This window comes from Ferruginivarius sediminum, from assembly GCF_003344765.1.
GTDB lineage: Bacteria > Pseudomonadota > Alphaproteobacteria > Kiloniellales > Rhodovibrionaceae > Ferruginivarius > Ferruginivarius sediminum.
Window position 1 is genome coordinate 1 of sequence record NZ_QPMH01000017.1, and the last position, 56,564, is coordinate 56,564.

Genomic DNA, 56,564 nt, shown 5'->3' on the forward strand with positions numbered 1-56,564 from the left:
AAACTGGCGAAGAGCGACGTCGGCAGATCCTGGACACGATGCTCCGGATGGCCGGGGAACAGGGCCCCGACGCGGTCACGACCAAGGCATTGGCCGCGCGGATCGGCGTCAGCGAGCCCGCTCTTTATCGCCATTTCCCGGAAGGCAAGCCGCAGATGTGGCGGGCGCTGGCGACGGTCCTGGGCGAACGCATGCAAACGGCATGGCGCGCCGCCCTTGGGGAGGGCGATCCGGCACCGGCCCGCTTGCGACAACTCGTCGCCGCGCAGCTCCGTCTGATCGTAACGACTCCGGCGCTGCCCGCGATTCTGTTCTCGCGCACGCTGCATCGGGGCAACGCCGCGTTGCGTGCCGGGGTGGCGGAGGTCGCGGGACGCTTCCATGCCCGGCTGGAACACATCATCGCGGATGGACAGCGCACCGGCAAGATCGATCCCGGCGTGGAGCCGGACGCCGCCGCGTGGCTGGTGATCTCCGTCGTGCAAGGGACGGCGATCCGCTGGTCGCTGTCGGAGCGGGCCTTCGATCTGGAGCGCGAAGGGTTGCGCGTTCTCGATGTGGCGCTTCGCGGCCTGGAAGCGGGGCGACCGGCCCAAGAAACGGTATCGTGAGAGGCCGGTCGCATGGCGCGTTGGTCGAAGGCGCGGATGCCGAAGCACTGGTTGACCGCGCTGGAGAAGCGCGTGCGCACGGCGTGGGACATGATGGAGGCGTTCTCCGACGAGGCGGAATGCCGGCGGATTCTCGAGGCGATGGTCTGGGCAAGGGGCCACTTCTGCCCGTTCTGCGGCTCGCTAAGCTCGGCGCCGATCGCCGGGCGCGACGTCGGCAAGAAGGCGCGCCCCGGGCTTTGCCAGTGCGCCGAGCCGGAATACCGCGGCCGGTTCACCGTGACGACCCGGACGCCGCTTCACTCGACCAAGCTGAAGCTGTCAGCCTTGCTGCGTGCCATCTGGCGGTCGCCGCAGACCGACAAGGGGATGTCGTCGCCGCCGCTGGCGGAACTCGCAGGCGTCACCCGGACGACCGCCTGGTGGATGAGCCAGATGATCCGGCTGCTGATGGCGCCTGGCGAAGACCTGCTGGAAGGCCACATCGAAGCTGACGAGGTAATGGTCGGCGGCAAGCGGCGGAAGGACCCGTCGGACGCGGTCGCCCGACGCAACAAGCAGGGCCACACGACCAAGCGGCCGGTTCCGGTCACCATCCAGCGCCCACAGACGCTGGAGCTGCGCGCCTCGCCCGGGCGGGCCGTGGCGCGGCCGCTGATGGGCGTGAGCGCGGCGGCTCTGCAGCAGGTGATCTCGACTGTCGTCGCGGCCACGGCGACGCTGATGACCGACCAGCACGGCGGCTTCGCCGTTGTCGGCCGCAGCTACGCCGACCACCAGAGCGTCAACCACGGCCAGCTTGAGTGCGTTCGCGGCGACGTCCACGTGAACAGCGCCGAGGGCTTCAACGACCGGGTTCGCCGCACGGTCCCAGGCGTGTTCCATCATATCAGCCAGCAGTATTCGGAGCGCTATCTGGACGAGGTCGCGGTCCGCTGGAATCAGCGGATCTGCACCGGCATGGCGACCCGCAAGAGCCGCAGCGGCAAGGTGAGGGCCCGAGCGCGGTACGATCGGTGACCGTCTAAATCGCACGCGAGACCTCCAAACTCTCGGACTGCTGTGTCTGGTATGTAAAGCTGGAAAATTCACCGGTCGTCGGGCACTTTCTCGATCACGATCCTTTTATAGCGCCTTCAAGTGCTTGCCTGGCCTTCTCCGGCAGCAGGCGCAAGCTGCGATCCGCCTTGCCGCGCCAAGAGGGGCCTCGTTCCCGCAGATCACTCCAGGAATCCGCCAGGTCTTCCGGTCGCATCTCCGCGAGGATCTCGATGAGCGCCGCAGCCTGATCGAGATCTTTCCGCGCTTTGACCTGGCTGCGCGGGATCGCATGTCGCATCTGGGCGACGAGGAGTTTGTGCAGCGCGTATTTCTCGGGCGCTGGCACGTTGATCGGTATACCCGCCCCATGCAGGATCACCGCGTTCTGCTCCTGGTACATCAGGTAGTCCAGGAACCGGATAAGCTGGCCGTCGGTACGCAGGGCGCGCAGTTGCGTGAGACTGCCGCGCTCGGGTCCACGCAGCGGCGAGAGGACGTCGACGGAGTAGATCTCCGCTTTGCCGGATTCCAGTGCGTACCGAAGCGTACGGCGGGAGTCGAACGGATCGGGGATGGCGCGAAACCGACGGTCGACGCGTTTCAAAAGTGCCTCGGCATCTGCGTCGATCTGGTCCTCGACCGCGAGGGAGATGGAGTGGAACTGGGCGATATCGACGTCGCCTGTCCGGGACAGGGTCGCCGGGATATAAACCCCGAGCAGGCCCGAATAGCATTGGAAGGCGACTGAACCGACGACGACGGCACGCAGCCGAAAGGCGCCGGCCTCGGCAAGGGCGGCCAGAACATCCCCGGTGATCTTGTCGGGATAAGGAAGTCGCGCCGACCGCAGCGCCCGGACCATATCCCGGCGCTCTCGGCGGTTGTGGGTATGCTCATCGAGCTCCTGGATTCGCTGACGAACGAGATCGGTATCCGGCCCCAGATACCGCGGAGACGGGCGTTTACCGTGATCGGACGGCGGGCGCCAGTACCAGTACTTCCGGCCGTTGACCTCGCGTGTGTAAGCGCTGCCGCCGGTGCCGGCCGTGAGATCCTGCAGATTTCCGCGCCACGCGCGCTCATTAAGGTCGGCGTACATCGTCTGGGTGGCAACGGGTAGGTAATCGACCATGACTGGCGGTACCGCTCTCGTGTTGTAGCCAATACATAGGAACTGGCTACAAACCTGACAACCAGATGCCGCATACACGTTGTAGACAGTTCATGCAATTTGGCTACAACGATCGTGACCAGCGACCAGCCGCTTCCGCCGGCATAATATCGCCCCAAGCGCAAGCGGCGTTGGTTGAGCCCGCAAAGTGGCTGTCCAGCCAACAAAAGGCGCTGTTTGCCGGCGACGCCAAGAACCGCGGGCACTCGACGACGTACCGATAAGCGCGCGCTGTTGCCCGACGCCTTGGCGCCGTCTGCTGTGCCGGGCGCTTTCTAGTGTCGGGGCGAGGCGCGATGGAAGGCGCGCACGCGGTCTTCGCCGGCGCCGTCGGCGGTCTGGCTGAAGGCGATATGGCCGAAGCCGTGCTGAACGGCGTCGTGGAGACTGACGACATGGCGCTGGGTGGCAAGCCGCAGAAGGATCCGGGGAACCCGGATGCGCGTCAGAACAAGCAGGGCTACACCACGAAGACGCCAGCGCTGGTGGCGATCCAGCGTCCCGGAGCGATCGAGATCGGTATGGACCAACACGACAGCGTCAACCACGGGCGGATGGGGTGCGTATGGGGCATGGTGCACGCGATCAGGGCCGAGGGCTTCAACGACCGGATCCGCCGCACGGTCGTCGACGTCTACCATCACATCAGCCAGAAGCACATCAAGCGCTTCCTGCACGAGGAGACGTTCCGCTGGAACCAACGCGTCCGCATCGGAACGGTGACGCGCACCACGTGCAGCGGATGGACGATCACGCGGCGCGTCTACTATCGCGTTCCGTCGATCGAGTAAATGACACGGTTGCTGTCCAGCAGCGTTGGGCGCCAGCTCCGTACGACACGCGACGGCAGCTTTCGAGTTCTGTCGGCTGAACCTTTGTTTGGTATGTAATGGTGCATATATCCATATGACGAACAATGTGATAGGCGCTAACGCCACTCGCGGCCCGAGCGGCCATCGCGAGCGATGGGGTGATGCGTCCGCGTGACCCCGCTCAACCGAACACGGAGGATGGCCGCAAAGTGACTGTAGCGAGCACGCCGATCCAGGGGATCCTCTTCGACAAGGATGGAACCCTCGTCGACTACGACAAGACCTGGGCGCCGCTGAATCGCCAGGTTGCCGCGCTGGCCGCACAGGGCGACCCAGACCTGGCCGCCCGCCTGCTGGAGATCGGCGGCTACGATGTCGAGGCGGACCGGGTGGTTGGCGGCAGCTTGCTGGCCGCGTCCCACACGCAAGAGATCGCCGCGGCCTGGATCGAGGCCGGCGCAAAGCACGAGCTCGCCGCGCTGACGCGGGCGATGGATGAGATCTTCGCCGCCGGCGCGCAGCATGCCGTGCCGGTGACCGACGTGGCCGATCTGTTCCGGCGGCTGCGTTCGCGCGGCCTGGCGCTGGGGGTGGCGACCAGCGACGGCGAGGCGGCGGCGCGGGCGACGTTGGCGCGTCTTGGCGTCGAGACCGACGACCTGTTCGTTGCCGGCTACGACAGCGGTTTCGGCGGCAAGCCGAAACCGGGAATGGTCGAGGGGTTCTGCCGCGCCATGGGTCTGCCGGCAGGGGCCGTGGCGGTCGTCGGCGACAACCTGCACGACCTGGAGATGGCGCACGCCGCCGGTTGCGCCGCGGCGATCGGCGTGCTCAGCGGCACCGCCACGGCCGACGAGCTGGCGCACCGCGCAAGCGCGGTGATCGCCAGCATCGCGGAACTGGAAGCCCTGCTTGATCGCTGGCCGGTGCCGGCCTGAGCCCCGTCCTGGTTGTCGATTACCCGCCAAGCACCTTCAGGACCAGCGCGCGGCTGGTGGAGTGCCCTTCCTGGCCGGGTACCGAGATGTAACTGGGCGTCATCTCTACCACCTCGCAGCGCCCGGCGGCGACCAGCTTGTCCAGGTAATCCTCGAAGCTCTCCTCATAGAGCTTGTCCTTTACCGTCAGGATGAGATGGCCACCCGGGCGCACCACGCGCAGCAGTTCGTCGACGCCTTCCGGCTTGGCGTGACCGATGGTGAACACGCCGGCCGAGACGCAGGCGGCGAAGCGCCCGTCTTCGTAGGGAAGACGCTCGCCCAGGGCCGCCTTGCGCAGGTCGTCGTAGACGCCGCGGCTGCGGGCGACCTCCAGCATACCCTCCGAAACGTCGAAACCGGCGGCCTCGGAGTAGCCGAGGATCTTCAGCCATTCGCCCACCAGGCCTGTCCCCTGGCCGGCGTCGAGGATCGCCCCGGAATCAGCGGGCACGTATCGGGTGAGAAGGCCGATGCAGATCATGGGATGACGGTAGCCGGCCTGCAGCATGCTGGAATCGTAATCCTTGGCCCAGTTATCATACGTATTGGCAATATCTTCTACTGAATTGGATTTGTAAACATCATTTAAATGTCCAACTTGATTGGCGCTCGACATTGATACCTCCGATTTTGACTGAGCCAACGACCATCTTCACTGGATAAGCGCGCCCAGAGTGACGGCCGACAATCTGTGTGCTTGCAGGATACGCAATCCTCGATTACCACAGAAATCCACAGAAAGCTACAATGCCACACGAAAACGGCGTCTTCGGAGCCGCACATGGGCAGTGGTCCGGGCGCCCACATTGACGGAAGAGCCGAAACCCGAAGGGAGATGACCTTGGACGATATCGAATCCCACATCGTGCGAATTCCGCAGCTCCGGGATGTCCCGCGCCACGACCTTTCGGTCGAGCGCTTGGGAGGCTTGACCAACCTGGTTTATCGCATACGCGGGAGCGGCGACGACTACGTGCTGCGCGTGGCGGGGCCGGGAACGGAGGAATTCATCGATCGCTCGATCGAGGCGCATAACGCCCGCACCGCGGCGGCTGCCGGCGTCTCGCCCGAGGTGCTGTTCTTCGACGAATCCGACGGCCTGATGCTGATGCCCCACATCGCCGCGACGACGATGACGCCGGAGAGCTTTCACACGACCGAGGGCGCGCCGGCGCGTGCCGGCCGCGCGTTTCGCGAACTCCACACAAGCGGCCGGGAGTTCCGCTTCCGCTTCGAGTTGTTCGCGATGATCGACGACTATCTGAAGGTCCTCGACAAGCTGGGGGCGCAGCTACCCGACGGTTATCACGACGTGGTTCGCGAGGCGGAGGCGGTGCGCACCGTTCTCGATGCCAAGCCGGCCGCCCTGGCGCCGTGTCACTGCGATCCGCTGTGCGAGAACTTCCTGGATACCGGCGAGCGCATGTGGATCGTCGACTGGGAATATTCCGGCATGAACGATCCGCTGTGGGATCTGGGCGACCTCTCGGTCGAGGCCGGCTTTACGCCGGAGCAGGATCTCCAGATGATGGAGGCCTACTGTGGCGGCGCCGTGTCGGACGCGGACTTCGGGCGGATGGTTGTCTACAAGGCGATGTGCGACCTGCTTTGGACCCTGTGGGGTCTGATCCAGCACGCGAACGGCAATCCAGCCGAGGATTTCTGGGCCTATTCGATCGAGCGGTTCGAGCGCTGCAAGACGCTGATGGGCTCCGAGGAATTCGCCAATCGGCTGCAGGCGGTGAAGGAAAGCTAGGCGGTTTCTCGGTCCGCGACGTCTTCGTTGGCGATCAAGAGCCGAACTTCGTTGTCCCGCAGGTGCTTGAGGAAGGGTTCCGGCGGCGTCTGGTCGGTGATCAGGATATCGATGCGGCTGATGTCGCAGGCTTTGACAGGTGCCTGGTGCCGGAACTTGCTGACGTCCGCAACGGCGACGACCTGCGCTGCCTGCGCGATAACCGTCTGGCAGAACTCCGCTTCTTCCAGATGAAAGTCCATGACGCCGCCGTCGCTGTGCAGTGCGCCAAGCGAGATCACGGCGTAACGGACGCGGAAGCGGCGCACGAATTCGTGCGCCGTCGGGCCGAAGGTGGCGCCGTCGTCGCCCCGCATCTCGCCGCCGGCGACATAGACCTTGTTGCCCCTTTTGCCTTTCGCGAGGGTGCGGGCGATCTCGACGCTGTTGGTGACGACGAAGAGGTCGGCGTGGTTGGTCAGGGCGCGGGCCACATAGGCTGTCGTGCTGCCGGTATCCAGCATCAGCGAGTCGCCGTTTCTGATCAATTCGGCGGCCTTGCGGCCGATGGCCTGCTTGGCGACGCCGTTCTGGATCATGCGCTTCTGGAAGGCGGGTTCGCGGTTGAGGTCCGGCAGGACGACGCCGCCGTGAACCCGCTCCACCAGCCCCTTGCTGGCCATCGCCTTGATGTCGCGACGGATCGTCTCGTCGGACACGTTGAGCGCGCGCATCAACTCGGCGACCGTGGCCGAGCCGGTTGCGTCGAGCGTGTCGAGGATGGCGTTCTGCCGGACAGTCCGATTCACGGAAGGCTTCCTTCTGACCGATGGAGGGAAATGTTCCCACAACCAAAGGGCAGTATAAGGCGTCGCCTGTCGCCACGGAAGCCCATTTTTGTGGTATTTTGTGGTTTTTGGTTGACATTGTCGGCCACCTGACGCCTAACTTGGGCCCTCACATCAGGCAGTCCCACGCGATCAGATTCGGCTTGGGAAAGTAATGCTCGGACGACGCGCAAGTGTAGTCGAAATATTCAAGCGCGAGCACAGCGTGGCCTGAACCGACCAATCCGCTGGCGGTGTATGTGTGTCGTCGCCGGTGGAGATGGTACGTCGCCGACGCCGGCGGGCGTGTGTCCGATGGCGGTACGGCAATGCGAGACAAATGCAATTGAATAGGGAGAGGGGGAACCGATGGCACCTGCTTTTGGCAAGCTGGCCGGACGGACGGCGCTGATCGCCGGCATGATGGCCGCCGCACTTTCGACGGCCCCAGCACATGCGGCCGACGTCCCGGAGTCCGACGACCCGATCAAAATGACCATCCACGACTGGACCGGGCAGGCGCTCACGACTCACATCATGGGCAGCGTCCTTGAGGACATGGGTTACAACGTCGAGTACGTCCAGGCCGACTATCTGGCCCAGTTCGCCGGGTTGGAGTCGGGCGACCTGCACGTCGCCATGGAAATCTGGGAAACCACCGGCAAGGACGCCCTGACGGCATCGCTGAAGACCGGTGATACCGTGGATCTCGGCGAGACCGGAATGAAGGCCATCGAGGAGTGGTGGTATCCGAAGTACGTGAAGGAGGAGTGCCCCGGTCTGCCGGACTGGGAAGCGCTGAACGACTGCGCCGAGCTGTTCGCGTCGCCGGAAACGCACCCCAAGGGTCGCTACCTGGGCGGTCCCGTGACTTGGGGCGGCAAGGATGAAGAGCGCGTCGAAGCGCTCGGGCTGGATTTCGAGGTGGTCCATGCCGGTACGGACGCCGCGCTGTTCGCGGAGATCCAGTCGGCCTACCAGCGGCGCCAGCCGATCCTGGCGTGGGTGTATACGCCGCACTGGGCGCCGATCAAGTTCGAGGGCGAGTGGGTCGAGTTCCCGCGCTACTCCAAGGAGTGCTACGAGGATCCGAGTTGGGGCCCGAACCCGGACAAGACCGTCGATTGCGGTAAGCCGCGCGGTTGGATCAAGGCCGTGGGCTGGGCCGGCGGCGAGGAGAAGTGGCCCGCGGCCTACGAAGCAATTCGCAACTTCAACATCACCAACCAGGACATGGGCGAGATGATCGGCAAGGTCGATCTCGACGGCATGCCGATCAGCGTCGTGGTCGACGAGTGGATGGAGAACAATCGGGACACCTGGCAGTCCTGGATTCCCAAGAACTAGCATCGCCTCCAGACCGCCGGCGCCGGAGGCTGGACTGAATCCGCGGTCCAGCCTCCGGCGCCCTCTCCATCAACAGCAACCCCGGGACACTTCTTCGTTATGGTTGAGGAATCCGGCGCCAAAGAGGCGAGCCGACCGGATATTGTCATGCAATCCAGGCAATCCGCCGACGCGAAGCTGAGTTGCCGCGGACTCTGGAAGCTGTTCGGCGACGATGCCGAACGCTTTCTTGCGCGTTGCGACGGGCACCCCAGCGCCGAGCAGATTGCCGGAGCCGGCTACATCGGCGCGGTGCGCGATGCGAACCTGGATGTCCACGACGGCGAGGTCTTCGTCATCATGGGCCTGTCGGGGTCCGGCAAGTCTACGATCGTGCGCTGCCTGTCGCGGCTGGTGGAGCCCACGGGCGGCGAACTGCTGTTCGAGGGTGAAGACCTCCTGGCGGCGGACGAGAAGCAACTGACCGAGATACGCCGGCACAAGATGGGAATGGTGTTCCAGCACTTCGCGTTGCTGCCGCACCTCTCCGTGCTTGGCAACGTCGCCTTCCCGCTTGAAATCCAGGGTGTCGACCGAGCGACGCGAGAGCGCCGCGCGATGGAGGTCATCGAACTCGTCGGTCTGGAGGGGCGCGAAACCTATTTCCCGCGCGAGCTGTCCGGCGGTCAACAGCAGCGTGTCGGCATCGCCCGCTCCCTGGCGGTCGAGCCCGACGTCTGGTTCCTGGACGAGCCGTTCTCGGCGCTCGACCCGCTGATCCGGCGGGAGATGCAGGACGAGTTCCTGCGCCTCCAGAGGGTTCTGCACAAGACCATCGTTTTCATCACGCACGATTTCGACGAGGCCATCCGCCTGGCCGACCGGATCGCGATCATGAAAGCCGGCGAGATCGTGCAGATCGGCTCGCCCGAGGAACTGGTGACCAATCCGGCAACGCAGTACGTCGCCGAATTCACCCGCGACGTCGATCGCTCGAAGGTGCTTTCGGTGCGCTCTGTCACGACACAGGCGGAGGACATCGGCGAGGTGGCCGGAGAGGTGAAGGCCGATGAACGCATCGGCGAGGTCGCGCATCGTGTGGTGAACGCCGACAGGCCGTTTGCCGTCATGGACGAGACTGGCCGCGTGATCGGCCGGCTAGAGAAGAACGCGGTGCTGGATGTGCTGGCGCCGCACGGAAGCAGGGACGTGGCGGCGCAATGACGGCTTTGACCGGGGTCGAAACGCGTCCGGCTGTCGTGCGCCGTCCCACGGTTCTCCTGTGGGCTTTGACGCTGGCGGTGCTCCTCGCTCTCTGGTTCGCCGGCGCCCGCATGGAATGGCTCGCCCACTATCCCGACGAATGGGTTTTGCCGTTGCGGGACTGGGTCAGCGAAGCCATGGAATGGCTGGTGAAGGAGGCCACTTTCGGGCTCTTCACCTTCAAGGAGTTCACGCGGGGTATCGCCTGGCTTTTGAACGTGCCGCTGCAGGCCTGTCTGGTCCTTCTGGCGCACGGGCTTGAGGTGCCGCTCGGCGAGGAAAGCAGCATCCTGATCCCGCCGCTGTCCTGGCTGGGCGTCCTGGGCGGCGTGACCTGGCTGGCCTGGCGCGTCGGCAGCCGTGGGCTGGCGATTCTGGTCGGCACGTGTTTCGCCTATCTCGCTGTCTTTGGCCAGTGGAACAGCGCGATGGTGACGCTGTCATCGATCCTGGTCGCGGTGCCGGTGGGCATCGTCTGCGGCGGGTTGCTAGGCATCCTCGGCTATCGCAGCCATGCTTTCGAGCGGGCGATCACGCCGGTGCTCGATCTGATGCAGACGGTGCCGGTCTTCGCCTATCTGGTCCCGGTGCTGTTCCTGTTCGGCTTCGGGCCGGTTTCGGCGATGATCGCCACCATCATCTACGCCATGCCGCCGATGGTGCGGATGACGATGCTGGCGTTGCGTGGGGTCTCCGCCGAGGTTCTGGAATTCGGCCGCATGGCCGGCTGCAGCGAGCGGCAGATGCTGTGGAAGGTGCTTCTGCCCTCTGCCCGGCACAGCCTGATGGTTGGCGTCAACCAGGTGATCATGCTCTCGCTGAACATGGTCATCATCGCCTCGATGATCGGGGCCGGCGGGCTTGGTCACGACGTCCTGACGTCGCTGCGGCGTCTGGCCATCGGCGACGGGTTGGAAGCCGGGGTCGCCATCACCGTACTGGCGATCTCGCTGGACCGTTTGAGCCAGGCCGTGGCAAACCGCGGCGCGACGCCCGTTCACCTGCAGACCGAACAGGGCTTTGCCGACCGCCATACGACGCTGCTTGGCATCGCCGGTATCCTGCTTGGGACCTACGTGCTGGCCTTCTTCATTCCTGCCCTCCGCAGTTATCCGGACCAGTTGGTCATCGACACCGGGCCGCTTTTCGAGAACCTGGTCGCGTGGGTGAACGTCCACCTCTACATCTATCTCGATGCCGTCAAATCCTGGTTGCTGATCAACCTGCTGATTCCTTTCAAGCGCCTGTTGATCGACGCGCCCTGGCCGGGCGTCGCGGTGGTTCTCGCCATGGCCGGCTGGCGCATCGGCGGCTGGCGGCTGGGCGCGCTCGTGGCCTCGCTGGCGATCTTCATCGCTGTCACCGGCAACTGGGAAAAGGCGATGGTGTCCGCCTATCTCTGCGGCATCTCGGTGGTGCTGGCGATGGCGATAGGCCTGCCGATCGGCATCCTCGCCGCGGGAAGCGAGCGCTTTCACCGGATCGCCCAGAACATAGCGGACACGCTGCAAACCCTGCCGAGTTTCGTCTACCTGATCCCCGTGGTGATGCTGTTCCAGGTCGGCGACTTCTCCGCGATGGTCGCGATCACGGCCTACGCCGTGGCGCCGGCGATCCGCTACACGGACCACGGCTTGCGCGGCGTGCCGGGCGAGGTGATCGAGGCGGCGAAAATGTCGGGCTGCCGCCGCGGCCAATTGCTTTGGAAGGTGAAGGTGCCGCTGGCGATGCCGGAGATCATGCTGGGCGTGAACCAGACCATCATGATGGCGCTGTCCATGCTGGTCATCACCGCGCTGGTCGGCACCAGGGATCTTGGCCAAGAGGTCTATATCGCGCTGACCCGCGCCGATACCGGACTTGGGCTGGTTGCCGGTGTGTGCGTGGCCTTCCTGGCGATCATCGCGGACCGCCTGATCGGGGCATGGGCCGCGCGGCGCAAGCGCGAACTCGGCCTGGACTGAACTCGGCCGGGACTGAACTCGACCTGGACTGACGGGGAGGCAATGACAAAGGCTTACGACAATCCCGCCGCAAGGGTCGCGGATCTCGATATCTGGTCGGGCCCGGTCGACCCGCGCCCGATAGAGGGCGGCATCACGAACACGAACTTCCTGGTCGACGACGCCGGGGAGCGCTTCTTCGTGCGTGTAGGCCAGGACATTCCCGTGCACGGGGTCATGCGTTTCAACGAGCTGGCGGCCGCGCGCGCGGCGGAAGCTGCCGGCATCTCGCCCGCCGTGGTGCATGCGCAGCCGGGAGTGCTCGTCACGCGCTTCGTCGAGGGGCGAACGCTGGATGAGGCCGACATCCGCCAGCCGGCGAACCTGGAACGGATCGTGCCGTTGATCCGGCGCTGTCACCACGACATGGCCCATCACATGCGCGGGCCGGTCCTGATGTTCTGGGTGTTCTACATCGTGCGCCACTACGCCGGCGTCCTGCGCAGCGCCGACAGTCCGCGCGCCCCCCAACTCGGCGAATTGCTCGACAGGGCCGAGCGGCTGGAACGGGCGGTGGGGCCAATCGACGTGGTCTTCGGCCACAACGATCTGCTGGCGGCGAACTTCATCGACGACGGCGAACGCCTCTGGCTGATCGACTGGGACTATGCCGGCTTCAATTCGCCGATGTTCGACCTTGGCGGCCTTTCCTCCAACAACCAGTTCGGCGCGGAAGAGGAAGAGATGCTGCTGCATCTCTATTTCGGCCGGGCGCCCCGGCCGCAAGAGCGCCGGGCGCTGGCGGCCATGAAGGCGGCATCGCTGCTGCGCGAGAGCATGTGGAGCATGGTGTCCGAGGTGCATTCGGCCATCGACTTCGACTTCGAGGCTTATACGCAGGAAAACCTGGACCGCTTCGAGCGGGCCTGGAGCGAGTTCCAACCCCTGGAGCAATAGCGGGCCAGTCGCCGCCTGCCTGCACGGGGAAAATCCCTGCAATCCGGTGACGCATCGCGTCATGCCGGCGCGCATCAATTTTGATGTGCCTCCAGTAGCCTATCCCGAACTTCGGTCGCACAATGGTTAACGTCTCGAGTGTCCGGGCCGTGAACGCCGGCTGGCGCGTCCTGTCGTATTCAACGACGGGGTGAAGCGATTCCGGATTGTCGAACCAGAGAGGTGTTCCATGATCGAATTGAAGGTCAACGGGGTCCGCCGTGCGTACTACGGCGATCCGAACATGCCGCTGCTTTGGTATCTGCGCGACGAGATCGGCCTTGCAGGGACCAAATACGGCTGCGGTGTCGGCCTGTGCGGTGCCTGTATCGTTCACGTCGGCGACAGCGCACGGCAATCCTGCCTTACCACGGTCGCCGACGCCGCGGGGCAGGAGGTGACGACGATCGAGGGCCTCCATCCAGACGGCAACCATCCAGTCCAGCGGGCCTGGCGTCAGCATGACGTGCCGCAGTGCGGCTTCTGCCAGACCGGCCAGATCATGCAGGCCGCCGCCTTGCTGGCGGAAAACCCGAATCCCTCCGACGAAGAGATCGTCGAGGGCATGTCAGGCGCCGTCTGCCGTTGCGGCACCTACCAGCGCATCCTGGCCGCCGTGAAGACGGCGGCGGAGGAGGTCTAGTCATGACGCGCATCGTGAACGTCAGCCGCCGCAGCATGCTGAAGGGTGCGGGCGGCTTCGGCGCGCTCGTGCTGGGCGCGCGCATCGTGGGCCGGCCGATGATCAATGCCGCCGTCGCCGCGACGAGCGTCGGCACTGGTGCTTTCGAGCCCAATGTGTTCGTCTCGCTGGACACCGACGGATCGGTCGCCATCGTATGCCACCGCTCCGAGATGGGACAGGGCGTGCGAACCGGCCTGCCGCAGATCGTGGCGGACGAGATGGAGGCCGACTGGAGCCGTGTGTCGGTATGGCAGGCGCCCGGCGATCCCAGCCGCTACAAGTACAAGGACAACCAGAACACCGACGGCTCCCGTAGCATCCGCCACCACTTCACCATCATGCGCGAGATGGGCGCCCAGGCGCGCGACCTGCTGGAGCGCGCGGCCGCCCGGCAGTGGGGTGTCGATCGTGGCGACGTCTACGCCCGCGATCACCGGGTACACCACACAGGGAGTGGACGCTCCCTCGGCTTCGGCGAACTGGCGCAGGCGGCGGCTGAACTGGAACCGGCGGGCGGTGATGGCGCGCCTCGCTTGAAGGACCCGTCGGAGTGGAAGTACATCGGCCGCGATTTGCCGATCGTCGATCTCTACGACATGACGACCGGCGGTGCCACATATGGCGCTGACGTGCGCCTGCCTGGCATGAAGATCGCCGTGGTGGCGCGGTGTCCCGTCTACCGGGGTCGCGCCAAAACCTTCGACGCGACCGAGGCACTCGAAGTGCCGGGCGTGGAGCAGGTGATCGAAATCCCGCCGCTGGGCGACAGGCCGGCCGAGTTCCGTCCGTTGGGCGGCGTCGCGGTGATCGGGGCCAACACCTGGTCGGTCATGCAGGGGCGTGGCAAGCTCAAGATCGACTGGGAGCCGGGGCCGAACGAAAGCCACGATACCGACACCTACGAGTCGCAGCTTATCGAATCCGCACGGGCGGGCGGTCACGTCATCCGCGAGCGGGGTGAGCCCGACGGGGCCTTCGCCGGGGCCGCGAAGGTCCACGAGGCCGACTACTACGTGCCGTACTTCATCCATACGCCGATGGAACCGCCGGTCGCGGTGGTGGACGCCACGAGGACGCCGGTGCGTATCTGGGCCGCCACGCAGGCGCCCAACGAGACGCGGCAATACGTGGCCGAAGCGCTGGGCATCGACCAGGCGGATGTCGCGTGCAACGTGACGCTGCTGGGTGGCGCGTTCGGCCGGAAGTCGAAGCCGGACTTTGCCGCAGAGGCAGCGATTCTCTCGAAACGCGTCGGCGCGCCGGTGCGCATGCAATGGACGCGCGAGGACGAGATCCAGCAGGGCTACTATCATGCGTGCTGCGCCCAGAACTTGAAGGCGGCGGTCGACGACTCCGGAAAGGTCACGGCCTGGCGTCAGAGCGCGGCCTACCCCTCGCTGATGACGCTCTGGGAACCGGAACGCAACGTGGGTTCCTCGCTGGAAAACGGCCTGGGCCTTGTCGATATGCCGTACAACGCCGTTCCCAACATCCGGATCGAGAACGGCGAGGCGAGGGCGCACCTGCGGATTGGCTGGTATCGCTCGGTGAACAATATCCAGCACGCCTTCGCCATGAACTGCTTCGTCAACGAATTGGCGGAGACCACCGGGCGCGACCACGTCGAGCTGCTGCTGGAGTTGATCGGGGAGCCGACCAACCTTGATCTGACAGCCGACGGCGTCGAGGACTATTTCAACTATGGCGATCCGATTGCCGACTGGCCGATCATGACGGGCCGGCTCTCGAACGTGCTGCGGGTCGCGGCGGACAAGTCGGGATGGGGCAAATCCCTGCCGCGGGGCCACGGCCTGGGCATTGCCTGTCACCGTTCGTTCCACAGCTACGTGGCGACGGCGGTGCATGTCGCCGTGCAGGACGACGGCAACTTCTCGATTCCGCAGGTCGACGTCGCCGTCGATTGCGGCCGCTACGTCAATCCCGACCGGGTTCGCTCGCAGATGGAGGGTGCGACGGTCTATGGCAACACGGTCGCCCGCCACGGCAGGATCACCACCAAGCAAGGCGCCGTGGAGCAGAGCAACTTCCACGATTACCCGATCTCGCGGATTTCGGACGCGCCGCTCGACGTGCGGGTCCATATCGTTGAGGACTACACCGACCACCGGCCCTGCGGGGTCGGCGAGCCGGGCGTACCGCCGTTCGCACCCGCCCTTGCGAACGCGCTCTACCAGGCAAGCGGAAAACGCATTCGCCGCCTGCCGATCGACACCGCGGAACTGGCCAGGACTTGAATGCCTGCTGAGACGGGGCGCACCGCCGGTGCGTCCCGTCGGCTACCACGGAAATGGAGGGCGCCCCGTCATTCCAGGTACAGGTCGATGACGCGCTGCAATAGGGGGGCGTAGTGGTCGAAGCCCGGCGTGGTCTGGCCGGGAACCTTGGCGTCGTCGTCCCAGATACGCATCCGGACCGCGTTGCGATGGTGGGGATTGGCGCGGAACGCGTCGACCTCGTCCTCGCTCATCGGGCCGCCCTGAAGGTTCAGGGTATGGACCGAGGCATCGGACAGGCGCCCGAAGTAATCCGGGTCCACCGCGCAAAGGTAGCGTTTGGCGGCGACGTGCAGGCGGATCGGCTCGGTGACAGCCGGCGGGAAGAATGCCGCCAGCACTTGCGGACCCGCATCCTCGTGGTGGTTGTCCTGACCTTTCTCAAGGGCATCCTCGGGGAACTCGTTCGTGTAGTGGCCGATGTCGTGCAGCAGCGCCGAGGCGATCAGTTCGTCACCGGCGTCTTCCATCTCGGCCAATCTGGCGCTCTGGAGCATGTGCTCGGCCATCGTCACGCGCTCGCCCAGATAGGATTCGGCGCCTCGTCGCTCGAAAATATTGGCGATGAAGTCGACGATGTTCTCTCGGTTCAGTGTGTTGAAGCTCATGCCTGAAGCTCCTTCGTCCTGCGTTCGCCGGCGGCAAGTTTGGAGAGAAGGCCGTCCTTGTCGGCGTAGCAGCCCTGCAGCCAGCGGGTTCCCGTCCCGGCGTAGGCGTTGCGGCCATGCATGACGCGGGTGTTGTCGACGATGAACAGCTCGCCGGGCCTCAGCTTGAACGACACCTTGAGATCAGGCCGTTCCAGGATCTCGGCGAAGTGACGATAGGCGTCGTAGTAGTCCGCCATCGCCTCGAAGGGAATATCGGTGAGCGGCCCGGCCGAGCGGTTGTTGAAGCGCACGGCGCGCAGTTCGCCGTCGGGGCCAAGCTCGATCATCGGGCGTTTCGCCGACAGGTGTACATCCGCCGAGCCGGCGTAGGTGAAGCGCGCGGCGTGAGCGGTGAGAAGGTCGAAATGCGCCGGCGTCTCCTGCTGCAGGATTTCCGCCGCCTTGAAGCCGTCGACCACGACCGAGTCGCCGCCGTCGGCGGAATTTTCCAGGCAGGCAAGAAGCTGAAGCGTGGGCACCGGGTCCCGGTACGGATTATCGGTGTGCACCTGCAGCCCGAGGCCCGTATAGGCGAGGTTCACCGGGTCGATCTCGGAGCGGACCTCGAACCAGCGGCCATAGTTCGTCTCGCGCACGAAGCCGAACAGCTCGACGACATCGCAGATGGCCCCGCTTTCGGCCGGCATCCCGGTCATCTTGGCGAAGCCATAGCGGCGAACCGCGCCAAGCCACCGGTGCAGGGCGTTCTCATCGCTCCTGACCGCGTCGTAGGTCTCCGTGGGTATGGATTCCGCGAGCTCCGAGTCCCAGCGGGCGATGTCGTGCGGTGTCCATCCCCGTCCGCCGGGCATCGCCACGTCGTAACGGTGAGTCCTCAGCCAGTCCGCCGGGAACGTCGCCGGCTTGTCCTCCGGTGCGAAGGTCAGAGCGAGGCCGCCATCCGGTGTGATGTTCGCCGCGACAATGTGCGTATCGCCGGGGATATCGAGGACCGTGATCAACCGCTGTCCGTTCCCGGGCGCCTTGGTTCCCGGGTCGAGCGCGTGGTCGCGCAGCCAGACGGCATGGAAGCGCGCCGTCATGCCGTCGCTCCATTCCAGCCGCACGGCCTTGCCGCCGTCCAGGATCTCCACGCCGTGTAGTTCGGACACGTCAGCACCTCCGGCCAATGTCTGGATTTGCGGTGGAGGATAGATATGCGAAGCTGCGAAATGAAATAATGTGTTTGAGGTCATTGGGATAAATTTTTCAATGCCTGTGCCGAGCGACCTGCAACCGCTTCCCCCGCTTGCCTGGCTGCGTGCGTTCGAGACGGCGGCGCGGCTGGAAAGCTTCACCAGTGCCGCGCAAGAGCTTGGCCTCTCCCAGGCCACGGTCAGCCAGCAGATCAGGAAGCTCGAAAGCAGGCTGGGAACCGAGCTGTTCCACAGGCTGGCCCGGGGCGTGGAGTTGACGGCGGACGGCGCAGCCTACCTGCCGCACGTGCACGCTGCATTCAGCGCGCTAGCCAGATCGACAAGGGACCTCTTCGGCACGGACCGCCGGCGGACGATCACGCTTGCCTCGCCCGCCTCCTTCGTTGCGCTCTGGCTCGCTCCGCGTCTTCCCGGGCTGGAGGCAGCCGCGCCAAGGCTCAGTCTGTCCATTGCGGCGATCCACAGGCCGGCGGATTACGAGCTTGAGAACGCAGATATCGAGATTCGCTACGGCGACGGCGATTGGCCGGGTGCGGACAAGGCGCCGTTGCTGGCCGAGGTCCTGTCGCCCGTATGCGCGCCGGCACTGCTCAAGAAGGAAGCGGACTGGACGCGGTTGCCGGCAATCGCAATCGCGGGTGCGCGTGTCGGATGGTCCGAGTGGTGTGCGTTCGCCGGGGTGCCGCCGCCAGGCCCGCCAGCGTTGCGGTTCGACAGCTTTATTTCCGCGCTGGAGGCCTCGAAGGCGGGGGCGGGCGTACTACTGGCCTCGCTCCCGCTGGCCGATGGAAGCCTGCGCGAGGGGTCGCTGAAACGCCTGTCGTCGGTGGAGCTTCGCACCTCTGCCGGCCATTGGCTGGTCCGCGACAGCGGCAGGCTCGGACCGGGCGATGCCGATCTTGTCTGGCGATGGCTGATCGATCAGCCCCGAACCGGTTGAGCCACGCTTGGGTCGTTCATGTAACGCGGCTTTCGGCTCGCGGTTCTTAGGCAGCCGGAACGGTCTTTCGCTCTTCCAGAACGCGGTCGAGCCAGTCGGGGTCCATCTCCGGCACGGAATCCAGCAAAATCTGCGTGTAATCCTCGTGCGGGGGCGTGAAGACCTCGGTCTTCGGTCCCTGTTCAACAATCCGGCCTTCGCACATGACCACGACGTCGTCGGCGATGGCATTCACGGTTGCCAGATCGTGGGTGATGAAGAGGTAGGACACCTTCAACTCCCGTTGCAGCCGCAGCAGCAGCCGAAGGACGTGCTCGGCCACGAGCTGGTCGAGGGCGGAGGTCACCTCGTCGCAGATGATCAGGTCGGGCTCCGCGGCAAGCGCCCGGGCGATGCAGACGCGCTGCTTCTGCCCGCCGGAAAGCTCCGCCGGGTAGCGGTCGAGATAGCGCTCGTCCAGTTCGGTCATCTCCAGCAGTTCCTTCACCCGTTCGCGGCGCTTTCGACCCGTGAGGCCAAGGTAGAACTGCAGGGGACGGCCGATGATGTCGCGCACTCGCTGCCGTGGGTTCAGCGCCGTATCGGGAAGCTGGTAGATCATCTGCACGCGGCGCAGCGTGTCCTTGTTGCGAGCGCTCAGCGTCGCCGGAAGAACCTGGTCCCGCAGAGAGATGGAGCCTTCGAGGGGCGGCAGCAGTCCGGTGATGACGCGGGCAAGCGTGCTTTTGCCCGAGCCGGATTCGCCGACGACCGCGACCGTGCGCCCCTCGGGCACGCGGATGGAGACATCGCGCAGAACCATCGCCGAGCGTGCGTAGGCGGCGGAAATGTTGCTGATCGTCAGCAGGCTTGTCTCGCCCCTTTCCTCGTCCTTCCGCAGTCCGCGAACGGCGAGGAGCTTGCGGGTATAGGACTTCCGCGGGTTCTCCAGCAGTTCCCGCGTATTGCCCTCTTCCACGAGTTCGCCATAGCGCAGGACCATGATCCGGTCGGCAAGCTGGGCGACCACCGCAAGGTCGTGGGTGATATAGATGGCGGCCGTGTCGTACTTCCGGACCGTGTCCTTGATCGCCGCCAGCACCTCGATCTGCGTCGTGACGTCGAGGGCCGTGGTCGGCTCGTCGAAGACCAGCAGGTCAGGCTTGCAAGCCATGGCGGTGGCGACCATCGCCCGCTGAAGCTGGCCGCCCGAAACCTGGTGGGGGTAGCGCTGGCCGAAGGTTTCCGGATCGGGAAGCTGGAGCTGGCGATAAAGCTCGACGGCTTCCTGTCGGGCCTGCTTCTCGCTCATCACGCCGTGAGTCACCGCCGTCTCGATATATTGGTCGATCAGCCGGTGCGCCGGGTTGAAGGCCGCGGCGGCGCTTTGCGCGACATAGGCGATGCGCTTGCCGCGATAGGCGCGCCGTCGGCGTTCGGGCAGTTTCAGAAGATCCTCGCCATCGAAGATCACCTCGCCTCCGGTGATCCGGCAGCCCCCACGTGCGAACGCCAGCGCCGCGAGGCCGATGGTCGACTTGCCGGCCCCGGATTCGCCGATCAGGCCCAGGATTTCGCCCCTTTGCAGCGTCAGGTCGATGCCCTTGACGATCTCCTGCCAGATTTCCTGGCTCTGCCCCTCGATCCTGAGGCCGCGGATTTGCAGGAGCGGCTCGGCGGGGCCGGAATTCCCGTTAGTGGTCATCGCGAAGACCGCTCGTCTTGTGAAGGAACCAGTCCACGATCAAATTCACGGCGATCGTCAGCACCGCGATGGCGGCGGCCGGAAGCAGCGGCGTGAAATCGCCGAAGGTGATCAGGATCGCGTTCTCCCGCACCATAGAGCCCCAGTCCGCCGTGGGCGGCTGAAGGCCCAGCCCAAGGAAGCTGAGCGCGCTGATCAGCAGGAAGATGAAGCAGAACCTGAGCCCGAACTCCGCGAACAGCGGCGAGAGGATGTTGGGCAGCACCTCGCGGCCCATGACCCATCCCAGCCCCTCGCCGCGCAGCTTCGCCACCTCGACATAGTCCATGACCACGATGTTCATACCCACCGCGCGCGTCAGGCGGAACACCCGTGTCGATTCCAGGACCGCAACGATGAGCACCAGCATCGGGATCGAGGTGCCGAAGATAGTCAGCAGCAGCAGGGCGAAAATAAGCAGCGGGATTGCCATCAGCACATCGACGATTCGCGACAGCATCTGGTCCGTCCAGCCGCCGACCGCCGCGGCGAGGAGGCCGGTCGCGGCGCCGATGACGAACGTCAGGCAGGTGGTGAGAAACGTCACGCCCACGGTGTTCCTGGCGCCGTAGATCATTCGGGTCAGGACGTCGCGGCCCAGGTTGTCGGTGCCCAGAGGGTGGGCGCTGCTCCATTGCTGGAACTGCTTGCCCACGACCTCCGTCTCGCCGTAGGGCGCGAGCACCGGCGCAAAGATGGCAGTGAAAATGTACACCAGGACGATCACCAGGCCGATCTTGCCGGTCAACGGGGCCTTCACCAGTTCGCGCCATGCCGCGCGCCAGCCGTGAATCCGGGCCGGCGGCGGTTCCAGCGTGTCCGCCGGGCCGTCGAGGGCCGGATCGGCCGCCTTTGTCGGGGTGCTCTCCGTCATCTCGGATGCAGAAGCCTTGGATTACTGACGATCGACAGGATGTCGGCCGTCAGGTTGAGAACGATGTACGTCGCCGCGAAGATCAGGCTGCACGCCTGCACGACCGGCAGGTCGCGCTTGACAACCGAGTCCACCATGAGCTGCCCCAGGCCGGGGTAGACGAAGACCACCTCGACCACGACGACGCCCGAGATCAGGTAAGCGAGGTTGATCACCACCACGTTGACGATGGGCGCCCAGGCGTTCGGCAAGGCATGGCGCACGACGATGCGCCAGGGCGGTAGCCCTTTCAGCGTGGCCATCTCGATGAACGGGCTGGACATCAGGTTGATGATCGTCGCCCGTGTCATCCGCATGATGTGCGCGACGATCACCAGCGTCAGCGTGACCGCTGGAAGCGCCACCGCGTAGAGGCGATCAAAAAGCGGCTGATCAAGGTCCACCTTGGACAGGCTGGGGAACCATCCGATGCGAACCGCGAAGAACAGGATCAACATGTACGCGATGAAGAACTCCGGCATGGAGATCGCCGATAGCGTGAAGATGTTGACCGAGCGGTCGAACGTAGAGTTGCGATACAACGCCGCCATGACCCCCAGGCCAATTGCCAGCGGCACCGAGACAGCGGCCGCGACCAGCGCCAGGAACAGGGTGTTCAGGAGGCGCGCGCCGATGAGTTCCGTGATTTCCCGGTCGGTGGCGAGCGAGCGGCCGAAGTCGCCTTGAACGACACCCAGAAGCCATTCGAAATATCGGATATAGGCCGGCTGATCGAGCCCGAGTTCCCGGCGGATTGCGGCAACCGTTTCGGGTGTTGCCGTCTGGCCGAGGATCTCGGTCGCGATGTCGCCCGGCAGCAACTCCACCGCCAGGAAGATGATGGCGGAAACGACGAACAGGGTCAGGAGGCCCAGCGCAATGCGCTGGGCCACCATCACGAGGACTTTGTTCATTAGCCGAAGCCGATTGCGATCAAGGAATCAGGCGTCCTTGAACCACCAGCGCTCGGCGACCCGAAGACCGTCCATATCCCAGTTGTTGCCGATCTTGCCGGTCGCCACGTTCTTTGCGGCGGCGTTGACGTAGTCGGCGAACACCGGAAGGGCCACACCGCCTTCGTCGCGCACGATGGTCTGCATTTCCGCGTACATCTCGGCGCGCTTGTTCCCGTCGAGTTCCGAGCGCGCTTCCTTCAGAAGCTTGTTGAAGCGGTCATGCTTCCAGTCGGTGTCGTTCCAGTTGGCGTCCTCGGCATAGGCGATGGAGAACATCCAGTCCGCCGTGGCACGTCCGCTCCAGTAGCACATGCACCACGGCTTCTTCATCCAGACGTTTTCCCAGTAGCCGTCGGAGGGCTCGCGCACGACGTTGATGTTGATGCCGGCCTTCGCCGCATGCTCCTTGTAGAGTACGGCGGCATCGACGGCACCGACGAAGGCGGCGTCCGACGCGCTCAGGTTGACCGTGAGCGAATCCATGCCGGCCTTCTTCAGGTAGTGCTTCGCCTTTTCGGGGTCGTATTCCCGCTGCGGCAGGTCGGCGTGGTAGCGGTAGGACGGTCCGATCGGCTGGTCGTTACCCACCCGGCCGTAGCCTTGCAGGATCTTGTCCACGAGTTCCTGGCGGTCGACCGCGTGCTTCAGCGCAAGGCGGACGTTGTTGTCGTTGAACGGCTCCGCCGTCGTGATCATCGGGACGGTGTAAATCTGGCTGCCCGTCACCGAGAGGATGTTCAGGCTGGGATCGCGCTCCAGAAGGTTGATGGTCTTCAGGTCCGCGCGGTCCATGGCGTGGATCTGGCCGGTGCGCAGGGCATTGGTGCGTGCCGCGACGTCCTTGATGGCCACGAAGGTGATCTGGTCGAACCAGGCGCGGTCGTCTTTCCAGTAATCCGGATTGCGCTCGACGACCGTCTCCACGCCGGGATCGAACTTCTTCAGCACATAGCCGCCGCAACCGACGCCAGAGGTGGCGTCCACCTTGCCATCCTTCGACGGCATTATCGGCAGGTGGTAGTCCGAGGTGATGTAGGAGAAGTCGGCGTTGCCGGCCTCCAGAGTGAACACCACGGTGTCCTTGCCGTCGGCCCGGATATCCTTGATCGGATCGACGATACCCTTGGCGGCCGACTGCGAATCCTCGCCGCGGTGGTGGTTGAACGAGGCGACGACGTCCTCGGCCTCGAGCGGCTTGCCATTGTGGAACGTCACGCCCTTGCGCAGCTTGAATGTCCATTCTGTCGCGTCGGACGAGGCTTCCCAGCTTTCGGCCAACTCGCCGACAAGCTCGCCATCCTCCGTGACCTCGGTCAGGAAGTTGTGCAGCGAGTGCCCGACGGTCTGCATGTAGATGTCGAGATAGCGGCCGGGATCGAGCGAATCCGTGGTCGACCCGGCGCCCAGGCCCAGCTGGAAATGGCCGCCGCGCTTCGGCGCCGCGTAAGCCGGCGAAGGAACGATCAGCGAAGCACTCGAAGCGCTGATGCCGGCGGCAGCCGCTGCCACCATGAATTCACGCCTCGAAATAATTCCCTTGCTGAGCAGGTTTTTAAGTCGGTCGATCTCTGCCATCCGGTCCTCCCATGGTTCAGTCCGAAGGTCTTTTTTCATCGGTGTTTCGTTCTGTAATGCGGCGAATTCTCGAAGTCTGTCAACCCGCTTCGCGGAAAGCGCCGGGATCTGCTCTCTTGGACATGAGCGGAGGCTGGAAGAAGATTTCGCAGTGTTGAGCGGACATTGCGCTTGTTCCCGAAGCATCGGAATTGGCCGGGGGGCTAAAGTGGTCTTTACGGAAATGGATGCTGGTCGGATGGTTTGGGCCGCGTGCGCTTGACAATCCCGGGTTTCACTCGTCCCCATGCCTGCGCACGGGCCCATGCCTGCGCACGGGGACGCATTGGGGCGCTGATCCTGGTGCCGATGCGGATGACGAGCCACGGCAGCTTCATTTGGCAGCGCGAACCACGAAACAGGCAAGGCAAGCATGGCGAACACGCGTAGGGACCACGCAGCGACGACACCGCGCGGCAAGGTCCTCTTCATCACGATCGACCAGTGGCGGGCGGATGCAATGTCGGCGGTGGGACATCCCTGCGCGCGAACGCCGGCTCTCGACAGGCTTGCCGCCGATGGCGCCCTCTTCCTCAATCACTTCGCCCAGTGCAGTCCGTGCGGGCCGTCGCGCGCATCGCTGCTGACCGGCCTGTACCAGATGAACCATCGCTCGGTTCGCAACGGCACCCCCCTCGATTCGCGTCATCGCAATCTGGCGCTGGAGGCCAGGCGCGCGGGCTATGACCCGATGCTCTTCGGCTATACCGACACCAGCGCCGATCCAACGCGCCACGCGACGGGCGACCCGGCGCTCACCACGTTCGAGGGCGTGCTGCCGGGCTTCAGGGTTGGCTGTCAGATCCAGGAGGATGGCGGGCCGTGGCGCGACAGCTTGGTTCGTCTGGGCTACCCGCTTGAGGATGGGCCGCTGGCAGCCTATCAGCCGGTCGATGGGGGCGCCGGCTATGCGCTTGGTGGCGAGGACGCGCCCCGGCCCATCTACGACGCCGAGCATTCGGATACCGCGTTCCTGACGGACCGGGTCTTGGAATACCTGACGCCTCGCCGGAACGAGCCGTGGTTCGCGCATGTCAGCTTCCTGCGCCCGCATCCGCCGCTTATCGCGCCCGAGCCATGGCGCAGCCTCGTCGATCCCGCGGACGTTCCCCTGCCATCACGCCCGTTGAGTCGCGAGGAGGAAGCGAAGGCACACCCACTGCTGGCCTGGCTGCAACACAAGCACGGGCGGCCGGGCGTCTACACCGGCCACGATGTGGATATGGCCGGGCTGCCGGAGCGCGAGCTGCGGCAAGTCATGGCAACCTATTACGGCCTGCTGGCCGAGGTGGACCATCACGTTGGCCGTCTGGTCTCGCACCTTGAGAACACCGGACAGTTGGACGAAACGCTGATCGTCATCACCTCGGACCATGGCGAATTGCTCGGGGACCGGTGGCTTTTCGGCAAGGAGGGATACTTCGATCCGGCCTTCCGCGTTCCGCTGATCGTTCGCAACCCCCAACGCGAGGCCAGAGAGGCCAAAGGTGTGACAGTCAAGCGCTTTACCGAGGCGGTGGATATCATGCCGACGCTGCTGGACTGGATTGGCCTTGACGTGCCGGCCGAGTGCGACGGCCGTTCGCTGCTGGACTTCACGCGCGGGCAGCAGCCCGGAACCTGGCGGGAGGCGGCCCATTGGGAGTTCGATTTCCGGGACGTCGCTTCCCAGCGCCCGGAAACGATGCTGGGCCTGACGTCCGACCAGTGCACGTTGATGACGCTTCGAAACGACCGCTACAAATACGTGCATTTCACGGCACTGCCTCCAGTATTGCACGATATGCAGGAAGATCCGCTTGAGGCGCGCAATTTGGCCGACGACCGGGCTTACCGCGGCATAGCCCTGGAAATGGCGAGGGAGGCGTTGAACTGGCGTATGCTTCACGCGGATCGGCGTTTGACGAACACCGTTTTGACCGCGGACGGCGCGTTCGTCCGCAATGGCCCCCGGATTGGCGGAAGGTCCGATTCCGCCGGTTCAGGGGCGCCTTAGGGTGATGTGAACAGGAAAGACAGAGAGTGAGCGACCCGCAGACCATCGTTTCCGGACATGAGATCCTGCTGAACATCGGCGGGGCGGTGGCGCTGTTGCTGTGGGCAACGCGGATGGTGCGGACGGGGATCCTTCGCGCGTTCGGCTCGCGGATCCGGTTCTGGCTCGGTCAGTCGACCAAGAGCCGGGCCAAAGCCTTCGCCATGGGGCTGGGCGTCACCGGCCTTCTGCAAAGCTCCACCGCCACGGCCTTGCTGCTCGTTTCGTTTGTCGGCCGCGGGCTTGTGGCCGTCGGGCCGGCCCTGGCGGTGATGCTGGGCGCGGACCTTGGCTCCACACTCGTCGTTCAGGTGCTGTCCTTCGACATCAGCGCGGTGACCCCATTGCTGATCCTGGCGGGGGTGGTCGCGTTCATGGCGTCCTCGGCGATGCGGCGCCGGCAGATCGGCCGGATCCTGATCGGCCTTGGCTTGATGCTGCTGTCGCTGCAACTGATCGTCAGTGCCTCCGAACCGTTACGCGATAGTCAGACGCTGCGTGCCGTCCTGGATCCGTTGGGGGCGGATCCGATCCTTGCCCTGGCGCTTGGGGCTATCCTGGCGTGGCTTGCGCACTCCAGCGTCGCGACCGTCCTGCTTGTCATGTCGCTGACGATGACGGGTGTGGTTCCACTGGAGCTGGGGGTCGTGCTCGTCCTGGGCGCCAACGTCGGCTCGGGCCTGATCCCCTTTGTGCTCAGTCTGCGCGGCGACCCGCTGGCGCGGCGGGTCCCGACGGGGAACTTGTTGTTCCGAGCGATGGGGGCGCTGGCGGCGTTGCCGTTCGCCGGTCTGGTCATTCCGTACGTGGCGATGATCGATCCCGAGCCGGCGCGGCAGATCGCTAACGTCCACACCGCTTTCAATGTGCTGCTCGCCGCGGTGTTCCTGCCGCTGACCGGCGTGATGGAGAGCGTGGTCAGCCGCCTTCTCCCCGAGGGTGAAAGCCAGGGCGAGGCCGAAGAGCGTCCCCGCTACCTCGACGACACGGCAATCGACACGCCGCCCGTCGCGCTTGCCTGCGCCACGCGCGAGGTCATGCGCCTGGCGGATATCGTCGAGATCATGCTGCGGGATACGATGAACGTGTTCCGGGACGACGACGAGAAGCTTTTGGGCGAAATCGCCAAGCGCGACGATGTGGTGGACAGGCTCCACGAGGAGATCAAGCTCTATCTGACCCAGGTCAGCCGCAACGCGCTCGACGACGCGGACAGCCAGCGGTGCGTGGAGTTGATCACCTTCACCACGAACCTGGAGCACATCGGCGACATCATCGAGAAGAACCTGCTGGAGCTGGCGCAGAAGAAAATACGTAAGCGCCAGCAATTCTCCGAGGAGGGGTGGCGGGAACTGACGCGGCTGCACGAACGGGTCGTGCAGAACATGCAGCTTGCGATGGGGGTCTTCGTCTCCAAGGATGTGGAGACATCGCGCCAGCTTATCGCCGAAAAGGAACATCTCCGCGATCTGGAACGCGAGGCGAGCGAACGCCATCTGGAGCGTCTTCGCGAAGGCAAGGTCGAGAGCATCGAAACCTCGGCCCTGCATCTCGACATCCTGCGCGACCTGAAACGTATCAATTCGCACCTGACGGCGGTCGCCTATCCGATCGTCGATGCCTCGGGCCAGTTGCGCTCCACGCGGCTCAAGAAGACAAAGAAGGGTGCGGGCGGCGGGACGCCGGGCGAGGAGCCGTCCATCTCGCGAGAGCCTGGACGAGGCGGCTCTTCGGCGGCTTAGGTGTCTGGGCGCCGGCGCCCCGGCTCTTGTCGCAGCTTGCGTTGCCAGGCTATAGCAGCCACCGCCCATCACGCGAGGCTCCGGCATGACCGTTCTTCTTACCGGCGCGGCCGGGTTCATCGGCTTTCATGTAGCGAACGCGCTTCTGGACCGTGGCGAGCGTGTTGTCGGCGTCGACAGTGTGAACGACTACTACGACCCGGCGCTGAAGCAAGCGCGCCTGGACCGGCTTGAGGGCCGAAACGGCTTCGCGTTTCACCGCCTCGACATCGCCGACCCCGCGCCGCTGTTCGAACTCGTGGACGCCACTCCGGATATCGAGACCGTGATCCACCTCGCCGCGCAGGCGGGCGTGCGCTACTCGCTGGAAAATCCTTGGGCTTACGCCGATGCCAACGTGCGCGGACAGATCGGCGTACTGGAAGCAAGCCGCCGGTTGCCCCGGCTGAAGCACATCGTCTATGCCAGTTCCTCCTCGGTCTATGGTGGCAACACGAAAATCCCCTTCGCCGTCGGCGACCCGGTCGAGCGACCGGTTTCCGTCTACGCCGTCACCAAGCGTTCGGGGGAACTGCTGGCCGATACCTACGCGCATCTCTACGGCATGGCGCTGACCGGCCTGCGCTTTTTCACGGTCTACGGGCCGTGGGGCCGGCCCGACATGGCGTATTTCAGTTTCACGAAGGCGATCCTGGAAGGCACCCCCATCCAGGTCTTCAACTCCGGCGAAATGAAGCGCGACTTCACCTACATCGACGACATCGTCGAAGGCGTCCTGGCTGCCGCCGGACGGCCGCCAAAGCCGGACGACGCGGGACGGGCGCATCGCATCTATAATCTCGGCAATCATCGGGCGGAACCTCTGCCGCGCTTCATCGAGGTGATCGAGAAAGCCTGCCGGCGCGAGGCGCGCAAGGAACTCGTCGAGATGCAGCCGGGCGACGTCAAGGAAACCTATGCCGACATCGAAGCCTCCCGCCGCGATCTGGACTTCGATCCGCGCACGCCGATAGACGAGGGCATCCCGCGTTTCGTGGCGTGGTTCCGGGATTACTATGGCGTGTAATCGCAGCGAGTCATCGGTCTGTGCGCAGAGCCGTGGTACGGTCCGCCGGCGGCCTGGCCGCGCGAAACCCATTCAGCCACCGGCGAGGAAAGGCCATGGCCTCGGCGACATCGAAGAAGGTCATTTATGCCGCGCTGATCGGCAATGCGCTGATCGCCATCACCAAATTCGCCGCCGCGACGGTGACGGGCAGTTCGGCCATGCTGTCGGAGGGTGTCCATTCCCTGGTCGATACCGGTAACCAGGGCCTCCTTCTCTATGGTATCAAGCGCGCTGGCCGCCCAGCCGATGCACGGCATCCCTTCGGCTATGGAATGGAGCTGTATTTCTGGACCTTCGTGGTCGCCATCCTGATCTTCGGGGTCGGCGCGGGAGTATCGATCTACGAAGGCATCGACAAGCTTGCGCATCCGCATACGGTCACCAATCCTCTGGTCAACTACGCTGTCCTGGCCGTCGCCATGGTGTTCGAGGGCGTTGCCTGGTGGATCGCCTTCAAGGAATTCCGCGCAACCAAGGGCGAGCACGGCTACTTCAAGGCCGTACGTGTCAGCAAGGACCCGACTGTGTTCACGGTACTTTTCGAGGACAGCGCGGCGATGCTGGGCCTTGTCGCCGCATTCATCGGCATCGCGGCGGGGCAGGCGCTGGGCATGCCCGAACTGGATGCTGTCGCTTCGCTCGTCATCGGCGGTATCCTGGCCGTGACGGCTGCCATGTTGGCCTACGAGAGCAAGGGGCTGCTGGTGGGTGAGGCGGCGCTGCCGGACGTCGTGGCCGGCGTTCGCGCTACGGCCACGGCCCAGGCGGAGGTGAAGCGCGTGAACGAGGTGCTGACGATGCACCTGGGTCCGCGCGACGTGCTGGTGAACCTTAGCCTTGACTTCGAGGACGGGATCGCCAGCGAGGTCGTCGAGGCCGCCGTCACCCGCATCGAGCGGGCGGTCAAGCAGACCCACCCGGAGGTCACGCGCGTGTTCGTCGAGGCGCAGTCCCGGCGCCAGCACGAAACGGCGGAAAACGGCGTGGCCGCTGAGTCAGGCGCGGGGACGTAAGGCGGTCATGAAAGAAAGCGAATATCCCCTCGTCGACGACGGCACCTGGTGCGAGATCAAGACCCATGTCGACCCCGTCCGAACGCGGGGGCGTCCGGCGCTGTTCCTGGACCGCGACGGTGTCGTGGTGGAGGAGGTCACCTATCTGCACCGGCCCGAAGAGGTCGCCTTGATCGACGGGGCCGCCCGGCTGATCGCCTCCGCGAATGCGGCGGGCCTGCCCGTCGTGCTGGTGACCAACCAGTCCGGCGTCGGCCGTGGCTATTATGGCTGGCAGGATTTCCGCGACACGCAGGCCCGGATCGAGACCGACCTTGCCGCCGCCGGTGCGCGCTTCGACGCCGTGATCGCCTGCCCGTTCACGCCGGGCGGAGACGGACCCTATGTGCATCCCGACCACCTCGACCGGAAGCCGAACCCCGGCATGCTGCTGCGCGCGGGCCGCTGTATGGGGTTGAACCTTGCGGCGTCCTGGATCGTCGGCGACCGGGGGCTGGACGTGGTGGCAGGCCGGCGCGGCGGGCTTGCCGGCGGGTTGCACGTATCGACGGGCTTCGGGGCGGACTCCGAGGAACGCGATGCCGCGTTGGCGGAGGCCGGCGAGAGTTACACTGTCCTGACCGCGGATTCGATCGCCGGTGCCGGCGCCGTCATCGACGCCTTGTCGTCGGCGCTGCCGTCCCCGGCGCAAGATTGACAACGGCGACGCCAATCGCCTGAATAACAGACAAAACAGAACGAGCGGGGTGGCCCTGGCCGGACCGGACGGAAATGATGCCGCCGGACGTCGAATCGCCCCGGAACGACGGGATTCTTGGGAGGCAGGATGATCAACGGTTTCCGTAGCGGGCTGGCCCTGTCCGCCGCCGCGCTTCTGCTGGCGTCGGGCGCGCAGGCGGCCGAGGAGAAGGTCCTCAACGTCTATAACTGGTCGGACTATATCGCCGAGGACACGATTCCGCAGTTCGAGGAGGAGTTCGGCGTCGAGGTCAACTACGACGTCTACGATTCGAACGAGGTGCTCGAAGGCAAGCTGATGGCCGGCAGCGCCGGCTACGACATCGTGGTGCCGTCGGATACCTTCTTCGCCCGCCAGATCGAGGCCGGCATCTACCAGAAGCTGGACAAGAGCAAGCTTACCAACTGGGACAACCTCGACGACAACATCCTGCAACAGCTCCAGAAGCTGGATCCGGGCAACCAGTACGGCGTGCCCTACATGTGGGGCACGACCGGCATCGGCTACAACGTCGACATGGTGAAGGAACGCCTTGGCGGCGAGGTGCCAAGCTCCTGGGATCTGGTGTTCGATCCGGACGTGGTGTCGAAGCTGGCGGATTGCGGCGTGACGATGCTGGATGCGCCACAGGAGATGTTTCCGGCCGCGCGCAACTATCTGGGCCTGGATCCGAACTCCAACAGCACGGAGGATCTAGAGAAGGCCGAGGCGCTGCTGGCCGAGATCCGCCCGCACATCAAGTACTATCACTCCTCTCAGTACGTAAACGACCTGGCCAACGGCGATATCTGCCTCGCCGTCGGCTGGTCCGGCGATGTCTACATTGCAGCCGACCGTGCCGCGGCCGCCGAGCAGGGCGTCGAGGTGAACTACATCATCCCGAAGGAAGGTGCCCTGCTGTGGCAGGATATCATGGCAATCCCGAAAGGCGCGCCGCATCCCGAGAACGCGCACAAGTGGCTCAACTTCAACCTTCGCGCCGGTGTCGCCGCGCAGAACGTCAACTACGTGTGGTACGCTTCGGCTAACGAAGCGGCGCTTGAGCAAGTGGATCCGGAGATCAAGAACAATCCGTCGATCTATCCGCCGAAAGAGGTCATGGAGCGCCTGTACCCAGCACTGGTGAACCCGCCGAAGTTCGACCGCTTGCAGACCCGGGCCTGGACGGCGGTGAAGACTGGCCAGTAGCAGGCGCGGCAATATAACCTTCCGGTGCCGGCGCGGCCCTCCGTTCCTTCGAGTGCGGTGGCCGTGCCGGGCATCCCGGCGCCCCTGGGGCGGAGGACCCAAGCCCATGCCCGAGGCATCCGCGACGGCCGGCACGCTGGAGCCCTGGCGCGATCCGCAGGCCCGTCCCTATGTGCGAATCGAGGGTGTCACCAAGAGGTTCGGCGAGTTCACGGCCGTCGACGACGTCAGCCTGGACATCTTTCGAAGTGAGTTGTTCGCGCTTCTCGGTGCCTCCGGCTGCGGCAAGACAACCCTGCTTCGTATGCTGGCCGGGTTCGAGCGGCCGACCAGCGGGCGCATCCTGATCGACGACCAGGACGTGACCGCGATGCCGCCCTACGAGCGGCCGGTCAACATGATGTTCCAGAGCTATGCGCTGTTTCCGCACATGTCGGTGGAGCAGAATGTCGCATTCGGCTTGAAGCAGGACAGCGTGCCCAAGGCCGAGTTGAAGGCGCGGGTGGGCGAGGCGCTGGAGCTGGTGCAACTCGGCCCTTGGGCCAGGCGCAAGCCGCATCAGCTTTCCGGCGGCCAGCGTCAGCGGGTGGCCCTGGCCCGCGCCCTGGTGAAGCGTCCCAAGCTTCTGTTGCTGGACGAGCCGCTGGCCGCGCTGGACAAGAAGCTGCGCGAGAAGACGCAGTTCGAGCTGATGAACATCCAGGATGAGGTGGGCGTCACTTTCGTCGTGGTCACGCACGACCAGGAAGAGGCGATGACGCTCTCCACCCGCATGGCGGTGATGGACCGGGGCCGGGTCATGCAGGTCGGCACGCCGAGCGAGGTCTACGAGTTTCCCAGCACCCGCTTCACCGCCGACTTCATCGGCTCTATCAACGTTTTCGAGGGACGGGTGAGAAGCATCGACGGCGATCTCGTGGTCGTTGAATCGCCCCAATTCGGCGGTGAGCTGGAAGTTGCCAGTCAGGCGCGCGTCGCCCAGGGCCAGACGGTTTGGGTGGCGGTCCGTCCCGAGAAGATCTCCATCGCGCCGCGCGGCGAGGGCGGCGCCAAAGAGGGGCGGCGGCGGAACGCGGCCGACGGCGTGGTCCAGGATATCGCGTATCTGGGCGACACTTCGGTGTTCCGCGTGGATATCGGCAACGGCACGCTGATCGAGGTGACGCAGACGAACCTTTTCCGCTCCATCGAGCGGCCAATCGACTGGGACGCTCGGGTCACGCTGAGCTGGACCGCCAATGTGGGGCTGATCCTGAGCGAATGAGCGTCGCGGCACGCAAGGAACAGGCGCGGTCTGATGGCAGGGTTTCAGCCCTGGGCAAAGCCACGTGGCGCGCGCTGCGCCGGCTGCCTTTGAAAGGGCGGAGCGCGGTCGTCGCTGCGCCCTATATCTGGCTGGGCCTGTTCTTCCTGGTTCCCTTCATCATCGTCCTGAAGATCAGCCTGTCGCAGATGATCGTCGCGCGGCCGCCGTTCACACCGCTGCTGACCTGGACGGAGGGCTGGTGGCCGCAGGTGCAGGCGTACCTGGACAACTACGTCTGGCTGCTGCAGGACCCGCTTTACTGGATCGCCTACCTGAACTCGGTGAAGATCGCGCTGATTTCGACATTGGGGTGCCTGCTGATCGGTTATCCGATGGCCTACGGCATCGCCAAGGCGCCGGCGACCGCGCGCACGCTGTTGCTGTTGATGGTGATCCTGCCGTTCTGGACGTCGTTCCTGCTGCGCGTCTATGCCTGGATCGGCATCCTCAAGCAGAACGGCCTGATCAACAACGTCTTGATGTGGCTCGGCATCATCCCCGAGCCGCTGGCGATGCTGCACAACGATTTCTCGGTCTATGTCGGCATCATCTACAGCTACCTGCCGTTCATGATCCTGCCGCTCTACGCCAACCTGGAGAAGATGGACGTCTCGCTTCTGGAGGCGGCGGCGGACCTGGGTTGCAAGCCGTGGAAGGCCTTCCTGTCGGTGACGCTGCCGCTGTCGCTGCCCGGTATCGTGGCGGGGTCGATGCTGGTGTTCATCCCGGCCGTGGGCGAGTTCGTGATTCCCGAGCTGCTGGGCGGCCCCGACACACTGATGATCGGGCGCGTGCTGTGGAACGAGTTCTTCAACAACCGAGATTGGCCGGTCGCCTCGGCGGTGACGATCGTCCTGATCCTGGTGCTGGTGATCCCGATCGTGATCTTCCAGCGCCAGCAGGCGAAAACCCAGGACGTGCTGGAATAGGGGCGGGGCGGCGATGGGTCAGCGGCGGTCGATCTTCGTGCTTACCTGCCTGGTCTTCGGCTTCGCCTTCCTCTATGGGCCGATCCTGTCGCTGATCGTCTACTCCTTCAACGAATCCAAGCTGGTGAGCGTCTGGGCCGGCTTCTCGACCAAGTGGTACGGCGAGCTGATCCAGAACGAGCAGATCCTCTCCGCCGCTTTCCTCAGCCTGCGCATCGCCTTTATTACCGCCTGTATCGCCGTCACGTTGGGAACCATGGCGGGCATGGCGCTGGCCCGCTATGGCCGCTTCCGGGGGCGGACGCTGTTCACGGGGCTCATAACTGGCCCGCTGGTGATGCCGGACGTCATCATCGGCATCTCGCTGCTGCTGCTGTTCGTGACCTCGGCGGAGTGGCTGGGCATACCCGGCAGCCGGGGCATGCCCACCATCATCATCGCGCACGCCACCTTCTGCCTGGCCTATGTCGCCGTCATCGTGCAGTCCCGGCTGTCCAGCGTCGATGTGTCGATCGAGGAGGCGGCGCTCGACCTTGGCGCGCGGCCCTGGAAGGTGTTCTTCACGATCACGTTGCCGATCATCGCACCCGCGCTGGTCGCCGGCTGGCTGCTATCCTTCACGCTGTCGCTGGATGATCTCGTCATCGCGTCGTTCGTCTCGGGGCCGGGATCGTCCACACTGCCGATGGTGGTGTTCTCCAAGGTGAGGCTTGGGGTCAGCCCCATGATCAACGCGCTGGCCACGATCATTGTCGCCATCGTCACCGTTGCTGTCGTGATCGCCGGCGTCCTGATGCACCGCGCGGAGAATCGGAGGCAGGCGGACATACAGCAGGCGCTCGCACGGGCGGGGTATCAGTAGGTTTTCGCCGACGCGACTGCCCGTTCCAACGCCGGATAGCACCAGCCCAGCGTCACGCCCCGCGCGGCGAGGAAGATCATCAGCGCCAGCCACAGGCCGTGATTCTCCAGCAACGGGATCAGCGCCCGGCAGGCCAGGAGATATATGGCCAGCGAGATCAGCATCGCGTTGCGCATGGCCGTCGTCCGGGTCGCGCCGATGAAGATGCCGTCGAGCTGGAACGCCCATATCGAGGCGAAGGGCGAGGCGATCATCCACGGCAGGTAGGCCAGGGCGGCGGCCCGCACCTCCGCCAGTGAGGTGAACCACGACACGATGAGCGGCCCGCCGATGGCCAGGCTCAGCGAAACCCCCGCCGCCAGGGCGAGGGCCCAGAGCGTGGATGTCCGGACCGCCTGGCGCAATGCGTCGCGGCTGCGCGCGCCCACCGCGCTGCCGACCAGGATCTCGGCGGCATGGGCGAAGCCGTCCAGGCCGAAGGACAGGAAGTTCTGCAGTTGCAGGAGGATGGCGTTTGCGGCCAACCGCGTCTCGCCCATCTCGGCACTGCGGGCAGTGAAATAGGCGAAGGCGAAGATCAGCGTCAGGGTGCGCACGAAGATGTCGCGGTTGACGCGGAACAGGGCGACCATCCGTTCCCGCGCCACGATACGCGCCCACGACCAGCGCCCGCCCTCGCGGTGCAGGATCACGGCGCAGAGGCCAAGACCCATCGCTGCGGCGGCGATCTCGGCCAGCAGGCTGGCCAGGGCCACGCCCTCGATAGTCCAACCCAGCGCGACCACGAACCACAAGTCCAGGACGATGTTGATGCCGTTCAGCGTGATCTGCAGCACGAGCGCGTGCTTCGCCCGCTGTGTGCCGAGCAGCCAGCCCAGCACGGTGTAGTTCACCAGGGCGAAGGGCGCGCTCCAGATCCGGATCGCGTAGTAGTCGCCGGCCAGGACCTCCACCTGCTGGCTGGCGTCCACCAGATGGAAGGCCAGCAGGCCGATGGGCCACTGCAAAACGATCAGCATCAGTCCCAGACCGACCGCCAGAAGCAACGGGCGGGCAAGCGTGGCGCGCAGTTCGTGCATGTCACCGGCGCCGAAGGCCTGCGCGGTGAAGCCGGTGGTGCCCATGCGCAGAAAGCCGAAACCCCAGTAGAGGAAGCTGAAGATCAGCGAGCCGATGGCCACGCCGCCGATATAGGCGGCATCCGGCAGATGCCCCATCACGGCCGTGTCCACCGCGCCCAGAAGCGGCGTCGACAGGTTCGACAGGATGATCGGCAGCGCCAAACGCCAGACGCGGGAATTCCATTCGCGTCCCGGACCCGCCGGCGCCGCCACCGAGTGTTCCTTCTCTGCCATCCGCACTTGCCCCCAAGGGTTGCGGCTCAGAGATAACCGCCACGAGGGCGCGTGTCATCGTTCGCCAGACACCGGCGGGTGGGAGGCCGTCATGCAATGGCACGATGGCGTGCGCGGTTCGGCTGTGCTAGTTCCCCCGGCGAAACACCGGCAACCCCATAGTGGATACGGCTCGCGTTCATGGCGAATGCGCCCGAAAACAGCATCATCGTCGCAATCGACGGCCCGGCGGCGGCCGGGAAGGGCACGCTGGCCCGGCGGCTGGCGGTCGAGTTCGACCTGGCGTGCCTGGATACCGGCAGCCTCTATCGTGCGGTCGCCGCGAAGCTGCTGGCCTCGGGTGGCGATCCGGGCGATGAGGCGGCGGGCGCCGCGATGGCGGCCGGGTTGACGCCGGAAGACCTGGAGCGCCCCGATCTGCGAGGCGAGGGCGTGGGCGAGGCTGCCTCGCAGGTGTCGGCGATTCCGGCGGTGCGCAAGGCACTTCTGGCGTTTCAGCGCGATTTCGCGCACCATCCGCCGGATGGAAAGCGTGGCGCCGTATTGGACGGCCGGGACATCGGCACGGTCGTCTGTCCGGACGCCTGCGCGAAGCTGTTCGTGACCGCCAGCCCGGAAGAACGCGCGCGGCGGCGGCACGAAGAGTTGCTTGGCCGCGGCGAGGCGAGTATATATGCGCGCGTTCTGCAGGATATGCAGGCACGCGATGCCCGCGACGCCCGGCGCGACGCGGCACCGCTGAAGCCGGCTGACGATGCCGATGTCCTCGACACCAGCGAGCTGGATGCCGAGACCGCCTTCCGGAAGGCGCGCGACATCGTTGCCCGGAAATGCTTGCATCGCGAGGCGCAGGACCAACATTGAGTCACCCGCGGCCCCGGAGACTTTCGGGGCCGTCGCCGCATTGAAGGGTACGGGGTCCTTTGGCCCCAGGGTCTCCAACACCCGCCCGGCCTTCTTTCGGCACCGGGAAGACCGCCGGAGACAACCGGCTGGCCCGAAAAACGACGAGTACGTACGAAAGGAACACGACGAAGATGGCTCAGACCGCCGCTGCCACCGGCACGCAAGAGAATTTCGAGGCCCTGCTCGAAGAGTCCCTCGGCCCCGAGGGACGTCTGGAGGGCACGGTCCTCAAGGGCACCATCATCGACTTCGAAGGCGATGAGGTGCTGGTCGACGTCGGCCTGAAAAGCGAAGGCCGCGTCCAGCTCAAGGAATTCGCCAAGGCTGGCGAGGCCGACGACCTCAAGATCGGCGACGACGTGGAAGTCTTCCTGGAGCGCTTCGAGAACAAGAACGGCGAGGCCGTGCTCTCGCGCGAGAAGGCGCGCCGGGAGGAGGCCTGGACCCAGCTTGAGAAGGCCTATAACAACAACGAGCGCGTCACCGGCCAGATCTTCGGCCGCGTCAAGGGCGGCTTCACCGTCGACCTGAACGGCGCCGTGGCGTTCCTGCCGGGCAGCCAGGTGGACATCCGCCCGGTGCGCGACGTCACGCCGCTGATGGGCACGCCGCAGCCCTTCCAGATCCTCAAGATGGACCGCTCGCGCGGGAACATCGTGGTCTCCCGCCGCGCCGTCCTGGAGGAAACCCGGGCGGAACAGCGCAGCGAGCTGGTTGCCTCCCTGAAGGAAGGCCAGGTGCTGCAGGGCGTGGTGAAGAACATCACCGACTACGGCGCCTTCGTCGACCTGGGCGGCGTGGACGGCCTGCTTCACGTTACCGACATCTCGTGGAAGCGCGTCAACCATCCCAGCGACGTGCTCTCCATCGGCCAGAACGTCGATGTCCAGGTGATCCGCTTCAACCCGGAGACGCAGCGCATCTCGCTGGGCATGAAGCAGCTCGAGGCCGATCCGTGGGAGGGTGCCTCCGCGAAGTATCCGGTGGGTGCCAAGTTCCGCGGCCGTGTCACCAACATCACCGACTACGGCGCCTTCGTCGAGCTGGAGCCGGGGATCGAGGGCCTGGTCCACGTCTCCGAGATGAGCTGGACCAAGAAGAATATCCACCCGGGCAAGATCGTTTCGACCTCGCAGGAGGTGGAGGTGATGGTGCTCGACGTGGACGAGCAGAAGCGCCGCATCTCGCTTGGCCTCAAGCAGTGCATGCAGAATCCCTGGGAGGAGTTCCAGGAGAAGTATCCCGCCGGCACCGAGCTGGAGGGCGAGGTCAAGAACATCACCGAGTTCGGCCTGTTCGTCGGCCTTCCCGGCGAGATCGACGGCATGGTGCACCTCTCCGACCTGTCCTGGGACCAGAGCGGCGAGGAGGCCGTCAAGGACTTCAAGAAGGGCGATAACGTCAAGGTCAAGGTGCTCGACGTCGATACCGAGAAGGAGCGCATCTCGCTTGGCATCAAGCAGCTTGAGGAGGACCCGTTCGAGGCGGCCTCCACGGGCCTGCGCAAGGGCCAGGTGGTGACCGGCACCGTCGTCAGTACGCAGGATGCCGGTGTCGAGGTGAAGGTCGGCGAGGATGGGGCCATCGGTTTCATCCGCAAGGCCGAGCTTGCCCGCGACCGCAGCGAGCAGCGCCCGGACCGCTTCGCCCCGGGCGAGAAGGTCGACGCCAAGATCACCTCCATCGACAAGAAGAACCGGAAGATCGCGCTGTCCATCAAGCAGCGCGAGATCGAGGAGGAGAAAGAGGCGATGGCCGAGTACGGCTCCGCCGATACCGGCGCCAGCTTGGGCGAGATCCTGGGTCCGGCAATGTCCCGGGCCGTCAAGGAGCAGGTCAAGGAATCCGACGAGGACGAGAAGGATTCCGGCGACAAGTAAGGCGCTGGACCGGCGGACGACCCGCACGGGCGGGCACGTGCCATCCGCCGGCCTGACCGGATGCCATTGAGAGACTTCCCGCCCTTCGGGCAGGGACAACAGACGCCCGGCCGTGCAACTCGCGGCCGGGCGTTCTTGTCTCAGCCGGCGTCATGCATCGCGTGGCCGCTGGCGAAAATGCAGGTAACAGAACGGCTTACCTTGACGCCATCCGGCGACTTGGGCAACATTCGCTGCGGCGGGATCTCGGGGGAGAAGACTGGATCGCTGCCCGTCGCAAAGGTGCGCGCAGATATACACTTACGTTCGGCGCGCGTTTTCAGGGGTTTGGGACGAGAGGGACGGGCGGCCGGACGCTCGCTTGGGTGCCGCGCCCGAAGGCAGAACAATGACGAAGTCCGAGCTAATCCAGCGGATTTCCGACATGAACCCGCATCTCTATCAGCGGGACGTCGAACGCATCGTATCCACAATTTTCGACGAGATCGGAGAGGCGCTTGCCGACGGCAAACGTGTCGAGTTGCGCGGGTTCGGGGCCTTCTCGGTGAAGGACCGGGATTCGCGCGTCGGGCGCAACCCGCGCACTGGCGACACCGTTTACGTCGATGCGAAACGCACGCCGTTCTTCAAGACGGGAAAACAGTTGCGCGAACGGCTGAACGGCGCAGACTAGGGACATCGCGGTCGCGGCCCGGCATCGTGCCGGCGCACCGGTTATCGCTCACTGGAACTGGCGACGGTCCGGCGTGAAACATATTTCCTGGGTCATAACCCTACCTCTCCTGGCCATTGCGGTCGTGTTCGCCGTCAATCATCGCGGCCGCGTGGTTCTCGACCTTTGGCCCCTGCCGCTGCGCGTGGAGCCGCCGCTCTATCTCCTGGTCCTGCTTGCGATCTTCGTCGGCTTCGTCATTGGCGGGCTCGTCGTATGGGCGGCGCAGGGCCGCAATCGCCACAAGGCGCGCCAGCGCCGTTTCCGGGTCGAGGAGTTGGAGCGCGAGGTCACCTTTCTGAAGCGCAAGCTGGAAAAGGCCGAGGCCGACCGCCAGGCCGCCGAGGCCCGTGCCGCACAGTCGGGGCCGGGCTCCGCGCCGCCGGCCCTTCCGCGCGCGCGCACGGGCAGCTGAACGTATCGTTTAGCCGGCGCAGTCATCGCGCCGGTCCCCGTCCAATCATCCAACCCGAGCCTGGGAGCCGCCTGCCATGCGCATTCTCTCGCCCGAAGAGGTTGGCGCGGCCCTCGACTACCCGCGTCTGGTCGAGGCGTTGCGCGACGCTTTCCGCGAAGGTCTGGAAGCGCCCACCCGCCACCATCACACCGTACCCAGCAACGCCGGCCCCGACGGCACCCTGCTGCTGATGCCGGCCTGGCAAGTGGATACCTACATCGGCGTCAAGGTCGCCACCGTCTTTCCAGCGAACCCGGAACGGGGCCTGCCGTCGGTTCTTGCCAACTATCTGCTAAACGACGGCAAGACGGGCGAGCCCTTGGCCCTGGTGGCCGGCCAGCCGATGACCAACCGCCGCACCGCGGCTGCCTCGGCGCTGGCCGCCGACTACCTGGCGCGGAAGGACGCCAGCCGGCTGTTAATGGTCGGCACTGGGGCGATGGTGCCGGAACTGGTGGATGCCCACGCCAGCGTCCGCCCGATCGAAGAGGTGCGCATCTGGGGCCGCACACCCGAGAAGGCGCAGGCGATGGCCGCGCAGCTTCAGGATCGCGGCTTCCGTGCCGCGCCGGTGGAAAGCCTGGAAGAGGGTGTCGCCTGGGCGCAGGTGATTTCCTGCGCCACCATGTCGGCGGAGCCCCTGGTGCTGGGCGAGTGGCTTCAGCCGGGCCAGCATGTCGATCTCGTCGGCGCGTTCAAGCCGACGATGCGCGAGACCGACGACGCCTGCGTTCGAACGGCCGAGTTGTTCTGCGACACCTTCGACGGTGCCTTGAGCGAGGGCGGCGATATCGTGCAGCCGCTCAACGCTGGTGTCATCACGCGTGAGGACATCAAGGCCGATTTCTCCATGCTCACGCGCGGCCAGCATCCGGGCCGCGAGCGCGCGGAACAGATCACCCTGTTCAAGTCGACCGGCGCGGCGGTCGAGGACCTGGCGGCCGCCATCCTGGCCTACGAGACCGCCGTGGAAGGATAGGGGATGCAGGTTGCGGTTGCCGGCGCCGGTGTCATCGGCCTGTCGCTTGCCCGTTCCCTGCTGCAGGCGGGCCATGAGGTAACGGTCTATGACCGCGCCGAGGTGCCGAACCCGCACGCGTCCTCCGTCGACCGCAGCCGCCTGATCCGCTACGCCTACGGGCGCCAGGCGGGCTATGCGGGCATGGTGGACGATGCCTACGCCGCCTGGGACCGGCTGTGGGCGGAGTTGGGTGAAAGCCACTACGTCCGCACGGGCACGCTGGTCCTGGCGCAGCCCGGCGCGACCTGGGCGCGCGACTCGGCGAATGCCCTGGCCGCGATGGGCCGTCCTGTGGAATGGCTTGATCCGGCCGAGGCCGAGGCGCGCTATCCCCTTCTCGATCTGACCGGCGTCGAGCGGGCATTTTACGTTCCCAGCGGCGGCGTCCTCCACGCCGAACGCGTCGTCGCGGCATTGGCGCGGCGTGTGCGCGCCCTGGGCGGCACCGTCCGGGAGCAATGTCCGGTCGAGAGCGTCGATACCGTGTCGGGCCGTATGGTGCTGGCCGACGGAACACGGGGGCAGGCGGACATGCTGCTGCTGGCCCCGGGCCCATGGGCCGCGCGGCTGTTGCCGGACCTGGAACAGCGGCTGACACCGTCCCGGCAGGTGGTTACCTACGGCGACATCCCGCCGGGAACGCGCGCGCAGTGGGATGCGATGCCGATGGTCCTCGATATCGGCAAGGACAGCGGCTTCTACGCCGTGCCGCCGGTCCTGGGCGAGCCGTTGAAGGTCGGCGATCACTCGTTCTCGCTGCAGGGCGACCCGGATTGGGACCGCGAGCCGGGCGCGGACGAATTGCGCGGTATATTCGAAAGCGCCGGCGTCCGTCTGAAGGGCTTCGACGCCTATCGGCTGCGCGACGGGCGCACCTGTTTTTACACGGTGGCGGCGGAAGAGCGATTCGTTGTGGAACAGCGTGGGCGGGCGGCGGTGTTCGCCGGCTTCTCCGGCCACGGCTTCAAGTTCGGCCCGCTTATCGGCGAGCGATTTGCCGAGGTCGCCGCCGGGCGCCGCTCCTTCGAGAGTTTCGCGCGCTGGGCGGAGGGCGAAGGCGGATAACCCGCGAAAGCCGCGATCCGTGCCGCTACAGCAGGTCCCGCAGCAAGCCAATCAGCGGCTCGTCCGCCGGCGGCATCGGATAGTCGGCAAGCCGTGCGGGCCGCACCCAGGCCAGTTCCTGCCCCTCTTTCGGGCTGGGCGTACCCTGCCAGACGCGGCAGGCAAACAGCGGCATCAGCAGGTGGAAATCCTCATAACCGTGCGAGGCAAAGGCAATCGGCGCCAGGCAGCTTGCCCGCGTGTCGATGCCAAGCTCCTCGTGCAGTTCGCGGATCAGCGCGGCTTCCGGCGTTTCCCCCTGATGCACCTTGCCGCCGGGGAACTCCCACAAACCGGCCATCTGCTTCCCGGGGGGGCGTTTGGCGATGAGCACGCGACCGTCCGGATCGACCAGGGCTACGGCGGCTACCAGCACGATCGGCTTGGCGGCTGCCGTCTCGAGTTCGCCGGCGGCCCAGCAGCCGGTCTGATCGTATCCGGTCATCGCCGTCAGCTTCGATAGTCGGCGTTGATGTCGATATAGGCGTGCGTCAGATCGCAGGTCCACACCGTGGCCCGCCCACCGGCGATGCCAACGTCCACCGCGATTTCTATGTCCCGGCCCTGCATATGGCGCGCGACCGGCGCCTCGTCGTAGCCGGGCACCACCTGACCATCGCGCGCGACCTCGACCCCGCCGATGCGGATGGCCAGGCGGTCGCGGTCCGCCCGCTCGCCCGCCTTGCCGACGGCCATTACGATGCGGCCCCAATTTGCGTCCTCCCCGGCAATCGCCGTCTTCACCAGCGGAGAGTTGCCGATGGCAAGCCCGATTCGCCGGGCCGCGGCATCGTCGGCGGCGCCAGCGACACGGATCGTCACGAATTTCCGCGCGCCTTCCCCGTCGCGAACCACCTGCTGCGCCAGATCCCGCAGTAGTTCTTCCAGAGCGGCGCGGAAGCCGTCGAGGCGATGGTCCAGCGGATCCTCCACGGCCGCGTTTCCGGCCTTGCCGGTGGCGGCCAGGAGCAGCGTGTCCGATGTGGAGGTGTCGCCGTCGACGGTGATGCAGTTGAAGGTCCTGTCCGCCGCTTCCCGCAGCAGGGCTTGCAGCGTCGCCGGCGGCAGGTTCGCGTCGGTGAAAGCGAAGGCCAGCATCGTCGCCATGTCGGGGGCGATCATGCCCGATCCCTTGGCGATACCCGCGAGCTTCACCGGATTGCCGTCGATCTCGGCGTAATAGGCGGCACCCTTCGCAAAGGTATCGGTCGTCATGATCGCCTGCGCCGCCGCTTCCCAGCCGTCGGCGGAAAGCTCCGCGATCATGCCGCCGAGCTGGTCGGTGATCCGCTCGTCCGGCAGGACTTCGCCGATGACGCCGGTGGAGGCCACAAAGACCTGCGACTCGGCGCAGCCAAGCGCCATCGCGGCGGCCTCGACCTCCCGTGTCACCGAGGCTTCGCCGGCCCGCCCCGTGAAGGCGTTGGCGTTGCCGGCGTTCACCAGGATCGCGCGGCCGTGGCCCAGCCCGTCCTTGAGCGCCCGCCGGCACCAGTCGACCGGGGCCGAGGCGGTCAGGGAGCGCGTGAAAACCCCCGCCACGCTGCTGCCTTCGGCCAGCTCGATCAGGGCCACGTCCGATCGGCCCGTATAACGCACGCCGCAGGCCCGGGTGGCGAGACGCACACCCGGAACCTGCGGCATATCGGGAAACCGCTCCGGCGCGAGCGGCGAGCGGGCAAGCGCCATCGACGTCGGCCCCTAGTTCTCGCCGCCGCTCTCGTCGCCGGCGCCCTCGTTATTGCCCTGGGCGCGGCTGCGGGTGCGGTCGATGACCTCCTGAATGCGCTCAGGGTAGGTCTTGATGTCCGCGTCCTTGCGCAGATCGGCCAGCGCCGTCTCCAGGGCCTCCCGCTGAAGCTGCCGGTAGAGGCCCGGCTTCATCTCCTCGAAGCTCTTCGGCTCCTTGTCGCGGCGCTCGGTGACCTTGATGATGTGCCAACCGAAGTCGGTCTTCACCGGCTCCTTCGTGAACTCGCCGGGCTCAAGCTCGAAGGCGGCCTTCTCGAACTCGGGCACCATCTGCCCCTTGGCGAAGAAACCAAGATCGCCGCCGTTCTCCCCCGACGGGCCGGTGGAATGCTCCTTCGCGGTCTCGACGAAATCGGCGCCGCCTTCCAGCTTGCCGATCAACTCCTGTGCCTTTTCCTTCGTCTCGACCAGGATATGGCGGGCGTGCACCTCCTTCTTGGTGCCCTCCTTCTCAAGGTAGTCGTCGTACTGCGCCTGCAGCCTTTCGTCGGTGATGTAATCGGTCACCTGGTTCTCCAGGTAGACGTCGCGCATCACTTCCTTCTTCAGCTCCTGCAGGCGCTTCTGCACCTCCCCGTCGTCGCCGAGGCCGGCTTCCTTCGCCGCCTGGGCCGCGAGTTCGAGGTCGACCAGACGGTCGATCAACTGGGGAAGGACGGCGGGAAGCTGCTTCTGGTATTGCTGGGGCAGGTCGCGGGCCTGCTCCATCAGGTCGGCGAAGTGGATCTTCTCGCCGTCGACGGTGGCGACCACGGGGTTGTGGTCGTTCCCGGCGCCGGCCTCTTCGTCCTGCGACGACTGCGCCGCCGCCGCGACGGGCATGGCAAGCATCGCGGCGCAAGCAACGCTCGCGATGCGGGTGCGGAATGGCAGCATGGCGGATGGCCCCCTTGCGTTTGGGATTTTCGTGTGTCGGACAGCCTCGTGCCCGGCTTCAAGTCGGCGCGCATTCATGCACATAGGCGAGGCTCCACTCAACCCTCTCGCGATGATAGCAGAGCCATTCTTATCGCTGACGGTGCAGGTGCGAATCGGCCGCCGCTTAGGCCTCGCATTGACAGGCTTTCCCCGGCAGCCTATGTGTCCAGCGACGCGGGCCGCCCTCCCGCAACAGTTCCTCTAGAGGTTATTTGATGATCGGCGCCTTCGCCAAACGTCTGTTCGGCACGGCCAACGAACGTTTCCTCAAAGGTCTTCGGCCCCAGGTCGATGCTATCAACAAGCTTGAGCCGGAACTCGAGAAGCTCTCCGACGACGAGTTGCGTGCCAGGACCGACCGGTTCAAGGCCCGCCTGTCAGAGGGGGAGCGGCTGGACGACCTGCTTGTCGAGGCCTTCGCCACGGTGCGCGAGGCCGCGAAGCGCACGCTGGGCCAGCGCCATTTCGACGTCCAGCTCATGGGCGGCATGGTGCTGCACAAGGGCATGATTTCCGAGATGAAGACCGGCGAGGGCAAGACGCTGGTCTCGACGCTTCCGGTCTACCTCAACGCGCTGACGGGTAACGGCGTCCATGTGGTGACCGTGAACGACTACCTGGCCCACCGCGACGCGGAGTGGATGGGGGCGATCCATCGCTTCCTGGGCCTCAATGTCGGCTGCATCATGCATGGCATGACGGATGCCGAGCGGCGCGCGGCCTATGCCTGCGACGTGACGTACGGCACGAACAACGAATTCGGCTTCGACTACCTGCGCGACAACATGAAGTCGTCGCTGGACGAGATGGTGCAGCGCGAATTCTACTACGCCATCGTCGACGAGGTGGACTCCATCCTGATCGACGAGGCGCGCACGCCGCTCATCATCTCCGGCCCGACGGATGACACCTCGGCGATGTATGTCGCCGCCGACAAGCTGATCCCGCGACTTTCCGAGGACGATTACGAGAAGGACGAGAAGGCGCGCGCCGTTACGCTGACGGAGAGCGGTGTCGAGAAGATCGAGGAGATTGCTCGCGAGACCGGCGTGATGGAGGAGGGCTCGCTCTACGACATCCAGAACGTCTCGCTGCTTCACCACGTCAATCAGTCGCTGCGTGCGCGCGTGTTGTTCCAGCGCGACCGGGACTACATCGTCAAGGACGACAAGGTCGTCATCATCGACGAGTTCACGGGCCGCATGATGGAAGGCCGGCGCTACTCCGATGGCCTGCATCAGGCGCTGGAAGCCAAGGAAGGCGTGACGATCCAGCAGGAGAACCAGACGCTAGCGTCGATCACCTTCCAGAACTACTTCCGCCTTTATCCCAAGCTGGCCGGCATGACCGGCACGGCGATGACCGAGGCCGGCGAGTTCTCCGAGATCTACAAGCTCGAAGCCGCGGAGATCCCGACGAACAAGCCGATGGTGCGCGACGACATGGACGATGTCGTCTATCGCACCGCGGAGGAGAAGTACGACGCCATCGTCGAGCGCATTATCGACTGCCACGAAAAGCAGCAGCCGGTGCTTGTCGGCACGGTCTCCATCGAGAAGTCGGAATACGTCTCCGCCCTGCTGAAGAAGCGCAAGATCCCGCACAAGGTCCTCAACGCCCGCTATCACGAGCAGGAAGCCTATATTGTCGCGCAGGCCGGCTCGCCGGGTGCGGTGACGATCGCCACCAACATGGCGGGCCGCGGCACCGACATTCAGCTTGGCGGTAACCCCGATATGCGGATCGACCAGGAAGCCGGCGCCATCCAGGACGAGACCGAGCGCGCCCAAGCCGCCGAGCGAATCCGCGAGGACTGCCGGCAGAAGCACGAGGTCGTCCTCAAGGCCGGCGGGCTGTTCGTGCTGGGCACGGAGCGCCACGAGAGCCGGCGCATCGACAACCAGCTTCGCGGCCGCGCCGGCCGTCAGGGCGATCCGGGCGCCTCGCAGTTCTTCCTGTCGCTGGAAGACGACCTGATGCGCATCTTCGGCTCGGAGCGCATGGACACGATGCTGGGCCGTCTGGGGCTGGAGAAGGGCGAGGCGATCACGCATCGCTGGGTCAACAAGGCCCTTGAGAAGGCGCAGTCGAAGGTCGAGGCGCGGAACTTCGATATCCGCAAGAACATCCTCCAGTACGACGACGTCATGAATGACCAGCGCAAGGTCATTTACGAGCAGCGCAAGGAGCTGATGGCGACGGCGGATGTGCACGATACCGTGGTCGATATGCGCCATCAGGTGATTGACGATCTCGTCGCCCGCTTCGTCCCGGAGAAGGCCTATCCCGAGCAGTGGGAACTGGACTCGCTACACGAGGAATGCCGCCGCATCTTCGGCCTGGACCTGCCGGTGCACGAGTGGGCCAAGGAAGAGGGTATCGCCGACTCGGAGATCCGGGAGCGGATCGAGAAGGCCTCCGACCGGCTGATGGCGGAAAAGGCGGCCAACTTCGGCCCCGAGATCATGCGTCACGTCGAGAAGCAGGTGGTGCTGCACACCATCGACCGGAAGTGGCGCGAGCATCTGTTGAGCCTGGATCATCTGCGCCACGGAATCGGCCTGCGTGCTTTCGCGCAGCGCAATCCGCTGAACGAATACAAGCAGGAAGCCTTCGAGATGTTCCAGGCCATGCTGGCCGGCGTCCGGGAGGACATCACCTTCGTCCTCTCTCACGTCGAGATCCAGGCCAGTGCGCCGGAACAGGCGACCATGCGCGACGACAGACCGCGCCGGATGCAGGAAAGCCGCCAGGATCCGGCGCTCGCCGGCTCGGCGGCCGCGGCCGGCGGTGAGGCGGAAGCCGAGCTGGTCGGCGCGGGCGCGCCGGCTTCCCCGGGATCTGCCTCAGGCGAGGCGGCGGCCCAGGTGAAGGCGCAGCCCGTGCGCCACGCCGTGGATGAGGAGTTCGACCAGAACGACCCGGACACCTGGGGCAAGGTCGGCCGCAACCAGCCCTGCCCGTGCGGCAGCGGCCAGAAGTTCAAGCACTGCCACGGCAAGCTTCAGTAGCAGCCTTCGACGTGTACCGGAGCCGGCGGAGGCGGGTTGCCTCAGCCGCCGAACGCCTGCCACACGGCCAGCGCGACCGTCACCAAGTTGGTGATCAGCGTGCCTGCCATGCCCGGCGGGCGGATGAACGGACCCTTCAGATAGCCCAGCCAGAAGGCAAGCCGCGCCACGACAAAGGTGAGCGCGAGCGCCGGCACGACCGAGAGCCATTCAGGCCCGGCCGTCCACGCCAGGGCGCTTGCGGCCAGGGCGAAGACAAGCCCCTGTTCGACGCTGTTCGTCAGTGAGCGCTGGGAAACCGCGATGTAGCGGCTCTCCTGGTCCGTGAGCGGATCGAAGCGTCGCCCGCCGAACCGCCCGGCGGAGACTGCCAGTGTGAGGCCGAAGACCGTCAGCGCCGGTGCCAGCAGGGCGGCGGCCACCGCCGTTTCCCGCGATGGTGTGGGCAGCAGGCCCGGTAGCGCCAGGATCAGCACGATCGCGACGCTCATCCCCAGTATTCCGCCACCCAGCGACTTGCGCCGATCCGGGGTCAGCCAATCCATCGACGCCATTCACGTTGCCTCCGTCATTCCTTGATTGTCGGGTGTCGATGCCTCGTGTCGCACCAACGGCCAAGCGGCCCCGCTACGGCGAATCTGATTCGATTCTGATGCTGAAACGCGCTAGTGGAGCCCCTGCTTGCCCATTTCAAGGAATTTGTCGCGCCGCAGCCGTTTCAGGGTGGGACCGTCGTGCTCACGCAGCGACATCATTTCACGCTCCAGTACCCGGCCGACGGCGTCGATGGTGGCCGTGCCGTCGCGCTGCGCGCCGCCCAGCGGCTCCGTAACGACATGGTCGATCACGCCCAGCCGGTGCAGGTCCTGCGCGGTGAGGCGCAACGCCTCCGCCGCCTCTTTCGCCTGGTCGCCGCTGCGCCACAGGATGGAGGCGCAACCCTCCGGCGAGATTACCGAATAGATGGAGTGCTCCAGCATCACGACGGTGTTGGCGCTGGCCAGTGCGATGGCGCCGCCGGACCCGCCCTCGCCGATCACCGCACTGATCAGTGGCACTTTGATATCGAGGCATGTTTCGATGGCCCGCGCGATCGCCTCGGCTTGACCGCGTTCCTCGGCGCCGATGCCGGGGTAGGCGCCTGGCGTATCGACAAGCGTGATCACAGGCAGGCCGAATCGCTCGGCCATCCGCATCAGCCGCTGCGCCTTGCGGTAACCCTCCGGCCGGGCCATGCCGAAGTTGTGCCGCACGCGCGTTGCCGTGTCGTGGCCCTTCTCGTGCCCGATCCACATACAGGTATGGCCACGGAAGCGCCCAAGCCCCCCGATGATCGCCCGGTCCTCGCCGAACAGCCGGTCGCCGCATAGCGGGGTGAAGTCCTCGACGAGACGGTCGACGTAGTCGCTGAAGTGCGGACGCTCGGGATGGCGCGCCACCTGTGTCTTCTGCCAGGGCGTCAGCTTGGCGTAGGTCTGCCGCAACAGGCGTTCGGCCTTTGCCTGCAATTTGGACACTTCCTCGGCAATGTTCATATCGCCGGTGTCGGAGAGGTGCCGTAGCTCCTCGATCTTGCCTTCCAACTCGGCAATCGGCTTTTCGAAGTCGAGGAAATGCATGTGCGTGCGGACTCTTTCGCTATTTCAGGCGGCGAGGCGCAAGCTAGCGATGTTGTCTTGCCAGGACAAGCGCATCGCGGCCGCCTGTTGACGCGCCTCTCGGCAGGCGCCACTCTCATCGCGTTCCGAGGGGAGCTCCACAGGAGCTGAGAGGCCGTTTCCGGCGGTAAACCGGGGACGGCGACCCTTTGAACCTGATCCGGGTTATGCCGGCGCAGGGAACGGGACCCAACGTCCGTGAAGGCCGCCGTCCGGCGGCTATATCCTTCGCGTCTGTCCCGGATCTCCATGCCCTGATTCGATTCGCAGGAGGTCCGCATGTTTCCATCCAGACTGACCGCAGTGCTTTTGGCGGCCGCGTTGGCCGTCGCCCCCGCCGCCGCGCGGGCGCAGGACGATCTTACCTTGATCCTCGATTGGTTCCTGAATCCCGACCATGCGCCCATCGTGGTCGCGCAGGAACGAGGCTACTTCGCCGACGCCGGCCTGGATGTCGAAATCGTCGAGCCGGCCGATCCCAACAACCCGCCGAAGCTGGTCGCGGCCGGCAAGGCGGACATCGCGATTTCCTATCAGCCACAGCTTCACATGCAGGTCGATGCCGGCCTGCCGCTGGCGCGCATCGGCACGCTTGTAGCGACGCCGCTCAATACCGTGCTGGCGCTGGCGGACGGCCCGGTGGACAGTCTTGCCGACTTGAAGGGCCGCAAGGTCGGTTACTCGGTGGGCGGGTTCGAGCAGACGCTGCTGGATGTGATGCTGGCCGGCTCTGGCCTCGGCATGGAGGACGTCGAGCTCGTGAACGTTAACTTCTCGCTATCGCCGGCATTGCTGTCGGGGCGCGTCGCGGCCGTGGTCGGCGCCTTCCGCAACGTCGAGATCAACCAGCTTCAGATCCAGGGCGCCTCGGCAAGGCCATTCTACCCCGAAGAGCATGGGGTGCCGCCCTATGACGAGCTGATCTTCGTCGCCCGCGACGACCGGCTGGGCGATCCGAAGCTTCGCCGCTTCATGGACGCCGTCGAGCGCGGCGTGCAGTACCTTGTGAACCACCCGGACAAGAGCTGGGAGCTTTTCGTCAAGGGGCGCCCGGACCTGGACGACGAGCTTAACCGAAAGGCCTGGCGCGACACACTGCCGCGCTTCGCACTACGCCCCGCAGCGCTGGATTCGGCACGCTACCGCCGCTTTGCCGACTTCCTGGCCGGGCAGGGGATGATCGGCGATCCGCCGCCGCTCGCGGATTACGCGGCGGAGCTGCCGGCGCAAGACGACTGACGGAGCGCGGCAAGGCGCGGCTGCGGTCCGCTCAACCTGTGCCGTTGGGCCGCGCCTTGTCTCCCGCCGAGCGTTCCGTCGTATCGAGTGCGTCGGCCAGCCGGTGCTTGGCCGCACCGGGGCGCAGCGGCTGCGGCTGGTCGGCGGCCGGTCGCCAGGCGGTGAAGTAGATGATCTGGAAGGTTGCCGGGATGCGGCCTTCCTCGTCGCCATAGGTCTCATGATAAAGCTCGGCGGCATAAAGCAGCGTTTCCCGCCTGGACCAGGACTTGCGCCGGTCGCGCACGGCGTTGCTCTGCCCCATGCCGCGCAGGTCGTCCATCAGCTTCAAGGCGTCGGGATAGCCGACCGTGATGGTGTCCACGTCGGTGACCGGCAGCGCGAACCCGGCGCGCTGCAGCAGCGCGGCGGCGTCCTGGACCTGGGCGAAGGGCGAGACGCGCGGTCCGGCCCCGCCCTCCAGCTCGCTTTCGGCCATCAGCAGCGACTGGCGCAGTTCGTAGAGCGTTTCGCCGCCCAGCATCGCCCCCAGGAACAGCCCATCCGGTTTCAGTGCGTTGTTGATCTGCAAGAGCACGCCGGGCAGGTCGTTGACCCAGTGCAGGCTCATCGATGACAGCACCAGGTCGAAGGTGCGCTCGGCGAACGGCAGAAACTCCTCGTCGGCCACCAGTGCCGGATGCGCCCCAATGTCAGAATCGGCCTGCGCCGCCGCGCGGGCCATCCGCGCGGCGCCGTCGCACTGCACAAGCGTCTCGATCCCGCCGCGTTCTCCGACCGTTGCGGCCAGCGTCCCGGCATGGCAGCCGAGGTCGAGCGCAAGCGGGAACGTCCGTTTCACGTCGTCAAGGCGGTCGGCAAGCCGTTCGCCCACCTCGCTCAAGAGGAAATCGTAGTCGCTGAGGCCGTCCGCCGCGCGATCGCGGTGGCGCCGGACGGCGGTTCGGTCGAAGACCATGGGGCTGCTCTCGTTCATGCCGGGAATATGGCGGCGGAGTGCGCCGGGAGCAAAGGCCGAGTGCGCTTGACAGTCAAACTCGTGCCGCCGACAAGAGGGCATGTCCGCAACCAGTACGTTTGCCGCCCACATTAGAGGCATCGCGGGGATTGCCGTCAACGCGGTTTTGCCGCCGCGTTGCCTGAGCTGCGGCGTGGGCGTCGACCGGCTTGGCACCCTCTGCGGGCGCTGCTGGGAAGGCATCGATTTCCTGGGGCCGCCTCTGTGCATGTGCTGCGGCTTTCCCTTCGAACTGGACCCCGGCCCGGAGCCGCTTTGCGGCGCCTGTCGACGCCGTCCACCCGTCTTCGACAGGGCACGCGCGGTTTTCGCCTACGATGCCGGCAGCCGCGACCTGTTGCTGGGGTTCAAGCACGCCGACCGGACGGATGCCGCGCCGGCCTTCGCCAAGTGGATGGCCCGTGCCGGAGCGGAGTTGATCCCGGATGCTGATTTCGCCGTCCCGGTGCCGCTGCACCGCTGGCGCCTGTTCCGGCGGCGCTACAACCAGGCGGCGCTGCTGGCCGGCGGATTGGAACGGGCGGCGGGCGTGCGGTCGGTTCCCGATCTGCTGGTGCGCCGGCGCCGGACGGTTTCGCAAGGGGCATTCTCGGCCGCCGGGCGGCGGCGCAATGTCTCCGGTGCGTTCGAGGTGCGGCGGAGCGGCGAGATCGCGATCGCCGGCAAGCGCATCCTGCTGATCGACGACGTCCTGACGACCGGCGCCACGGCGGAATCCTGCGCGCGGGTGCTGCGCCGCGCCGGGGCAAGCGGCGTGGACGTGCTGACCCTCGCCAGGGTCGTCCGGCCCCGGCCGGGGTGAGGCCGGCGTGCAAAAACGGCACGTATTTCCTATATTCACCCCAGGGGACAGGGTGCACGAACCCGACAAGGAGCAAGCATGCCCGAAGTGACGATCTATTCCAGCATGATGTGCGGCTTCTGCCACCGCGCGAAGCAGCTTCTGAAGAAGAAAGGCGTCGACTACAACGAGATCGACGTGCTGTTCAATCCGGGGCGCAAGCAGGAGATGATGCAGCGCGCGAACGGCCGTCATACGGTGCCGCAGATCTTCATCGGCGATGAGCATGTCGGCGGCTGCGACGAGCTTTACGCGCTGGAGCGCGAGGGCAAGCTCGACGGCATGCTGAAGGAGGGGACGGCGTGACGCGTTTCACGGTCGGTCTGGTCCAGATGACCTCGGGGCGCGAGATCGCCCCGAACCTGGAGGCGGCGGAGGCCTATATCCGCGAGGCAAGCAAGGCGGGCGCGGACTTCGTCCTGACGCCCGAGAACACGCCCATCCTGGAGCCTCGGCACGACCGGCTGAAGGCCGCGGTGCCGGGCGAGGACGGCCATCCGGCCCTGGAGACCTTCGCGCGGCTGGCGCGGGAGCTGGACATCTGGTTGCTGCTGGGCTCCACTGCCGTGCAGGCCGAGGGGGACGAACGGCTGGCAAACCGCTCGTACCTGTTCGCGCCCGACGGCTCGGTGAAGGCACGCTACGACAAGATCCACATGTTCGACGTGAACGTGCCCGACGGCCAGACTTATCGCGAATCCGCGACCTTCCGGCCCGGCGAGCAGGCCGTTCTGACGGAGCTTCCCTGGGGCGGGCTTGGCATGACGATCTGCTACGACGTGCGCTTTGCTGCCCTGTACCGGCAGCTTGCGCAGGCCGGCGCGTCGATCATTACCGTCCCGGCCGCGTTCACGCAGTTCACCGGTCAGGCGCACTGGCACACGCTGCTGCGCGCGCGTGCCATCGAGACCGGCTGTTTCGTGCTGGCGCCTGCCCAGTGCGGCGAACACGCGGAAGAGCGGCGGACCTACGGCCATTCGCTTGTCGTGGCGCCGTGGGGCGAGGTGTTGGCCGACGGCGGCGAGGCGCCCGGCGTCACGCTTGCCGAGTTGGACACGGCGCGGATCGACGACGCGCGCGCCTGGGTCCCGGCGCTGCAGCACGACCGCGGCTTCACGGCGCCGCAACCCTTGAAGCAGCGTGAGCCGGAGGAGGCGTAGAACCGCACGGGAATGTACTCGAACCTTCGGGCAGGATGTCAGGCTCTTCCAGCTTTTCGCTGGATGCCGATATTCTCGACGTTACGGCTTGAGGAAGACTGGGTTAACCCGCAATCCTCGCGTTTCTCGTGAAAGTTTACTTACGAAATAATCCTGATGCATCGGCGCTAGACAGCCAATACAGCGGCGAAGACGACCAGCGCGGCGATGGCGGCGATGCGGGACACGCGACCTCCTTGCAAGCACGGAGCGTGAAATCTCGTCCGGCTCGCGCCATTTTATACGACTATTAATGGATGATATAAGAGGAAATATGCGGTACAGGTGTGGTGCCGCGCCTACGCTTCGTATTCCGCGAAGATGCGTTGAACCGCCGCAGGCCGCGGTTCCTCAATCTCGATATCCTCGTAAGCCCGAACGCGCAGGTGGCCGCGCACGGCATCCAGCAACTCGCCGGGGCGCAGCAGGAAGTCGGGATTGCGGGGCCGGCCGAAACGCTCGTTGCCTTGCGCGAAGGTCTCGTAGATCAGCACGCCGCCGGATGCCACGGCCGCGACGATGGCCGGCAGGATGGGCCGGTAAAGGTAGTTGGTGACCACGACTCCGGCGAAACGGCGTCCGCTGAAAGGGAAACCGGATCCGTCTTCGAGGTCCGCTTCCAGGATCGTGAGGCCCGGCGCGCCGGAAAGATCGGCCAAGCCGGCGGTGTCGCGGTCGACGGCCACGACCGGGTGGCCGCGGCGCAGGAAGAGCCGGGTGTGCCGTCCGTCGCCGCAGGCCAGGTCCAGCACCGTGCCGTCGCCGGGCACGGCATCGGCGAAGCGCAGTACCCAGGGCGAGGGCGGCTTGCCCTCCGCGATGTCCCGCGCGCTCACGGCTTCTCCGCCAGCAGCATGTAGTTGACGTCGGTATCGCCGGAGAGATGCCAGTCGCCGCGCAGCGGATCGAACGCGACGCCCTTGACCTCGCGCACCCTGAGCCCGGCCGGACGCAGCGCGGCGGCGGCTTCCGACGGGCGGACGAACTTGCGCCAGTCGTGCGTGCCCGGCGGCAGCCAGCCCAGCACGTACTCCGCTCCGATCTTCGCCATCAGCAGTGATTTCATTGTCCGGTTCAGCGTGGCGACGACGCAGACGCCGCCGGGACGCACCATGTCGCCGCAGGCGCACAGGAAGCTGTCCAGCTCGGCGACATGCTCGACGATCTCCATCGCCAGGACGGCATCGAATCGGGCGCCGGAATCGGCAAGCTCCTCGGCCGTCGTCCGGCGGTAGTCGATCTCCAGCCCCTGACGCTCCGCATGCGCCTTGGCTGCCTTGATGGTTTCGGACGCCGCGTCGATTCCCGTGACCCGTGCGCCCAGACGGGCCAGCGGCTCGGCCAGCAGCCCGCCGCCGCAGCCGGCGTCGAGGATGCTCACGCCTTCCAGCGGCGACAGGTTCCCCGAGTCCGCCGCGTGGCCGAAGTGCGCGGCGATGCGGTCGCGCAGATAGGCGACGCGGACGGGGTTGAGGGCGTGCAGGGGCTTCATCTCGCCCTCGGGATCCCACCATCGCTCCGCCATCCGCGCGAACTTGCCGATTTCGCGCGGGTCCACGGTGACAGGCCGCGCGGCCCTGGTTTCGGTCATAGCTGAAATCGCCTCCGTGCGCGCTCGCCCGAGCGCCTCGTCACAGTTTGTATATGGGGCCGTATCCTTGCGCTTGCGCGCGTTAACGAGTATGGATACCGGCCGTCGCGCGGGCAACCGGCGAACAGGGCGCGTGGCTTTGTCGCGTTTCCCACGAACCTTCCGATCACGGATTCCGTAACTGCCGGCCAGGAGCGGTCATGGCCCGTATTGTCATGAAATTCGGCGGCACTTCGGTCGCGAATGTCGATCGCATCAAGAACGTCGCCCGCAAGGTCAAGGCCGAGGTGGATGCCGGAAACGAAGTCGGCGTGGTCGTCTCGGCCATGTCCGGCGTCACCAACGAGCTGGAAGGCTACGTCCGCGAGACGGCCCGGCTCTTCGACCTGCGCGAGTACGACGTCGTGGTGGCCGCCGGCGAGCAGATCACCAGCGGCCTTCTCGCCATCGCCCTGCAGGAGATCGGCGTTTCCGCGCGGTCCTGGCTGGGCTGGCAGGTGCCGGTCAAGACCGACGACGCCCACGGCAGCGCGCGCATCCAGGAGATTCCCGGCGAGGAGATCGTCCGCCGGATGGGCGAAGGGCAGGTCGCGGTGTTCGCGGGCTTTCAGGGCATCGCGCCAGACGGCCGGATCACCACGCTGGGCCGTGGCGGGTCCGACACCTCGGCGGTGGCGATGGCCGCAGCCCTGGAGGCGGAGCGTTGCGACATCTACACGGATGTGGACGGAATCTACACCACCGACCCGCGGATCGTTGCCAAGGCACGCAAGCTCGATAGGATCACCTACGAGGAAATGCTGGAACTGGCTTCGCAGGGCGCCAAGGTCCTGCAGACCCGTGCGGTCGAAATGGCCATGAAGCACCGGGTCCGCGTGCAGGTGCTCTCGAGCTTTGAGGACACCCCCGGAACCCTGGTCGTGGACGAGGACGAAATCGTGGAACAGGAAGTCGTCAGCGGGATCGCCTACAGCCGGGACGAGGCGAAGGTCACCCTCACCCAGGTTCCCGACAAGCCGGGCGTGGCGGCCGCGATTTTCGGTCCGCTCGCCGACGATCACATCAACGTCGACATGATCGTGCAGAACGTTTCGGCCGATGGCAGCACGGACCTGACGTTCACGGTGTCGAAGAACGACCTCGACCGTGCGGTCAAGCTGCTGGAGGAGCACCGCGACGAGTTCGGGTACGGCGAGATCCGCGCCGACAAGAACGTCGTGAAGGTCTCGGTGATCGGTGTCGGTATGCGCAGTCATACCGGCGTGGCGCAGAAGATGTTCAGCGCCCTGGCCGACAAGGGCATCAACATCCAGGTCATCTCGACCTCGGAGATCAAAGTCAGC

At 65.6% G+C, this 56,564-nt stretch carries 51 protein-coding genes and 1 riboswitch (1 of these 52 running past the window's edge); of the genes, 33 read left to right on the plus strand and 18 right to left on the minus strand.

Features of this window, described 5'->3' with window-relative positions; genetic code table 11:
* Positions 1-611: TetR/AcrR family transcriptional regulator (locus DRB17_RS15205; RefSeq protein WP_147274927.1), on the plus strand; the 611-nt coding region annotated here is incomplete at its 5' end.
* A gap of 12 nt (positions 612-623) precedes the next feature.
* Positions 624-1,631, plus strand: a complete 1,008-nt coding sequence (locus tag DRB17_RS15210) for an IS1595 family transposase (protein WP_114583079.1) — start codon at positions 624-626, stop codon at positions 1,629-1,631.
* Between the two features lie 94 nt (positions 1,632-1,725).
* Here DRB17_RS15210 and DRB17_RS15215 read toward each other — a convergent pair whose 3' ends face one another.
* The gene (locus DRB17_RS15215; protein WP_114583080.1) at positions 1,726-2,784 is read right to left on the minus strand and encodes a nucleotidyltransferase family protein; all 1,059 of its coding nucleotides are present in this window, start codon (positions 2,782-2,784) and stop codon (positions 1,726-1,728) included.
* A gap of 335 nt (positions 2,785-3,119) precedes the next feature.
* On the opposite strand from DRB17_RS15215, the gene DRB17_RS15220 reads away from it, so the two are divergent.
* Together DRB17_RS15220 and DRB17_RS15225 are read left to right on the plus strand one after the other, a co-directional pair.
* Entirely contained in the window at positions 3,120-3,614 is a 495-nt protein-coding gene (locus tag DRB17_RS15220; RefSeq protein WP_114583081.1) for a transposase, read from the plus strand.
* A 230-nt stretch (positions 3,615-3,844) separates the two neighbouring features.
* Positions 3,845-4,573, plus strand: coding sequence for an HAD family hydrolase (locus tag DRB17_RS15225; RefSeq protein ID WP_206607914.1), 729 nt, complete (start codon positions 3,845-3,847; stop codon positions 4,571-4,573).
* Between the two features lie 19 nt (positions 4,574-4,592).
* Here the strand turns inward: DRB17_RS15225 and DRB17_RS15230 are convergent, their stop codons facing one another.
* Positions 4,593-5,123: a class I SAM-dependent DNA methyltransferase gene (locus tag DRB17_RS15230; protein ID WP_206607915.1), complete on the minus strand. Its 531-nt coding sequence runs from the start codon at positions 5,121-5,123 to the stop codon at positions 4,593-4,595.
* Between the two features lie 333 nt (positions 5,124-5,456).
* On the opposite strand from DRB17_RS15230, the gene DRB17_RS15235 reads away from it, so the two are divergent.
* Positions 5,457-6,371, plus strand: coding sequence for a choline/ethanolamine kinase family protein (locus DRB17_RS15235; protein ID WP_206607916.1), 915 nt, complete (start codon positions 5,457-5,459; stop codon positions 6,369-6,371).
* Here DRB17_RS15235 and DRB17_RS15240 read toward each other — a convergent pair.
* A complete protein-coding gene (locus DRB17_RS15240; protein ID WP_114583085.1) occupies positions 6,368-7,159 on the minus strand; it encodes a DeoR/GlpR family DNA-binding transcription regulator in 792 nt (263 codons plus the stop codon). The two genes, DRB17_RS15235 and DRB17_RS15240, sit on opposite strands and share 4 nt — an antisense overlap.
* A 387-nt stretch (positions 7,160-7,546) precedes the next feature.
* Between DRB17_RS15240 and DRB17_RS15245 the strand changes: the two genes are divergently transcribed.
* The 6 genes from DRB17_RS15245 to DRB17_RS15270 all read left to right on the plus strand — a co-directional run bounded on the left by DRB17_RS15245 (position 7,547) and on the right by DRB17_RS15270 (position 15,645).
* Positions 7,547-8,524, plus strand: coding sequence for an ABC transporter substrate-binding protein (locus tag DRB17_RS15245; RefSeq protein ID WP_241503858.1), 978 nt, complete (start codon positions 7,547-7,549; stop codon positions 8,522-8,524).
* Between the two features lie 147 nt (positions 8,525-8,671).
* The gene (locus tag DRB17_RS15250; RefSeq protein ID WP_114583136.1) at positions 8,672-9,727 is read left to right on the plus strand and encodes a quaternary amine ABC transporter ATP-binding protein; all 1,056 of its coding nucleotides are present in this window, start codon (positions 8,672-8,674) and stop codon (positions 9,725-9,727) included.
* A complete protein-coding gene (locus DRB17_RS15255) occupies positions 9,724-11,730 on the plus strand; it encodes an ABC transporter permease (protein WP_114583086.1) in 2,007 nt (668 codons plus the stop codon). The genes DRB17_RS15250 and DRB17_RS15255 overlap by 4 nt, the downstream gene beginning before the upstream one ends.
* Positions 11,731-11,772: 42 nt before the next feature.
* Positions 11,773-12,666: a choline kinase family protein gene (locus tag DRB17_RS15260; protein ID WP_114583087.1), complete on the plus strand. Its 894-nt coding sequence runs from the start codon at positions 11,773-11,775 to the stop codon at positions 12,664-12,666.
* A 229-nt stretch (positions 12,667-12,895) separates the two neighbouring features.
* Entirely contained in the window at positions 12,896-13,348 is a 453-nt protein-coding gene (locus DRB17_RS15265) for a (2Fe-2S)-binding protein (RefSeq protein WP_114583088.1), read from the plus strand.
* A 2-nt stretch (positions 13,349-13,350) separates the two neighbouring features.
* Positions 13,351-15,645, plus strand: coding sequence for a xanthine dehydrogenase family protein molybdopterin-binding subunit (locus DRB17_RS15270; RefSeq protein WP_114583089.1), 2,295 nt, complete (start codon positions 13,351-13,353; stop codon positions 15,643-15,645).
* 68 nt (positions 15,646-15,713) lie between these two features.
* Here DRB17_RS15270 and DRB17_RS15275 read toward each other — a convergent pair whose 3' ends face one another.
* On the minus strand, positions 15,714-16,292 hold the full coding sequence (locus tag DRB17_RS15275; RefSeq protein WP_114583090.1) for a phosphonate degradation HD-domain oxygenase: 579 nt from the start codon (positions 16,290-16,292) through the stop codon (positions 15,714-15,716).
* Positions 16,289-17,446 (minus strand): 2-trimethylaminoethylphosphonate dioxygenase, encoded by a 1,158-nt coding sequence (gene tmpA / locus DRB17_RS15280; RefSeq protein ID WP_206607917.1) that lies wholly within the window; start codon positions 17,444-17,446, stop codon positions 16,289-16,291. Before tmpA ends, DRB17_RS15275 begins: the two co-directional genes overlap by 4 nt.
* Before the next feature lie 100 nt (positions 17,447-17,546).
* Here tmpA and DRB17_RS15285 point away from each other — a divergent pair, with 100 nt between their 5' ends.
* On the plus strand, positions 17,547-18,431 hold the full coding sequence (locus DRB17_RS15285) for a LysR family transcriptional regulator (RefSeq protein WP_114583092.1): 885 nt from the start codon (positions 17,547-17,549) through the stop codon (positions 18,429-18,431).
* Between the two features lie 46 nt (positions 18,432-18,477).
* Here DRB17_RS15285 and DRB17_RS15290 read toward each other — a convergent pair whose 3' ends face one another.
* The 4 genes from DRB17_RS15290 to DRB17_RS15305 are packed head-to-tail and all read right to left on the minus strand — an operon-like array spanning position 18,478 to position 23,598.
* A complete protein-coding gene (locus DRB17_RS15290) occupies positions 18,478-20,115 on the minus strand; it encodes an ABC transporter ATP-binding protein (protein ID WP_114583093.1) in 1,638 nt (545 codons plus the stop codon).
* Positions 20,105-21,028, minus strand: a complete 924-nt coding sequence (locus tag DRB17_RS15295) for an ABC transporter permease (RefSeq protein ID WP_114583094.1) — start codon at positions 21,026-21,028, stop codon at positions 20,105-20,107. The genes DRB17_RS15290 and DRB17_RS15295 overlap by 11 nt, the downstream gene beginning before the upstream one ends.
* Positions 21,025-21,981 (minus strand): ABC transporter permease, encoded by a 957-nt coding sequence (locus tag DRB17_RS15300; protein WP_114583095.1) that lies wholly within the window; start codon positions 21,979-21,981, stop codon positions 21,025-21,027. Before DRB17_RS15300 ends, DRB17_RS15295 begins: the two co-directional genes overlap by 4 nt.
* A gap of 27 nt (positions 21,982-22,008) precedes the next feature.
* Positions 22,009-23,598 (minus strand): ABC transporter substrate-binding protein, encoded by a 1,590-nt coding sequence (locus DRB17_RS15305; protein WP_114583096.1) that lies wholly within the window; start codon positions 23,596-23,598, stop codon positions 22,009-22,011.
* A gap of 412 nt (positions 23,599-24,010) precedes the next feature.
* Between DRB17_RS15305 and DRB17_RS15310 the strand changes: the two genes are divergently transcribed.
* The 9 genes from DRB17_RS15310 (at position 24,011) to DRB17_RS15350 (ending at position 34,559) form a co-directional block, all read left to right on the plus strand.
* Positions 24,011-25,633 carry an alkaline phosphatase family protein gene (locus DRB17_RS15310; RefSeq protein ID WP_114583097.1) on the plus strand — a complete coding sequence of 541 codons (1,623 nt, stop codon included), beginning with the start codon at positions 24,011-24,013 and terminating at the stop codon, positions 25,631-25,633.
* A gap of 26 nt (positions 25,634-25,659) precedes the next feature.
* On the plus strand, positions 25,660-27,414 hold the full coding sequence (locus tag DRB17_RS15315; protein WP_241503859.1) for a Na/Pi cotransporter family protein: 1,755 nt from the start codon (positions 25,660-25,662) through the stop codon (positions 27,412-27,414).
* Positions 27,415-27,499: 85 nt separating this feature from the next.
* On the plus strand, positions 27,500-28,480 hold the full coding sequence (locus DRB17_RS15320) for an NAD-dependent epimerase/dehydratase family protein (RefSeq protein WP_114583098.1): 981 nt from the start codon (positions 27,500-27,502) through the stop codon (positions 28,478-28,480).
* A 95-nt stretch (positions 28,481-28,575) separates the two neighbouring features.
* Complete coding sequence (locus tag DRB17_RS15325) at positions 28,576-29,535, plus strand: cation diffusion facilitator family transporter (protein WP_114583099.1); 960 nt, start codon at positions 28,576-28,578, stop codon at positions 29,533-29,535.
* 7 nt (positions 29,536-29,542) lie between these two features.
* Complete coding sequence (locus DRB17_RS15330; RefSeq protein WP_114583100.1) at positions 29,543-30,232, plus strand: D-glycero-alpha-D-manno-heptose-1,7-bisphosphate 7-phosphatase; 690 nt, start codon at positions 29,543-29,545, stop codon at positions 30,230-30,232.
* A 129-nt stretch (positions 30,233-30,361) separates the two neighbouring features.
* Positions 30,362-31,462, plus strand: a complete 1,101-nt coding sequence (locus DRB17_RS15335) for a polyamine ABC transporter substrate-binding protein (RefSeq protein WP_114583101.1) — start codon at positions 30,362-30,364, stop codon at positions 31,460-31,462.
* A gap of 106 nt (positions 31,463-31,568) precedes the next feature.
* Positions 31,569-32,726 (plus strand): ABC transporter ATP-binding protein, encoded by a 1,158-nt coding sequence (locus DRB17_RS15340; protein ID WP_114583102.1) that lies wholly within the window; start codon positions 31,569-31,571, stop codon positions 32,724-32,726.
* Positions 32,723-33,697, plus strand: coding sequence for an ABC transporter permease subunit (locus DRB17_RS15345; RefSeq protein WP_114583103.1), 975 nt, complete (start codon positions 32,723-32,725; stop codon positions 33,695-33,697). The genes DRB17_RS15340 and DRB17_RS15345 overlap by 4 nt, the downstream gene beginning before the upstream one ends.
* A 13-nt stretch (positions 33,698-33,710) precedes the next feature.
* A complete protein-coding gene (locus tag DRB17_RS15350; protein WP_114583104.1) occupies positions 33,711-34,559 on the plus strand; it encodes an ABC transporter permease subunit in 849 nt (282 codons plus the stop codon).
* Here the strand turns inward: DRB17_RS15350 and DRB17_RS15355 are convergent.
* The gene (locus tag DRB17_RS15355; RefSeq protein WP_114583105.1) at positions 34,553-35,914 is read right to left on the minus strand and encodes an MATE family efflux transporter; all 1,362 of its coding nucleotides are present in this window, start codon (positions 35,912-35,914) and stop codon (positions 34,553-34,555) included. The two genes, DRB17_RS15350 and DRB17_RS15355, sit on opposite strands and share 7 nt — an antisense overlap.
* Before the next feature lie 180 nt (positions 35,915-36,094).
* On the opposite strand from DRB17_RS15355, the gene cmk reads away from it, so the two are divergent.
* From cmk to DRB17_RS15385, 6 genes are all read left to right on the plus strand, one after another.
* Positions 36,095-36,778, plus strand: a complete 684-nt coding sequence (gene cmk, locus DRB17_RS15360) for a (d)CMP kinase (protein ID WP_114583106.1) — start codon at positions 36,095-36,097, stop codon at positions 36,776-36,778.
* A gap of 128 nt (positions 36,779-36,906) precedes the next feature.
* The gene (rpsA, locus tag DRB17_RS15365; RefSeq protein ID WP_277738580.1) at positions 36,907-38,700 is read left to right on the plus strand and encodes a 30S ribosomal protein S1; all 1,794 of its coding nucleotides are present in this window, start codon (positions 36,907-36,909) and stop codon (positions 38,698-38,700) included.
* 388 nt (positions 38,701-39,088) lie between these two features.
* Positions 39,089-39,373: an integration host factor subunit beta gene (ihfB, locus tag DRB17_RS15370; RefSeq protein ID WP_114583108.1), complete on the plus strand. Its 285-nt coding sequence runs from the start codon at positions 39,089-39,091 to the stop codon at positions 39,371-39,373.
* Positions 39,374-39,446: 73 nt separating this feature from the next.
* Entirely contained in the window at positions 39,447-39,827 is a 381-nt protein-coding gene (locus DRB17_RS15375; protein WP_161958846.1) for a LapA family protein, read from the plus strand.
* A 76-nt stretch (positions 39,828-39,903) separates the two neighbouring features.
* The gene (gene lhpI, locus DRB17_RS15380; protein ID WP_114583110.1) at positions 39,904-40,848 is read left to right on the plus strand and encodes a bifunctional Delta(1)-pyrroline-2-carboxylate/Delta(1)-piperideine-2-carboxylate reductase; all 945 of its coding nucleotides are present in this window, start codon (positions 39,904-39,906) and stop codon (positions 40,846-40,848) included.
* Positions 40,849-40,851: 3 nt separating this feature from the next.
* A complete protein-coding gene (locus DRB17_RS15385) occupies positions 40,852-41,955 on the plus strand; it encodes an FAD-dependent oxidoreductase (RefSeq protein WP_114583111.1) in 1,104 nt (367 codons plus the stop codon).
* 25 nt (positions 41,956-41,980) lie between these two features.
* Here the strand turns inward: DRB17_RS15385 and DRB17_RS15390 are convergent, their stop codons facing one another.
* The 3 genes from DRB17_RS15390 to DRB17_RS15400 are packed head-to-tail and all read right to left on the minus strand — an operon-like array spanning position 41,981 to position 44,622.
* Positions 41,981-42,439, minus strand: coding sequence for a (deoxy)nucleoside triphosphate pyrophosphohydrolase (locus tag DRB17_RS15390; protein WP_114583112.1), 459 nt, complete (start codon positions 42,437-42,439; stop codon positions 41,981-41,983).
* A gap of 5 nt (positions 42,440-42,444) precedes the next feature.
* Positions 42,445-43,683, minus strand: a complete 1,239-nt coding sequence (gene argJ / locus DRB17_RS15395; protein ID WP_114583113.1) for a bifunctional glutamate N-acetyltransferase/amino-acid acetyltransferase ArgJ — start codon at positions 43,681-43,683, stop codon at positions 42,445-42,447.
* A gap of 12 nt (positions 43,684-43,695) precedes the next feature.
* On the minus strand, positions 43,696-44,622 hold the full coding sequence (locus DRB17_RS15400; RefSeq protein ID WP_161958847.1) for a peptidylprolyl isomerase: 927 nt from the start codon (positions 44,620-44,622) through the stop codon (positions 43,696-43,698).
* A gap of 257 nt (positions 44,623-44,879) precedes the next feature.
* Here DRB17_RS15400 and secA point away from each other — a divergent pair, with 257 nt between their 5' ends.
* Positions 44,880-47,675, plus strand: a complete 2,796-nt coding sequence (gene secA / locus DRB17_RS15405; protein WP_114583115.1) for a preprotein translocase subunit SecA — start codon at positions 44,880-44,882, stop codon at positions 47,673-47,675.
* A gap of 41 nt (positions 47,676-47,716) precedes the next feature.
* Here secA and DRB17_RS15410 read toward each other — a convergent pair whose 3' ends face one another.
* Entirely contained in the window at positions 47,717-48,229 is a 513-nt protein-coding gene (locus DRB17_RS15410) for an MAPEG family protein (RefSeq protein ID WP_114583116.1), read from the minus strand.
* Positions 48,230-48,340: 111 nt separating this feature from the next.
* Positions 48,341-49,294, minus strand: a complete 954-nt coding sequence (locus DRB17_RS15415; protein WP_114583117.1) for an acetyl-CoA carboxylase carboxyltransferase subunit alpha — start codon at positions 49,292-49,294, stop codon at positions 48,341-48,343.
* A 118-nt stretch (positions 49,295-49,412) separates the two neighbouring features.
* Positions 49,413-49,533: riboswitch (TPP riboswitch) on the plus strand.
* A 79-nt stretch (positions 49,534-49,612) separates the two neighbouring features.
* Between DRB17_RS15415 and DRB17_RS15420 the strand changes: the two genes are divergently transcribed.
* A complete protein-coding gene (locus DRB17_RS15420) occupies positions 49,613-50,572 on the plus strand; it encodes an ABC transporter substrate-binding protein (protein ID WP_114583118.1) in 960 nt (319 codons plus the stop codon).
* A gap of 31 nt (positions 50,573-50,603) precedes the next feature.
* Here the strand turns inward: DRB17_RS15420 and DRB17_RS15425 are convergent, their stop codons facing one another.
* The gene (locus DRB17_RS15425) at positions 50,604-51,530 is read right to left on the minus strand and encodes a methyltransferase domain-containing protein (protein WP_241503860.1); all 927 of its coding nucleotides are present in this window, start codon (positions 51,528-51,530) and stop codon (positions 50,604-50,606) included.
* 100 nt (positions 51,531-51,630) lie between these two features.
* Between DRB17_RS15425 and DRB17_RS15430 the strand changes: the two genes are divergently transcribed.
* The 3 genes from DRB17_RS15430 (at position 51,631) to DRB17_RS15440 (ending at position 53,591) form a co-directional block, all read left to right on the plus strand.
* Positions 51,631-52,392: a ComF family protein gene (locus DRB17_RS15430; protein ID WP_114583120.1), complete on the plus strand. Its 762-nt coding sequence runs from the start codon at positions 51,631-51,633 to the stop codon at positions 52,390-52,392.
* 78 nt (positions 52,393-52,470) lie between these two features.
* On the plus strand, positions 52,471-52,737 hold the full coding sequence (grxC, locus tag DRB17_RS15435; protein WP_114583121.1) for a glutaredoxin 3: 267 nt from the start codon (positions 52,471-52,473) through the stop codon (positions 52,735-52,737).
* On the plus strand, positions 52,734-53,591 hold the full coding sequence (locus tag DRB17_RS15440; RefSeq protein WP_277738579.1) for a carbon-nitrogen hydrolase family protein: 858 nt from the start codon (positions 52,734-52,736) through the stop codon (positions 53,589-53,591). Before grxC ends, DRB17_RS15440 begins: the two co-directional genes overlap by 4 nt.
* Before the next feature lie 338 nt (positions 53,592-53,929).
* Here the strand turns inward: DRB17_RS15440 and DRB17_RS15445 are convergent, their stop codons facing one another.
* Positions 53,930-54,466: a class I SAM-dependent methyltransferase gene (locus DRB17_RS15445; RefSeq protein WP_114583122.1), complete on the minus strand. Its 537-nt coding sequence runs from the start codon at positions 54,464-54,466 to the stop codon at positions 53,930-53,932.
* A complete protein-coding gene (gene ubiG, locus DRB17_RS15450; RefSeq protein WP_114583123.1) occupies positions 54,463-55,221 on the minus strand; it encodes a bifunctional 2-polyprenyl-6-hydroxyphenol methylase/3-demethylubiquinol 3-O-methyltransferase UbiG in 759 nt (252 codons plus the stop codon). Before ubiG ends, DRB17_RS15445 begins: the two co-directional genes overlap by 4 nt.
* 200 nt (positions 55,222-55,421) lie before the next feature.
* Here ubiG and DRB17_RS15455 point away from each other — a divergent pair, with 200 nt between their 5' ends.
* Positions 55,422-56,564 carry the 5' portion of an aspartate kinase gene (locus tag DRB17_RS15455; protein WP_114583124.1) on the plus strand. 75 nt of this gene lie beyond the right edge of the window, so 1,143 of the gene's 1,218 nt are visible here — the first part of the coding sequence; the start codon lies at positions 55,422-55,424; its stop codon lies off the right edge, out of view.

What these genes read in the sequence shown, in the direction of transcription:
- DRB17_RS15210 (WP_114583079.1), top strand. Translation starts at nt 624, where the DNA reads ATGGCGCGTTGGTCGAAGGCGCGGATGCCGAAGCACTGGTTGACCGCG.
- DRB17_RS15215 (WP_114583080.1), bottom strand. Translation starts at nt 2,784, where the DNA reads ATGGTCGATTACCTACCCGTTGCCACCCAGACGATGTACGCCGACCTT.
- DRB17_RS15220 (WP_114583081.1), top strand. Translation starts at nt 3,120, where the DNA reads ATGGAAGGCGCGCACGCGGTCTTCGCCGGCGCCGTCGGCGGTCTGGCT.
- DRB17_RS15230 (WP_206607915.1), bottom strand. Translation starts at nt 5,123, where the DNA reads ATGCTGCAGGCCGGCTACCGTCATCCCATGATCTGCATCGGCCTTCTC.
- DRB17_RS15245 (WP_241503858.1), top strand. Translation starts at nt 7,547, where the DNA reads ATGGCACCTGCTTTTGGCAAGCTGGCCGGACGGACGGCGCTGATCGCC.
- DRB17_RS15250 (WP_114583136.1), top strand. Translation starts at nt 8,672, where the DNA reads ATGCAATCCAGGCAATCCGCCGACGCGAAGCTGAGTTGCCGCGGACTC.
- DRB17_RS15255 (WP_114583086.1), top strand. Translation starts at nt 9,724, where the DNA reads ATGACGGCTTTGACCGGGGTCGAAACGCGTCCGGCTGTCGTGCGCCGT.
- DRB17_RS15260 (WP_114583087.1), top strand. Translation starts at nt 11,773, where the DNA reads ATGACAAAGGCTTACGACAATCCCGCCGCAAGGGTCGCGGATCTCGAT.
- DRB17_RS15265 (WP_114583088.1), top strand. Translation starts at nt 12,896, where the DNA reads ATGATCGAATTGAAGGTCAACGGGGTCCGCCGTGCGTACTACGGCGAT.
- DRB17_RS15270 (WP_114583089.1), top strand. Translation starts at nt 13,351, where the DNA reads ATGACGCGCATCGTGAACGTCAGCCGCCGCAGCATGCTGAAGGGTGCG.
- DRB17_RS15275 (WP_114583090.1), bottom strand. Translation starts at nt 16,292, where the DNA reads ATGAGCTTCAACACACTGAACCGAGAGAACATCGTCGACTTCATCGCC.
- DRB17_RS15285 (WP_114583092.1), top strand. Translation starts at nt 17,547, where the DNA reads ATGCCTGTGCCGAGCGACCTGCAACCGCTTCCCCCGCTTGCCTGGCTG.
- DRB17_RS15290 (WP_114583093.1), bottom strand. Translation starts at nt 20,115, where the DNA reads ATGACCACTAACGGGAATTCCGGCCCCGCCGAGCCGCTCCTGCAAATC.
- DRB17_RS15295 (WP_114583094.1), bottom strand. Translation starts at nt 21,028, where the DNA reads ATGACGGAGAGCACCCCGACAAAGGCGGCCGATCCGGCCCTCGACGGC.
- DRB17_RS15300 (WP_114583095.1), bottom strand. Translation starts at nt 21,981, where the DNA reads ATGAACAAAGTCCTCGTGATGGTGGCCCAGCGCATTGCGCTGGGCCTC.
- DRB17_RS15305 (WP_114583096.1), bottom strand. Translation starts at nt 23,598, where the DNA reads ATGGCAGAGATCGACCGACTTAAAAACCTGCTCAGCAAGGGAATTATT.
- DRB17_RS15310 (WP_114583097.1), top strand. Translation starts at nt 24,011, where the DNA reads ATGGCGAACACGCGTAGGGACCACGCAGCGACGACACCGCGCGGCAAG.
- DRB17_RS15320 (WP_114583098.1), top strand. Translation starts at nt 27,500, where the DNA reads ATGACCGTTCTTCTTACCGGCGCGGCCGGGTTCATCGGCTTTCATGTA.
- DRB17_RS15325 (WP_114583099.1), top strand. Translation starts at nt 28,576, where the DNA reads ATGGCCTCGGCGACATCGAAGAAGGTCATTTATGCCGCGCTGATCGGC.
- DRB17_RS15330 (WP_114583100.1), top strand. Translation starts at nt 29,543, where the DNA reads ATGAAAGAAAGCGAATATCCCCTCGTCGACGACGGCACCTGGTGCGAG.
- DRB17_RS15335 (WP_114583101.1), top strand. Translation starts at nt 30,362, where the DNA reads ATGATCAACGGTTTCCGTAGCGGGCTGGCCCTGTCCGCCGCCGCGCTT.
- DRB17_RS15340 (WP_114583102.1), top strand. Translation starts at nt 31,569, where the DNA reads ATGCCCGAGGCATCCGCGACGGCCGGCACGCTGGAGCCCTGGCGCGAT.
- DRB17_RS15345 (WP_114583103.1), top strand. Translation starts at nt 32,723, where the DNA reads ATGAGCGTCGCGGCACGCAAGGAACAGGCGCGGTCTGATGGCAGGGTT.
- DRB17_RS15350 (WP_114583104.1), top strand. Translation starts at nt 33,711, where the DNA reads ATGGGTCAGCGGCGGTCGATCTTCGTGCTTACCTGCCTGGTCTTCGGC.
- DRB17_RS15355 (WP_114583105.1), bottom strand. Translation starts at nt 35,914, where the DNA reads ATGGCAGAGAAGGAACACTCGGTGGCGGCGCCGGCGGGTCCGGGACGC.
- cmk (WP_114583106.1), top strand. Translation starts at nt 36,095, where the DNA reads ATGGCGAATGCGCCCGAAAACAGCATCATCGTCGCAATCGACGGCCCG.
- ihfB (WP_114583108.1), top strand. Translation starts at nt 39,089, where the DNA reads ATGACGAAGTCCGAGCTAATCCAGCGGATTTCCGACATGAACCCGCAT.
- lhpI (WP_114583110.1), top strand. Translation starts at nt 39,904, where the DNA reads ATGCGCATTCTCTCGCCCGAAGAGGTTGGCGCGGCCCTCGACTACCCG.
- DRB17_RS15385 (WP_114583111.1), top strand. Translation starts at nt 40,852, where the DNA reads ATGCAGGTTGCGGTTGCCGGCGCCGGTGTCATCGGCCTGTCGCTTGCC.
- DRB17_RS15390 (WP_114583112.1), bottom strand. Translation starts at nt 42,439, where the DNA reads ATGACCGGATACGATCAGACCGGCTGCTGGGCCGCCGGCGAACTCGAG.
- argJ (WP_114583113.1), bottom strand. Translation starts at nt 43,683, where the DNA reads ATGGCGCTTGCCCGCTCGCCGCTCGCGCCGGAGCGGTTTCCCGATATG.
- DRB17_RS15400 (WP_161958847.1), bottom strand. Translation starts at nt 44,622, where the DNA reads ATGCTGCCATTCCGCACCCGCATCGCGAGCGTTGCTTGCGCCGCGATG.
- secA (WP_114583115.1), top strand. Translation starts at nt 44,880, where the DNA reads ATGATCGGCGCCTTCGCCAAACGTCTGTTCGGCACGGCCAACGAACGT.
- DRB17_RS15410 (WP_114583116.1), bottom strand. Translation starts at nt 48,229, where the DNA reads ATGGCGTCGATGGATTGGCTGACCCCGGATCGGCGCAAGTCGCTGGGT.
- DRB17_RS15415 (WP_114583117.1), bottom strand. Translation starts at nt 49,294, where the DNA reads ATGCATTTCCTCGACTTCGAAAAGCCGATTGCCGAGTTGGAAGGCAAG.
- DRB17_RS15420 (WP_114583118.1), top strand. Translation starts at nt 49,613, where the DNA reads ATGTTTCCATCCAGACTGACCGCAGTGCTTTTGGCGGCCGCGTTGGCC.
- DRB17_RS15425 (WP_241503860.1), bottom strand. Translation starts at nt 51,530, where the DNA reads ATGGTCTTCGACCGAACCGCCGTCCGGCGCCACCGCGATCGCGCGGCG.
- DRB17_RS15430 (WP_114583120.1), top strand. Translation starts at nt 51,631, where the DNA reads ATGTCCGCAACCAGTACGTTTGCCGCCCACATTAGAGGCATCGCGGGG.
- grxC (WP_114583121.1), top strand. Translation starts at nt 52,471, where the DNA reads ATGCCCGAAGTGACGATCTATTCCAGCATGATGTGCGGCTTCTGCCAC.
- ubiG (WP_114583123.1), bottom strand. Translation starts at nt 55,221, where the DNA reads ATGACCGAAACCAGGGCCGCGCGGCCTGTCACCGTGGACCCGCGCGAA.